The organism is Halosimplex yunnanense, from assembly GCF_054504345.1.
In genome coordinates, this window is sequence record NZ_JBTJEL010000034.1 from 388,087 (window position 1) to 445,757 (window position 57,671).

At 65.4% G+C, this 57,671-nt stretch carries 47 protein-coding genes and 7 tRNA genes (2 of these 54 only partly in view); 26 read left to right on the top strand and 28 right to left on the bottom strand.

Going from position 1 to position 57,671, the window contains the following annotated elements:
* The 12 genes from AB2U09_RS13215 to AB2U09_RS13270 form a co-directional block, all read right to left on the bottom strand.
* On the bottom strand, positions 1–1,604 hold the 5' portion of the coding sequence (locus AB2U09_RS13215) for a M48 family metalloprotease (protein ID WP_459193190.1). The gene continues 292 nt to the left of window position 1, outside the view; only the first 1,604 of its 1,896 coding nucleotides appear in the window; its start codon is at positions 1,602–1,604; the stop codon falls past the left edge of the window.
* 397 nt (positions 1,605–2,001) lie between these two features.
* Complete coding sequence (locus AB2U09_RS13220; protein ID WP_459193191.1) at positions 2,002–3,978, bottom strand: M48 family metalloprotease; 1,977 nt, start codon at positions 3,976–3,978, stop codon at positions 2,002–2,004.
* A gap of 1,022 nt (positions 3,979–5,000) precedes the next feature.
* Positions 5,001–5,324: a DUF5783 family protein gene (locus AB2U09_RS13225; protein ID WP_459193192.1), complete on the bottom strand. Its 324-nt coding sequence runs from the start codon at positions 5,322–5,324 to the stop codon at positions 5,001–5,003.
* Between the two features lie 680 nt (positions 5,325–6,004).
* Complete coding sequence (locus AB2U09_RS13230) at positions 6,005–7,291, bottom strand: PQQ-binding-like beta-propeller repeat protein (RefSeq protein ID WP_459193193.1); 1,287 nt, start codon at positions 7,289–7,291, stop codon at positions 6,005–6,007.
* Positions 7,281–8,453 (bottom strand): outer membrane protein assembly factor BamB family protein, encoded by a 1,173-nt coding sequence (locus AB2U09_RS13235; RefSeq protein WP_459193194.1) that lies wholly within the window; start codon positions 8,451–8,453, stop codon positions 7,281–7,283. Before AB2U09_RS13235 ends, AB2U09_RS13230 begins: the two co-directional genes overlap by 11 nt.
* 403 nt (positions 8,454–8,856) lie before the next feature.
* On the bottom strand, positions 8,857–9,558 hold the full coding sequence (gene queC / locus AB2U09_RS13240) for a 7-cyano-7-deazaguanine synthase QueC (RefSeq protein ID WP_459193195.1): 702 nt from the start codon (positions 9,556–9,558) through the stop codon (positions 8,857–8,859).
* Between the two features lie 64 nt (positions 9,559–9,622).
* Complete coding sequence (locus AB2U09_RS13245; RefSeq protein ID WP_459193196.1) at positions 9,623–10,402, bottom strand: 7-carboxy-7-deazaguanine synthase QueE; 780 nt, start codon at positions 10,400–10,402, stop codon at positions 9,623–9,625.
* On the bottom strand, positions 10,402–10,851 hold the full coding sequence (locus tag AB2U09_RS13250) for a 6-pyruvoyl trahydropterin synthase family protein (protein WP_459193197.1): 450 nt from the start codon (positions 10,849–10,851) through the stop codon (positions 10,402–10,404). Before AB2U09_RS13250 ends, AB2U09_RS13245 begins: the two co-directional genes overlap by 1 nt.
* A gap of 376 nt (positions 10,852–11,227) precedes the next feature.
* The gene (locus AB2U09_RS13255; protein ID WP_459193198.1) at positions 11,228–11,785 is read right to left on the bottom strand and encodes a hypothetical protein; all 558 of its coding nucleotides are present in this window, start codon (positions 11,783–11,785) and stop codon (positions 11,228–11,230) included.
* Complete coding sequence (locus AB2U09_RS13260; RefSeq protein ID WP_459193281.1) at positions 11,782–13,041, bottom strand: divalent metal cation transporter; 1,260 nt, start codon at positions 13,039–13,041, stop codon at positions 11,782–11,784. The genes AB2U09_RS13255 and AB2U09_RS13260 overlap by 4 nt, the downstream gene beginning before the upstream one ends.
* Before the next feature lie 273 nt (positions 13,042–13,314).
* Positions 13,315–13,629: a branched-chain amino acid transport AzlD family protein gene (locus AB2U09_RS13265; protein ID WP_459193199.1), complete on the bottom strand. Its 315-nt coding sequence runs from the start codon at positions 13,627–13,629 to the stop codon at positions 13,315–13,317.
* Entirely contained in the window at positions 13,622–14,392 is a 771-nt protein-coding gene (locus AB2U09_RS13270; protein WP_459193200.1) for an AzlC family ABC transporter permease, read from the bottom strand. The genes AB2U09_RS13265 and AB2U09_RS13270 overlap by 8 nt, the downstream gene beginning before the upstream one ends.
* A gap of 611 nt (positions 14,393–15,003) precedes the next feature.
* Here AB2U09_RS13270 and AB2U09_RS13275 point away from each other — a divergent pair.
* The 3 genes from AB2U09_RS13275 (at position 15,004) to AB2U09_RS13285 (ending at position 19,012) form a co-directional block, all read left to right on the top strand.
* Positions 15,004–17,349: a M61 metallopeptidase family protein gene (locus AB2U09_RS13275; protein WP_459193201.1), complete on the top strand. Its 2,346-nt coding sequence runs from the start codon at positions 15,004–15,006 to the stop codon at positions 17,347–17,349.
* A 160-nt stretch (positions 17,350–17,509) separates the two neighbouring features.
* The gene (locus AB2U09_RS13280; protein ID WP_459193202.1) at positions 17,510–18,148 is read left to right on the top strand and encodes an O-methyltransferase; all 639 of its coding nucleotides are present in this window, start codon (positions 17,510–17,512) and stop codon (positions 18,146–18,148) included.
* 63 nt (positions 18,149–18,211) lie between these two features.
* Positions 18,212–19,012: an alpha/beta hydrolase fold domain-containing protein gene (locus tag AB2U09_RS13285; RefSeq protein ID WP_459193203.1), complete on the top strand. Its 801-nt coding sequence runs from the start codon at positions 18,212–18,214 to the stop codon at positions 19,010–19,012.
* Positions 19,013–19,059: 47 nt separating this feature from the next.
* Here the strand turns inward: AB2U09_RS13285 and AB2U09_RS13290 are convergent, their stop codons facing one another.
* Together AB2U09_RS13290 and AB2U09_RS13295 are read right to left on the bottom strand one after the other, a co-directional pair.
* The gene (locus AB2U09_RS13290; RefSeq protein ID WP_459193204.1) at positions 19,060–19,476 is read right to left on the bottom strand and encodes a metal-dependent transcriptional regulator; all 417 of its coding nucleotides are present in this window, start codon (positions 19,474–19,476) and stop codon (positions 19,060–19,062) included.
* Between the two features lie 59 nt (positions 19,477–19,535).
* Complete coding sequence (locus tag AB2U09_RS13295; protein ID WP_459193205.1) at positions 19,536–20,267, bottom strand: NAD(P)/FAD-dependent oxidoreductase; 732 nt, start codon at positions 20,265–20,267, stop codon at positions 19,536–19,538.
* 555 nt (positions 20,268–20,822) lie between these two features.
* On the opposite strand from AB2U09_RS13295, the gene AB2U09_RS13300 reads away from it, so the two are divergent.
* The 6 genes from AB2U09_RS13300 (at position 20,823) to AB2U09_RS13325 (ending at position 27,010) form a co-directional block, all read left to right on the top strand.
* Complete coding sequence (locus tag AB2U09_RS13300) at positions 20,823–22,082, top strand: helix-turn-helix transcriptional regulator (RefSeq protein WP_459193206.1); 1,260 nt, start codon at positions 20,823–20,825, stop codon at positions 22,080–22,082.
* Between the two features lie 115 nt (positions 22,083–22,197).
* Positions 22,198–23,427: an ABC transporter substrate-binding protein gene (locus tag AB2U09_RS13305; protein WP_459193207.1), complete on the top strand. Its 1,230-nt coding sequence runs from the start codon at positions 22,198–22,200 to the stop codon at positions 23,425–23,427.
* Positions 23,428–23,433: 6 nt separating this feature from the next.
* Entirely contained in the window at positions 23,434–24,546 is a 1,113-nt protein-coding gene (locus tag AB2U09_RS13310) for a FecCD family ABC transporter permease (protein ID WP_459193208.1), read from the top strand.
* Positions 24,546–25,502, top strand: coding sequence for an ABC transporter ATP-binding protein (locus tag AB2U09_RS13315; RefSeq protein ID WP_459193209.1), 957 nt, complete (start codon positions 24,546–24,548; stop codon positions 25,500–25,502). The genes AB2U09_RS13310 and AB2U09_RS13315 overlap by 1 nt, the downstream gene beginning before the upstream one ends.
* A gap of 27 nt (positions 25,503–25,529) precedes the next feature.
* Positions 25,530–26,207 carry an ABC transporter ATP-binding protein gene (locus AB2U09_RS13320; protein ID WP_459193210.1) on the top strand — a complete coding sequence of 226 codons (678 nt, stop codon included), beginning with the start codon at positions 25,530–25,532 and terminating at the stop codon, positions 26,205–26,207.
* Positions 26,204–27,010: an ABC transporter permease gene (locus AB2U09_RS13325; protein WP_459193211.1), complete on the top strand. Its 807-nt coding sequence runs from the start codon at positions 26,204–26,206 to the stop codon at positions 27,008–27,010. Before AB2U09_RS13320 ends, AB2U09_RS13325 begins: the two co-directional genes overlap by 4 nt.
* A 133-nt stretch (positions 27,011–27,143) precedes the next feature.
* Here AB2U09_RS13325 and AB2U09_RS13330 read toward each other — a convergent pair whose 3' ends face one another.
* Positions 27,144–28,697 (bottom strand): glycoside hydrolase family 43 protein, encoded by a 1,554-nt coding sequence (locus AB2U09_RS13330; RefSeq protein WP_459193212.1) that lies wholly within the window; start codon positions 28,695–28,697, stop codon positions 27,144–27,146.
* Between the two features lie 419 nt (positions 28,698–29,116).
* Between AB2U09_RS13330 and AB2U09_RS13335 the strand changes: the two genes are divergently transcribed.
* From AB2U09_RS13335 to AB2U09_RS13380, 10 genes are all read left to right on the top strand, one after another.
* Complete coding sequence (locus tag AB2U09_RS13335) at positions 29,117–29,707, top strand: hypothetical protein (protein ID WP_459193213.1); 591 nt, start codon at positions 29,117–29,119, stop codon at positions 29,705–29,707.
* 33 nt (positions 29,708–29,740) lie between these two features.
* On the top strand, positions 29,741–30,175 hold the full coding sequence (locus AB2U09_RS13340; RefSeq protein ID WP_459193214.1) for a magnetosome magnetite crystal formation protein family: 435 nt from the start codon (positions 29,741–29,743) through the stop codon (positions 30,173–30,175).
* A gap of 712 nt (positions 30,176–30,887) precedes the next feature.
* Positions 30,888–30,960 (top strand) — tRNA-Pro (locus AB2U09_RS13345).
* 180 nt (positions 30,961–31,140) lie between these two features.
* Positions 31,141–31,214 (top strand) — tRNA-Glu (locus AB2U09_RS13350).
* Between the two features lie 25 nt (positions 31,215–31,239).
* Positions 31,240–31,313: transfer RNA gene (locus tag AB2U09_RS13355), tRNA-Gly, on the top strand.
* A gap of 4 nt (positions 31,314–31,317) precedes the next feature.
* Positions 31,318–31,391: transfer RNA gene (locus AB2U09_RS13360), tRNA-Lys, on the top strand.
* A 4-nt stretch (positions 31,392–31,395) separates the two neighbouring features.
* Positions 31,396–31,470, top strand: a tRNA-Lys gene (locus AB2U09_RS13365).
* Positions 31,471–31,573: 103 nt separating this feature from the next.
* Positions 31,574–31,649, top strand: a tRNA-Glu gene (locus AB2U09_RS13370).
* A 585-nt stretch (positions 31,650–32,234) separates the two neighbouring features.
* Positions 32,235–33,764 carry a TROVE domain-containing protein gene (locus AB2U09_RS13375; RefSeq protein ID WP_459193215.1) on the top strand — a complete coding sequence of 510 codons (1,530 nt, stop codon included), beginning with the start codon at positions 32,235–32,237 and terminating at the stop codon, positions 33,762–33,764.
* 33 nt (positions 33,765–33,797) lie between these two features.
* Positions 33,798–33,872 (top strand) — tRNA-Gly (locus AB2U09_RS13380).
* 34 nt (positions 33,873–33,906) lie between these two features.
* Here AB2U09_RS13380 and AB2U09_RS13385 read toward each other — a convergent pair.
* From AB2U09_RS13385 to AB2U09_RS13400, 4 genes are all read right to left on the bottom strand, one after another.
* Complete coding sequence (locus AB2U09_RS13385) at positions 33,907–35,085, bottom strand: hypothetical protein (protein ID WP_459193216.1); 1,179 nt, start codon at positions 35,083–35,085, stop codon at positions 33,907–33,909.
* A gap of 195 nt (positions 35,086–35,280) precedes the next feature.
* Positions 35,281–35,904: a DUF7998 family protein gene (locus AB2U09_RS13390; protein ID WP_459193217.1), complete on the bottom strand. Its 624-nt coding sequence runs from the start codon at positions 35,902–35,904 to the stop codon at positions 35,281–35,283.
* Between the two features lie 64 nt (positions 35,905–35,968).
* The gene (locus tag AB2U09_RS13395; protein ID WP_459193218.1) at positions 35,969–37,264 is read right to left on the bottom strand and encodes a glutamate-1-semialdehyde 2,1-aminomutase; all 1,296 of its coding nucleotides are present in this window, start codon (positions 37,262–37,264) and stop codon (positions 35,969–35,971) included.
* 215 nt (positions 37,265–37,479) lie between these two features.
* The gene (locus AB2U09_RS13400) at positions 37,480–37,947 is read right to left on the bottom strand and encodes a metal-dependent transcriptional regulator (RefSeq protein WP_459193219.1); all 468 of its coding nucleotides are present in this window, start codon (positions 37,945–37,947) and stop codon (positions 37,480–37,482) included.
* A 124-nt stretch (positions 37,948–38,071) separates the two neighbouring features.
* Between AB2U09_RS13400 and AB2U09_RS13405 the strand changes: the two genes are divergently transcribed.
* Positions 38,072–38,947, top strand: coding sequence for a hypothetical protein (locus AB2U09_RS13405; RefSeq protein WP_459193220.1), 876 nt, complete (start codon positions 38,072–38,074; stop codon positions 38,945–38,947).
* A 46-nt stretch (positions 38,948–38,993) separates the two neighbouring features.
* Here the strand turns inward: AB2U09_RS13405 and AB2U09_RS13410 are convergent, their stop codons facing one another.
* The 5 genes from AB2U09_RS13410 to AB2U09_RS13430 form a co-directional block, all read right to left on the bottom strand.
* Positions 38,994–40,160, bottom strand: a complete 1,167-nt coding sequence (locus AB2U09_RS13410) for a trans-sulfuration enzyme family protein (protein ID WP_459193221.1) — start codon at positions 40,158–40,160, stop codon at positions 38,994–38,996.
* Positions 40,161–40,263: 103 nt separating this feature from the next.
* On the bottom strand, positions 40,264–41,202 hold the full coding sequence (locus tag AB2U09_RS13415; protein WP_459193222.1) for a hypothetical protein: 939 nt from the start codon (positions 41,200–41,202) through the stop codon (positions 40,264–40,266).
* A 27-nt stretch (positions 41,203–41,229) separates the two neighbouring features.
* Complete coding sequence (gene ric, locus AB2U09_RS13420) at positions 41,230–41,943, bottom strand: iron-sulfur cluster repair di-iron protein (RefSeq protein WP_459193223.1); 714 nt, start codon at positions 41,941–41,943, stop codon at positions 41,230–41,232.
* 33 nt (positions 41,944–41,976) lie between these two features.
* Entirely contained in the window at positions 41,977–43,053 is a 1,077-nt protein-coding gene (locus AB2U09_RS13425; RefSeq protein ID WP_459193224.1) for a DUF2249 domain-containing protein, read from the bottom strand.
* Between the two features lie 75 nt (positions 43,054–43,128).
* A complete protein-coding gene (locus AB2U09_RS13430; protein ID WP_459193225.1) occupies positions 43,129–43,992 on the bottom strand; it encodes a hypothetical protein in 864 nt (287 codons plus the stop codon).
* A gap of 102 nt (positions 43,993–44,094) precedes the next feature.
* Here AB2U09_RS13430 and AB2U09_RS13435 point away from each other — a divergent pair, with 102 nt between their 5' ends.
* The 4 genes from AB2U09_RS13435 (at position 44,095) to AB2U09_RS13450 (ending at position 48,851) form a co-directional block, all read left to right on the top strand.
* The gene (locus AB2U09_RS13435; protein ID WP_459193226.1) at positions 44,095–45,102 is read left to right on the top strand and encodes a hypothetical protein; all 1,008 of its coding nucleotides are present in this window, start codon (positions 44,095–44,097) and stop codon (positions 45,100–45,102) included.
* Complete coding sequence (locus tag AB2U09_RS13440) at positions 45,095–45,379, top strand: sulfurtransferase TusA family protein (protein ID WP_459193227.1); 285 nt, start codon at positions 45,095–45,097, stop codon at positions 45,377–45,379. The genes AB2U09_RS13435 and AB2U09_RS13440 overlap by 8 nt, the downstream gene beginning before the upstream one ends.
* A 73-nt stretch (positions 45,380–45,452) precedes the next feature.
* Positions 45,453–47,018: a hypothetical protein gene (locus AB2U09_RS13445; protein WP_459193228.1), complete on the top strand. Its 1,566-nt coding sequence runs from the start codon at positions 45,453–45,455 to the stop codon at positions 47,016–47,018.
* A 798-nt stretch (positions 47,019–47,816) separates the two neighbouring features.
* The gene (locus tag AB2U09_RS13450; protein ID WP_459193229.1) at positions 47,817–48,851 is read left to right on the top strand and encodes an alpha/beta hydrolase family protein; all 1,035 of its coding nucleotides are present in this window, start codon (positions 47,817–47,819) and stop codon (positions 48,849–48,851) included.
* Positions 48,852–48,971: 120 nt separating this feature from the next.
* On the opposite strand, the gene AB2U09_RS13455 is transcribed toward AB2U09_RS13450, so the two are convergent.
* Entirely contained in the window at positions 48,972–50,036 is a 1,065-nt protein-coding gene (locus tag AB2U09_RS13455) for a Gfo/Idh/MocA family protein (protein WP_459193230.1), read from the bottom strand.
* 1,586 nt (positions 50,037–51,622) lie between these two features.
* Between AB2U09_RS13455 and AB2U09_RS13460 the strand changes: the two genes are divergently transcribed.
* The gene (locus AB2U09_RS13460; protein ID WP_459193231.1) at positions 51,623–52,489 is read left to right on the top strand and encodes a GAF domain-containing protein; all 867 of its coding nucleotides are present in this window, start codon (positions 51,623–51,625) and stop codon (positions 52,487–52,489) included.
* A gap of 20 nt (positions 52,490–52,509) precedes the next feature.
* Here AB2U09_RS13460 and AB2U09_RS13465 read toward each other — a convergent pair whose 3' ends face one another.
* Positions 52,510–53,511: an ROK family protein gene (locus tag AB2U09_RS13465; RefSeq protein WP_459193232.1), complete on the bottom strand. Its 1,002-nt coding sequence runs from the start codon at positions 53,509–53,511 to the stop codon at positions 52,510–52,512.
* Positions 53,512–53,582: 71 nt separating this feature from the next.
* Positions 53,583–54,968, bottom strand: coding sequence for an MATE family efflux transporter (locus tag AB2U09_RS13470; protein ID WP_459193233.1), 1,386 nt, complete (start codon positions 54,966–54,968; stop codon positions 53,583–53,585).
* A gap of 369 nt (positions 54,969–55,337) precedes the next feature.
* On the opposite strand from AB2U09_RS13470, the gene AB2U09_RS13475 reads away from it, so the two are divergent.
* Positions 55,338–57,239, top strand: a complete 1,902-nt coding sequence (locus AB2U09_RS13475) for a sensor histidine kinase (RefSeq protein WP_459193234.1) — start codon at positions 55,338–55,340, stop codon at positions 57,237–57,239.
* Between the two features lie 68 nt (positions 57,240–57,307).
* Here the strand turns inward: AB2U09_RS13475 and gdhB are convergent, their stop codons facing one another.
* Positions 57,308–57,671, bottom strand: the end of a protein-coding gene (gdhB, locus tag AB2U09_RS13480; RefSeq protein WP_459193235.1) for a glutamate dehydrogenase GdhB. Its footprint extends 932 nt past the window's final position; only the last 364 of its 1,296 coding nucleotides appear in the window; its start codon lies off the right edge, out of view; the stop codon is at positions 57,308–57,310.

The following is a 57,671-nucleotide window of genomic DNA, read 5'->3' on the forward strand; positions in this document are numbered from 1 at the left end:
TCGAGTGCCGAGAGGAGGTCCTCGTTTGATGTCTGGTCGCTCGCGTACAGGTCTGCCCGGTACTCACGCCTGCGGAAGTCTGCGATCGCATATATTACCGATTGACCAAGGCCCGTGAACACCGCGATGAACGGCGTCACGAATCGGATAAATGCGTCCGAATACGGGAGCGTCTTGCCAGAGTGGGGCAGATGGTGGGCTTCTTCGTGCGCAAGGACGGCGCGGAGCTCATCCTCGTCTAGCTCCCCGATCACGTCGGTTGATACAATGATTGCTCGTGAGCGTGGCAGGCGAACCGCTCGGAGGGTCCGGTTTCCTGAGACGACGAAAACTGGCGTGTCGGTGCGATTGTCCCACTCGAAGTTCGGTCGATACGAAGACAGTCGCGGGTATTCCTCGATGGAAGACAGGTACGCACGCAGTTCTACGACGTGAGCGACCGCGTGTGCTACCGTCGCAGAAACCGGGTAAATTATCATCAAAACACAGACCGATGCCGCAAAAGTGCCGACTTCGAGGGCGATCCCTCCCGGGGTTTCAAGAGTGAACGAGTCGGAGACGACAACCAGTAGGAGCGCCCCGGAGAGGACGAGCCCCACATAGAACAAAAGGATCGTCAAGGCGGCGAAAACGGCCTGCTTGGGGGTACTCAAGTTGGAGATGTCTACGTCGCGTTTCCACTGTTCAACCATAGACCCCTCCTCGTAGGCCTGGTACATCAGGCCGAAACACAGACCCAGATATCCGAACGCGATCGCATCTGTCAGCTGGGCGTTGAAAAGAGACGGCATCAGTGACTCCGTAAGTACCGCCAAGACGAAATAAAACATCGAGGGGACAGCACACGCCGCTACTAATCCAAAGTTAGTTCTCGAGATGAAGATCTGCTTCCCGACGGGCCGAAGAGTTGCGCGGTCGAATAATCGAAATCTCGTCCCTCGGACAACGTCCAGAGCTAACACAAGGCTCATTACGAGGATCAGGACAGAGTATCCTGAGATCGCAATGTGCACCCACCACGGGGAATCATTCAGGTAGATCATTGCGAGCATCAAGCTGAAAAAAGCCAGTTGCAGAGCAATTATCGGCCATCCCACTTTTCTCTCCGTCTTTTCGACCCCGTATCCAATGTCGAGCAACTCGAGGAATTCCTCTGGGGGCGACATAAACAGCGGGCGCAAGGATAGGCTTCCTGAGATGGACGATGCAGCCCCGAGACCGACTAAAACGATTACGAAATCATGCCCGGAGATAGTCAGTTGCGTGTCCGTGACGAATGGATAGACCAGATGTGACATGAGGGTCGCGAGACACATTAACATCAGACCGAGCAACGCGAGTGCGATATGATTCCGCCAACGAGAGGGAGAGAACGATAATTCCGTCACAGTGGCCCCACCCTCTGGCTCCGGAGTGAGGGCCCACCGATAATAGTCGTCGGACTCCCCTCGTGAGTGAACCCCCGTTATTTCCTTTGAGTTGCCGCGTTCGTGTGTCTCGGATAGGGAAACGCCGGATAAAACCTCACGGAGTGATGATTCGACCGTCGACACGTCGGAGTCGAACTGACGACGGTGGCGGGTCCTCAGGAGTTTACTTGCCATTTCTCCGTCTTCTACCGGAGGTCTCCACTCGTCTGGAAGGCTTTCGTCATCGTCGTCTAGAATACCCCACATGACGTATACTTATGCCGAAGTGTATGTTTCGAAGTCCACCCACCGAGCGGTATTCAACACTGTTCTCACCTGTTCCAGTAGTGAAGACGGTCTACAAAAGACTTGGGGAAACGGGCAACACGGTGGTTCTGATGGCTGATATTCGATTTTATCGGGCCAAGGATATCGGGAGCGTCCACAGTGGGTTCTCGGTCACCTACGCCATCATATCCGAAATGTCATATAATATATGATGATGGTCGTTTCCCCGTGACATATCGGAGGATCTGCTGGGCTCCCCATTGAAGCAACAGATCAAGTCATGGGCGGAAGATCAGACTAAGACTTATTCTCGAAGCGTAATATCTTCGGCGTCCTTTGGTGACCGCCTATCGGGATCGATTGCCTGTTTCCGTTCTTCCAGTAACGGATGTGCGATGACAGTGAAAGACGAGAACAGAGGGTGAAACAGGCCTTCACCGTGCCGAGGATCGGTCCCGAAGCCGATATCACCGGTGAGAGCGTCGCGCGTTAGCGTACCGCCGTCAGTATCAGTTGACGGGATCTCAGTGTCGTCACAAGCCGTCTCTACAGGTGGTTGAGAAGATGGCGCGTCCTCGGCCAATTTATTCAACGCTGAGAGGAGCGTCTCAGCGGAAGTCCGAGCGCGAGCGTATTGGTCTGCACGATACTCTCTCCGTCGGAATCCGAAAAGAGCATACAGCACTGCTTGGCTCAATCCGAGTGTCGTACCCACGAATGGGGTGACCAATCGAAGGGAGGCGTCAGAAACGGAGAACCACCGACCGTGGCGGCGAAGATGCGACTCCTCGTGTGCGAGGACCGCGCGTAGTTCGTCGTCGTTTAACGCGGCGATCGTCTCGGTCGGAAGAAATATCGCCGGTGTCTCCGGGAGTCTGACTGCCCGAGGTTCCCCGTCGCCATTTGTAACGATAACTGGGGCATCAATTTGACTCTCCCATCTGAATGAGGGAGCGTATGCCGAGAGGGTCGGGTTCGTGTCGATTATTCGTCGATGAGCTTGGATCCGAGTTATTTGACGGCGGAGTTGATAGATGAGACCACAAATCATGTAGCTAAACGGCAATAGTGCTATTGCGTACCATTGGGCCCGTTCGGCGAACGACCCTCTTCCTAGGAGCTCAGATGACCAAAACGGACTCAAAACGAGGTCAAACGCGGCAACGAGTGTCGAAAGGGCTCCGACCCAGAAGAAGAGCGAGATCGCACCCGCCCATATCGCGAGTCGTAGTCTGCTGAGTGAGGCGATGTCTACGTCCCGTTTCCACGTCGTCGCGAACGAGGTCTCACGATACCATTTGAAGAGGGCTAGAACTGCCCCGATGAGAAATAGTGCAAGTAGAAAATGGATGACCCAGTCTGGTGGATATGTTCCCTCGGGACCATACCAGCCAATTGTGCTCTGATAACCGACGAGATACACAGTCGGAGCCAAGATAGTGAACGTCGATGTAAGGAGAAGCGATCGGACAGGTCCACCCTTTTTGCCCTTATTCTCCATCGTGATTCGATTAGCTAACTGAAGGCGGGTTTGGAGGCGATAGTCCACAAAGAGGAGACAGCAAAGCGTCAGCATCACTGCCGACATACCGGCCAATGTGTAACCGCTGATGGTAGAAACGCTCTCAGCCTGCCATCCAGTTATGTACGCGTAAGATACACAGATGCACAGCAGTGGAATGAGGAGACTCAAATGAACGCATGCTCGGGTCCGCTTTGTGAGGAGTGATCCAGTATCCCACTTACTGAGGGGCTCCGGAAACTGTGAGAAGCCGAATTTTAAACCGAACAGTATCAAAGTCATTGCTTGAAACAGTGCCCCGGCGAGAATCCCAGCGATTCCAAGAGAGAAGAAGCTGGTCACTTCACCATTTATCAGCGATCCGTATGCGATAGTTGCACCCAACCAGAGGAGTATGTACCCCATCAAGACGAACGACATGACGGTTCGCCACCTCGGGTAGAGCCACACCTCTTCCGTCACGACCCAGGAATCTGACGGTTCCTGATGGACCTTCCATCGATAGAGGTTCGTAAACAGAATGTTTCCAGTGAGGCCAGTGGTTTCCGAAACCTCGTCCGATTCTGATGGGAACGAGAGTTCGAGATCTTCGATCCCTGCTTTGTCGACAATCGATGTTGCCGATGGGCGAGAACTACTTGAGACCCGGCGTGAATGGGTGTGAATCAGCAGTAATGAAGAGAGGACGTCTTCCGTAACCGGTGGGAGCCACCAAGTCGGGATTGATGTGTTGGCTTCCGCCTCAGTTTCCGGAGTCATTGGATGCACCCGTTCGAGTTTTCAGCAAAGCGAGAGATAAGAAACCGCTATTCGATCACTTCCGTATGGACAGATACCAGAAGAGATGCAGTTACTGCTTCTAAACATGCTGGGCTGAATACTACAATTTACTGAGCTATTGTAGTGGTTTCGCTCTCTAATATCACGCATGGGAATCCAGACGGTCGATCTATACTCCTAAGATCGAGTACGAGGAAGTACGTGAGCCCAGGAGTCTCGATCAGTACTGGACCTCAAATTTGTCCTACACCGGCAGTTGGATTCTTCCTGTCACTCCCCGTAAAAGCGCCAAATCACGATGGAATGGACTATACATTCCGAAGGTGGGAGACAAAAGTTGGCGGTACCAACCACGCGATGGGAGGGAAAACGACAACGAGAGTGATACAAAAACGGGGTATCAAGACGGACGAAGATTGTGGCCGAGTTCGAGAAGAAGTCAAAATCCACCCCGATTGGGAGTGGATTTTCGTGGTGGATACGAACCCTGAACAAGTGCTGTAATCAAAACGGGCAATCGAGTGAACACCGTCTGTCAGCACGTGTTGTCGTGTAACCGCAGTCGTATGAGCGAATCATCAGGAGGACATGTAGTCTAGATGGCGATGTTATACGGTCCTGGTGGACTGAACGGGCGAGGCGTGCTCGCGTTCAGTTCAGTCGCCTGCGCGGGCCACTATCCGCACGGGCGATGCGGAAGGCGCGGATATCCCGCGTGGTTCGAGAGAGCGAAGCTCTCTCGTCACTGAGCGAATCGGAGATTCGCGAGGTCTGCGAGAGCTGTGCTCTCGCCCGATCCCGAAAATCTCCGATTTTCGGAGACAGCGACCGCGAGCGCGCCGAGGGCTTTCATCGCGTGCTATCCGTAGCGAGCGCGTCCATCTACCGTCCTCCCACAGAGAAACTCGCAGAACCGACTGCTCAACACGAACTCACGAGCTGGTTCGGGCGAACAGCCACCTGGAACGGAGGATTGCAACACCGCCTCGGATCCCCATCACTCAGGACGCTTCGAAGCCGAAGATCCGCTGCAATTCGAGTTCGATCCGGGCGGCGAACTCGGCAAGAACGGTTTCGAACGTCTCGTCGTCGACGGGGAGATCTCCAACTCGCTCGCGGGGATTGTCGGGAAGTTCGAGCCGAAACTCGCCGTCGCCCTCGTAGAACGGTTCGCTTTCGTTGAGCACCTGCCGGTCGATCGACTTGAGCAGCGTCGAGTCGTACCGGCCGTGGAAGTGCTGGTACGCGTTCTTGTACGCGGTCTGGAGCTCGTCCATGTAGTGGACGTACTTGTCTTCGAACTGCTCCGGGTCGAACGCTGTCATGCTCACAGATACGAGCACACACCTGTAAACGACTTCGCTCGATGCAGCTTCCGACTCCGAGTGCATCGCAGACGGCTGCCGTGTCCCTCACGACCGAGACGGACCGCCGACAGCCGGTCGCTGTATCGCCGGCCACAGCGACGAACGAGATTCCAGCGATCAGCTGGTGCCAACTCGTCGGCGCCAACGCGCTGCTCTGACCGAGTGACGACGCTCAGATCCGACTATACACCCACTTGATCCATAAAACCCAATATGTAAACACAAACTAGAAGACATGTGTATTGATCGGTCGCTGCAAATCACCCGCAAACGGTGCCCTCCCAAACGATGGTGAGTGAACGAGATCCCACAGCGACGACTGTATCATACAAATAGCAGGATCAAAGCAGGAGTTTGAAGGAGGATACAAATTCTGACGTGATGGCGCAGTATCCGAGTATCCCGTTCGAGACGAGAAAATGTAGGCAGTTTGATCGCCGTCTATGCGGGCTGGGGGCGAGTATTCCGTTGGTGGTGGCGAGCGACGTGGTGGAGACCACGAGCGGCCGAGCGGAGTGAAGCCCACGGCCTGTATCCGAGCCGACTCTCGCGTCCGGGCTTCGGTACGTTCTCACCCGTCCGGTCCGTCCATCTCGGGCGCTCGGTGTCTAACTCCGCCCACTCGTAGTTTGTCTCGTTCACGAAACGGAGAACTTCGCGACCGCCCCGTCGTCGAGATACGAGACGTAGACCGAGTTCGAATCCGTGGCCAGACCGAGTCGGCTGTACGAGTCCGGTTCGTGCGTCCACGCTGTCGTCCCAGTCGATCGGTCGAAGGCGACGAGCTGTCGGTCCGACGCCAGAAGCACAGTCTCTCCGAGTGCTGCGATGTCACTGACGTCGGGAACTGCGGCGGTCGTCTTCCAGCGGCGCGTCCCGTCCGGTTCGAAGCAGTCGATTCGACCCATGACCCCGCCGTCGGGATCATCGACACGACTTCCGACGAAGACGGCATCGGTGCCAGGTTCGACGTGTCGGATCTGGTAACCCGCAGGTTGCTGCCAACGGCGCTGCCCAGTTTTCCGATCGAGGGCCACGATCTCGTCACCCGAATCCGTTTCGTGGGTGAGATAGATCGCCGTTCCGAGATACGGGCCGGCTTGATGCTCGGTGTCGGCCAGCGTCTGGCGCCACTGGCGGGTCCCGTCGTCGATCGCGTACGCTGTGAGCGTGGCGTCGTGGTAGGTCACGACGAGCGACTCGTCGGCGACGGCCGATACGTAGGGTGGTCGCGGATCAGTTTCCCATCGTACACTGCCGTCAGCGAGCGAGAGCACAGTAACACGTGACTGGTCGCCGTCGGATGGCAGGGGAAGCGCGAATCCTGCGGCCGTTAGACCGGGAAGCCGGTGGGAACTCGTCGACAGGGTGAACCGGGTCGCGCCCGTTTGCGCGTCGAATCCGCGAACAGTGGGGTCGTCGTACACCGGAACGTTCTCGACGACCAGTGGGCCGGACTTCGCGAGGTGGCCGCGGCGGTGGACGCCCTCATGGCTCCACAGGAGATCGCCCGAGCTGTCGACGGCGTAGACGTCGCCGTCGGTACTCCGGACGTGGTGGGCGCTTCCGCCGCTCGCTGCAACGGGGCGGCTATCGATCAGACCGCCCGTCTTGTACGCGAACGCCCGGTCTCCCGTGGCGGGATCGAACGCGTGTAACTGCTTGTCCTGTGCGCCGACGAGGAGGAACTCGTCGCCGGCCGCCGGTGGACTGGCCGTGCTCGCGTTCGAGAGCGACTGTCGCCACTCGGGCGATGGCCCGCCGAACGACGTGACGTTCGAACAGCCGGTGACACCGACCGCACCGACTACGCCGATCGTCTGTAGGACGCGCCGGCGTGTGCTCGCCCGCTGGTCTGCCGACGGTGTTCGATCGGTCTCCCCGTTGTGCGTATCAGCCTCTCGCGGCGGTCGATCACTCGGCATCGAGCACCTCGCCACCGAGTCGAGCCAGCTGCCACTCCTGGCCGAGATACACACCGTCGCCGGCGGCTGCGGCCCACTTGACCGATCCGCCGTCGAGGTAGCCTTCGAACCGATACGCACTGATCTGTTCCCCCTCGGTGTCGTGAACGTAGAGTCCAGTCGGCGAGAACGAGACCTCGCCGCCCGGACCCCGGTTCTCGTTCGTACCGCCAACGAGGGTGACGAGCCTGTCGCCGACGAGCGTCGGGCCGGCCGTGACGGCGCTGGCTAGTTCGGCACGCCATTGTCGGGTTCCGCTGGCCCGATCGAATGCGGCCAGATAGTAGTCGGCGCCGCCGACGAACACGCGGTCGTCGACCACGAGCGGGCGCGTGAGCAGGGTGTTCTCCAGCGCTCCGCGCCAGCGCTCGTCGCCGGTCTCGACGTCGATGGCCAGCAGCTGTTCGGTTGGGCTCCCGACGTAGGCCGTGCCGCCGGCGACCGTCACGTCCGCGACAGCGGCCCCGAGGTCGACACGCCAGTCCTCGGTCCCGTCGGCGGCGATGCGGCGAAGGGTTCCGTCGAGTAGCCCGAGGATGACACACGTTCCGTCCGTAGCCGGCGTGCCCGCAATCGACGACGGGAGACCGTAGTCGAACAGGTGGTCGCCGGTAGCGCGGTCAAACGCTTCGAGCCTGTCAGGGATGTCGTCCCCGGTCCCAGAAACGGGGACGACGACGCGCTCGCCGACGGGCAGCGGCGCGAACTGGACGACTCCCGGGTCGGCGTCGTCGACCGGTGCTATCGGGACTCGCCACGCGATCTGCCCGTTCCGGTAGTCGACGGCGAAGACTTCCTCGGCTCTCGTAAACGCGTAGGCGAACGTGTCGTCGAACCCGATCGGTGACTTGCGGCCCTTCCGTCCGGTGACTGCCCACAGTTCGTCGCCCGTCTCGGGGTCGCGGCCGGTCACCACCGGATCGTCGTCGAACGGGCTCTGGGACCCGACCAGCAGTGGGCCGCCAGACGGGTATTCGACCGGCGTCGGTGCGTCGAGTGGGGCCTGCCATTGCGTCGGCATCGGGAGGGAATGATCGTCGCCGGTGAAAACGCTGCAACCGCCCAGCCCTGCGGCGAGCGCGGGGAGTGTTTTCAGCGCTTCCCTGCGCGTAAAGGGGACCATCTGTTCGAAGCTCTCCGTCCATTCGTTTCAATGTCACCATCTCCACCCGACAGTGGCAGCGAACCGCGTCCCGGTATCACTGAAGCGTCTCCATAGCGCCGAAACTTCGGCTACGAACGCCTCGGTCATCGGGGCGCAAGAAATCGACCCGGCGGTGCGGTTACTGGACTCCGCCGCGTGCACTTTTCGTCGCCCAGCGACCGGGAGCGGTTCGGAGCGCAACTCTGCGACACCCTCGGAAGGTACTCGTTACCAGCAGACGGTCGGGCCGATATCTGGGACGCGCTGGCTGGACTAAACGAGGTTCATGATTCCCATCGCGCTCTGTCAGCCCTTGGGTGTACCGTGGTACTCGGTGACGACCCCCGCATTCACGTCCGCCACAGCGATTCTCGATCGAAGCCTACGAATCCGAGAGGTAGTCCGGCCGCTCGGCGTACTCGATGGGGTCTGTGACGCCGAGCCGCTGGAACGCCTGGAGTCGGAACGCACAGGCATCACAGGTTCCACAGGCGGGCGCGTCGTCCCGGTAGCAACTCCACGTGAGCTCGTAGGGCACGTCGAGTTCCAGGCCCCGTTCCGCGATGTCGGTCTTCGACCAGTCGACGAACGGCGCGACGAGTTCGATCTCCGATTCGGGCTTCGTCCCAACCTGCATGACCTGCTGGAACGCATCGAAGAACTCGGGTCGACAGTCCGGATACCCGGAGAAGTCCTCGCTGTGCGCACCGATGAAGACCGCCGAACAGTCGTTGGCTTCCGCGTACGAGGTCGCCATCGAGAGGAGGTTCGCGTTCCGGAATGGGACGTAGGACGTGGGGATCTCGTCGCTATCGAGGTCCGCGTTCGCGACGTCGATCTCGCTGTCCGTCAGGCTCGAAGCGCCGATCGCCGCGAGGTGTCGCGTCTCCACGTGGAGGAACTCGGCCGCGTCGACTTCCGACGCGAGCGCCTCGGCGCACTCCCGCTCCTTCTCTTCCGTTTCCTGCCCGTACGACGTGTGGAAGAAGTACGGCTCGTAGCCGCGGTCCATCGCCTCGTAGACGGCCGTCGCGCTGTCCATTCCGCCCGATACGAGGATCACTGCTCCGTTGTCGTTAGTCATTGGTCACTGGTGAGTTGTCGTCGAATGGTCGCTCGCTGTTCACCTACGAAGGTCTCGCTGCCCATCATGTGCCCGGGGCGTCGTTCCAGAGGTCGACGTGCAATCGAGGGGTGTACCGGTACCCGTACGCTGTCGCGAGCTCGGCGACTTCGTTCCGGGATTCGTCCAACTGGTCCCGAGTCGTTCCCTCCGGCATCAAGAGGACGTCAGAATCCGGAACTGTCGTCTGCGTCGCAGCGCGGATCTTCTCGACGAGCGTCTCGATCTCGGCCATATCTTCCGGGCCTGTAACGACGAACTTCAACTGACTCTCGTACTCGTCGACGAGATCCGCGAGGGCAGTCACGTCGATACGGCGCTGTTCGTGCCGCTCGGCCCAGTCGCCGTCCCCCTTCGGGTCGGCCTCCGCGGTCGGGGTACTGCTCGCGAGTTTCGGGCTGATGCTCGCGAGGTCGATAGCCGCGTCCCGGTAGATCGTCCCGTTGGTCTCGACCGTCGTGTGATAGCCGGCTTCCGCGAGTCGATCGAGCAAGGTGGCTGCGTCTTCGTGCATCATCGGTTCCCCACCTGTGAGGACGACGTGCGATGCCGCACTGTAGGACGTGACCTTGGAAACGATCTCGTCGACGTCCATCCAGGTGTGCGTCGGTTCCCAGGACGTGTGGTAGGAGTCACAGAACCAGCAGCGGAGGTTACACCCGCTCGTCCGGACGAAGACGGTCGGGACGCCCGCGAGTTTGCCTTCCCCCTGCAGCGAGTAGAAGAGTTCGTTGATCGGGAGTGTCGCCTCGGAGTCCGTCGCTGGGGATTCGACCTCGGTATCGGGATCAGCGTTGACCGGCATCAGTACGTGGCGCAGAGTTCGTTCGTTTCACTCACTTCGACGGAGACGTCCGAGACGGTCTCGGGACACGCTTCGAGCAGTTTCCGTTCGAGCAGGACCGACATGACCTCGGCTGTCGGGGGGTGATCGAGAACGACGACTGCATCCTCGTCGCCACTCTCCCGGAACGCCGGAACGAGTGGGTCGCCGCGTTCGAGAAGGAACCGATGATCCCACTCGGATATTATCTCGGTAATCTCGCTTTTGTCGACGATCCACCCCTCGTCTCTGAGTTCCCCGGTCACGGAAACCGTGATCTCGTAGTTGTGCCCATGCGGCCGCGAACACTTCCCGTCGTGGTGTTGTAGCCGATGACCGGCACTGATCCGGATCGGATTGTCGTCCCCAACGCGGAGTGTCCGCTCGCTTGAACCGAGTGCATTCTCTTGTATATCTGCTCTCTGAGTCATATCTGAAGAACCTCTGAAGAATACTAAAATCTATCCATACCTCGAATTTTGTCACTGGGGGATGATCCGGGTCAGACAGCTCGGGTTGATCAGGGTAAACGCCCCTCGTATCTCATCTAATCGTGATATCGAACGTAGTCGCGCTACTGCAGGGAGGACAGCGGTACGATTCCCCGTCTACCTGCCACGGCGACTCGTCTTTCGTAAACCTCGTCCCGCAGAACCAGCACGTCGCGTAGTTTCTCCTGAGGGCGTCCGATGCGCCCTCGCCTCTTCGTAGCACGATAAAATTGCATCGTACCTCCGAGGAAGAGGGGCTAGTAACCGACCGATCACGCGAGGAAATCCGAGCGGATTCGGCCGTTCGTGCCTCTCGTCAGCCGTCGAGCGTGATGGTTCGGTCGGCCCACGTCCGCAGTCGCTCGACGACGTCGCGTTCCCGAGCGGAAACCGGGTTGTCGGTCCCCAGTTCGTCACTCTCGAACGCGTTGAGAACGGCCGTTTCGGCGGTGTCGCAGTAGTCGAGAAGCCGCTCGACCTCTCCAGACGCGTGCTGGTATCCGATCGTGACGTCGTTCACGAAGACGGCCGCGGGAGCAGCGGGGGCGTCCGCGAGCCGGTCGGCGACCGCCATGGCATTTTCCCTGGCGAGCTCGCGCATTTCCGCTTCACTCTCGCTTTCGGACCGGGGCGCGTGAGCGTCGACTGTCCCGACCCAGACGTCCGTCGGGATGTCCGTATACCGTTCCAGCCGGCGACCGAGGACGGTCCCGTTGTGGTCGTACTCCGGGCCGAATTCGAGGAGAACGACGTCCGCCTGCCCGTTCCGGTCGATCCACGCCTCCAGAGCGCGGGCAGTAAGTTGCGTCTTGCCGGCCTGGGAGGGGCCGACGATCAGCGTCGTCCCGTCGAGCGGAAACCCCAGTTCAGTCACGCGAACGCGCCCTCCCCCTGAATGAACTTCCCGAACACCCCGAGCGTCCCCAGTCCCAGCACGACGGCGAAGAGGAGGATCGCTCCCGACAGCGGGCCGATGCCCGCGGCGATCTGCTCCCTGACGAAGTTCGCCGCGAGCGTTCCGGAGACGAACAGCAGGGCGAGCCCGGCGAGATTCGCGACCGTCGAGTTCGGTTCGGGAACCGCCGACGAGTTGAGCAGAGACAGCACGACCGCGATCGCGAACGGCGTTCCGACGGTCCCGATCGCGAGCACGAGCGCCAGCTGACTCAGGACCGGCCCGCCGATGAACGCGCCTGGGGCCGAGAGGAGGGCCGCAACGACGAGGAGCCCGCGGTATCGGTCGTCGTCGAGTGTCGTTCCCCAGCCGAGTTTGTCCGCGAGGAGGAACGGCGGGACGATCGTGTTCGCACCGAGCGTCGAGACCGCCGCGCCCAGAAGGCCGACGAGGAAGAGCGACTTCGCGAACGGTCCCGCGAGCGGTCCCAGCGCCTGTGCCGCTTCCACGGTGGAGAGGTCGCCCGAGGTGAGGACACTCGCCGTGACGAGGTAGATCGCGACGCTGTACGTCCCGAACGCGACCAGCATCGACGCGACGACGTCGAACGTCGCGAGATCGGAGTCGTCGGCGGTCCACCCGCGTGCACGCATCGTGTAGGAGTGCATCGTTATCAGGGTGATGTGGACGGCACCGCCGAGGATCCCCGCCGCGACCAGCGCGCTCCCGGACGGGAGCGATGGGACGAGTCCGCCGACCGCTGCGCCAGAATCGATCGGAACTACGAACAGCGACGCGACGAACGCGACGACCACGCCGCTGACGAGGACTTTGGCGGCGACTTCGAGGAACCGGTACCCCCGAGAGGCGAGCCCGACCGCGAGGACGCCCGCCCAGACGACCCCCCAGAGACGGCTGTCGACGCCGGTCACGGTCGCCGAGACGCCGGCGACGGTCTTCATGATCAACAGCTGTGCGGCCCCGGCCGCGACCACCACGTCGAGGACGAGCAGCCAGGCCCAGGTGTCGCCGAGTTGGTCAGTGACGACGCCGACGATACCGCGTTCGGTGAGCAGTCCGAGGCGCATCGCGAGATACTGGGCGAACGCCCCGGCGACCGCGGAGAGGACGACGACCCAGAACAGGCGGTATCCGAAGGCACCACCGGCGGTAATGAGCGATCCCATCGTCGCCGGGCCCGCGGCGATCGCGCCGGCGACCCACGACGGCCCCATGTTCGAGACGAACGACTTCACCCGACCGGTCGATGTCGGTTCCCCGCTACCCGTCTGCGTTTGCATACCACCGGTTCGGAACACGCGCCGTATGAAGGTTTCTACACGGTGGTATCACCTAGTGGTAACCGTCCGGTCGTTCCTGGCTGGCGCTGACTGCCCAAGCAGCTGAAAGCGGGGTCGGCGCCAGTGGACAGCAGCACATGTCGGCGAAGATCTGTTCGGACCGTCAGACCCCCATCGCTCAAGTTTCGGATCGACGTCGCGATCACGTCACAAAACGGTGCGAAACGCGACGACGGCACCGACGCCGGCGACGAGTGCGAGGAAGATGTTCTCCGTCCGCCAGGCGACGATGGCGACGACGCCACCGGCGAGCCACTCCGGGGGACCACCAGCGGCCAGTTCCGGGCCGATAACGGCGACCACGATGGCCCCCGGAAGCACTTCGAGGGCAGCCTCGGCCCGTTCGCTGATCCCGACGTGGGTTATCAGCCACAGTCCGCTGGCCTTGGTAAGATACGTGGCGAACGCCATAGCCAGGACGACACCGACGACTGTCGGATCGAGGGCGAACGCGTCACTCATGGCGGACTACCTCGACGACAGCGGCGGCGAGTCCGCCGGCAATGACGTGCCACTGGCCGGACAGCAACTGCGAAGTCCCGAGCGCTGTTACTAGCGCGACCACCCAGGGGATAGCCGTCGACGACCCGTCCCAAAGTTCCACCGCGAGTGCGACGAACGTCGCAACGAGGACGAAGTCCAGCCCGAACGTCGCGGGGTCGTCTATCACGCCGCCGACCGCGACGCCGACGATCGACGAAGCGACCCAGAACACCCAGATGGCGAGGCCACTTCCGAGCAGGAACGCACCCCGCCGACTCCCCGACGTGAACTCGCGCATCGTCAGCGCCCAGTTCTCGTCGGCCATGAAGAACAGACTGAGGTACGCCCGCGCCCCGGACAGATGCCGGAACCACGGCCGCAGCGCCGCGCCCATCAGCGAGTACCGGAGGTTCACGGCGAAGACCGCAAACACGACGGCTGCGACCGGAATCGGATCGGCCCACAGCTCGACGGCGATGATCTGGGAGGCGCCGGCCAGGACAGTCGCACTCATCAGGGCCGCCTCAGCAACGGTCAGCCCCGCCCTGTCGGCGAGCACGCCGAATGCGATCCCGTACCCGGCGACGCCGAGCGCGATCGGTACACAGGTCAGGAATCCGCCGCGTATCCCTGCGCGATCGAACGTCACTTCGTTCGGAGCAGTGGCCGCCGCCGCATCTGGGTCATCCGTCGCTCCGTCCGCCGACTGGTCTCCTTCGGAGGGCTGGTCATTTGCGGTCATCTCTGGGAGGGCACTCCAGTTCTACCGGCGCCGGACCGCCGCCACACGGACGCCGTCACCTGTTTCGATGCGACAATGCGACTAAACGATGGTGAAACGCGCCACGCGGGTCTCGCCCTTGCGTGGCCACAGCACGGTCACTGAAATTCCCCGATCGAGACGATTATTCCGTGGTCGACGGATTGGCTCGGAAGGGTGGAGTGTCGGGTCCGCTCGAAAGGCCGTCCCAGACCACGAGGCGGCTGTAGTCAGTATTCGCCCTCGACGCAAGTGCGAACGGCATCGTCGGAATAGAGGACGTCGGAGAGGGCGACAGCGAAGCCCGCCACGGAACTGTACTACAGAACCAACCAGCACCGCGCTCCGGACGGTACGCGGCGAGCGGGGCGGGCCGATAGGAGACGCTCGTCCATCCGGGTATCCGCTCAGGGAGACAACCGCACTCCTGGAGGACCGAACGGATGAGGTGGGAAAGTCCCAGTGTGTGCAACCCCGGGTCGGGCTCGTCACTGAAACCCCAGCCGACGACACTTTCTTCGCTCTCCCAGTTACGTCGGTTCGCGGGCCAGTTGCCGTGGGATATATATGCGATACTAAGTACGTGACGATGTATGCGATCACCGTCGCTTCTCCTCGTGGCCGTCCTCGTCGTGTCGGCCCTCCCAGTCGGGTCGGCGGTCGGGACCGTCGATCAGCAGGGTGGCCCCGCCTCGGCGCTCTCGGACGCCGCGTCGGACGAACTGGTCGTCGAGACGACCTTCTCTCTCGAAGGGACCGACGCCGACGAGATCCGGGTAGTCCGTGAGTTCCACGTGGGAGACGGCGTCCGGACAGTCGGGGAGTCGATCACCCATCCGATCGACGACGTCTCGACGCGGAACGTCCGCCGACGCGGCGACACCTTCGAGTGGGACGGGAACGGCGATGTCGCGCGGATCGAGTACGTCGCACGGGCCGATCACCTCGGTCCGGGGCCGGTCGGAACGACCCGCGGAGAGGGGTACGCCGTCGTGGGCGCGACCTACGACAGTATCCGCACGGACGCCGACCGGCTCAGTACCAACGTTTCAGTCGACGGGGAGGGTGCGACGGGCGAGCAGTTCGCCGTGCTGGGTGGCTACGACGAGTACGGTCGCGACACGTCGACGGGCGAATACCGGGTCGTCGTCCCCGACCACGTCGACTTTCGCGGGAACGCTACCGTCATGCTCGACGCGATCGAGGACACCGATACGCAGGTGAACGTCGGGGCCGACCGCGACGGCGAAGCCACGTACTTCGTGGTGGATCTAGATATCGGCGGGGTCGCCGGGCGGACCTTCGAGTCGCGTGCGACGGGTAACACCGCGGGCGACGTTCTCCTGCGGAGCGGAACCAACGTCGCAACTGTCGTCCACGAGGCTGTCCACCAGCAGTTACAGGCGTACACGGCTGACGACTCGACACGGTGGACCGTCGAGGGGGGCGCCACCCACTACGAAGACCTGTTGCTGTGGCAACACGGCCTGTACGACTTCGAGAACTTCGTCCAGGAGACCGCGGTGAGAGACGTCGACGCGGACGCTCGGTTGGTCGAGCCCGATAGCTGGGCCGACTGGCGCACCCCGTACTCCCCCGGTGCTCGCGTCATCGCCTATATCGACCGCGAACTACGGGCGGCGACTGACAGCGAGCGAACGTTCGAGGACGTCCTCCGTCGGATGAACGACCACGAGGGCACGCTCACCCACGAAGAGTTCCTCGAGATCGTCGAAACCGTCGGGAGTCCGGGACTCGCCGGGGAGGTCGACAGGTACGTGACCACCGACGAGCGGCCGCCGCAACCTTCGAACCCGTACGCCTACACCGAACCGGAGATCGACTCGCAGCTCTCGTTCACGGACGAGAGCCCGGTGGACCGCGGTGGCGGACAGCACCGGCGAGTCCACGTCACGCTCGAGAACAGCGGCTCCGAGCGAAGCGGCATGGTCGGATTCAACGCCACGCTCCCCGAGGGCTGGAACCTGACGGGAGTCGCGCCGGCGGCGAAGGGGGCCCGATACATGCACGACGATCCGGTCCCAGGCGCGGACAGGGGGTACTTCGAGGTCCCGTCGAACGACAGCAGGGGGTTCGTGTTCTACCTCCGACTCCCGGACAACCGGACCGAGGGCGACTACGATATCGATATCTCGGCGCGTGACCTCGCCGGGCAGTCGCCGACCACAGCAGGGACGATCGAGATAGAACTGCCGACCGACGATAGAGAGAACGACGACAGGGAACGCGACGAGGAGGCCCAACTGACGGGTGCCCCGCCTAACTCGTCCCTCGAGAAGTCTCTCGACTCGTCGGCCGTTCTGGGGACGGCGACTCACGAGAACAAGACGGTCCCAGTCGTCGAACGAGGGGTGCCGGTGAACCTTTCGACCCGTCTCCAGAACGATACCTATCCGGTCCACAGCTACCAGTTCTCGCAGATTCCCGGCCTGGCGACTCACTCCCAGAACGGGACGTTCTCACTGACGCCGAAGACCCAGGGGCCGAAACACTATCACGTCATCGCGGCCCTCGAAAACGGCGAGAGCGTCGAACGCCGGTTCTGGCTCCTCGTCAACGATCCGCCGCAGGTCTCGATCGACAGTCAGTCAGCGTACTTCGACCCCACAGTGACGATGGAAGCGCGGGTGGACAACGATTACGGCGATCACGAGATCGTGTGGCTCGTCGACGGCGAACGGGTCGGGACCGGCGAAATGTATCGGTACGAGCGGACCGACTCACCGGCCAACGTCACGGTCGTCGTCCGCGACGAGTACGGTGCGACCCACCAGGACTCGAAGACAGTCGCTGCCCAGTCGTTCCCGGTCGCGGTCACGCGCGCACCCGTCGAATCGCTGTCGGACCGTCCCGTGATCGGCGGCCTCGGTGTGTTGGCGGTCGTCACGCTCCTGTTGGGCTTTCGTCGCGTCTTCTGATCAGCGCTCGAGCCGTCGTGGCTCGTCACGCTGCTGTCCACCGACAACGCATTCGAAAACGAACCGCCTCGGTCAAGAATATCTCCCCGTTGGCACCTGTTCACGCGATGAACACCTGTTCAGCGGTAATTTATACGGGAACGAATCGCGAAGCGAACGTATGCGTTCGATCCTGACAGACGAGACGGCCGAATACGTCCGCGAGATGCAGCCGGACGTCGACGACCATCTCGAAACGATGGAAGCGTACGCTCGCGAGAACCGGGTACCGATCGCGTCGCGCGACGTCGCACAGTTCCAGACCATGCTCGTCGAAGCGACTGGCGCGGATCGCGCGCTGGAGATCGGTACGGCGATCGGGTACACGACAGTTCAGATCGCACGCGCTGGGGCGGACGTCGTGTCGCTCGAACGTGACCCGGACCGAATCGAGGTCGCCGAGCAGTTCGTCGCCGAAGCCGGCGTCGAGGGGTCCGTCTCCATCGAGCGGGGCGATGCGACGGACCTGCTCCCCGAACTCGACGGCGAGTTCGACCTCGCGTTCATCGACGCGAAGAAAGACGAGTACGAGACGTACCTCGAACACGTGGTTCCGCTACTTCGCCCCAACGGCGTACTGGTCGTGGACAACCTCTTTAGAGGGGGCCGAGTCCCGGAGGCCGCGGTAACCGACGAACAACCGGACACACGCGTCGAGGCGATACTCGAATTCAACGACCGGTTTCTCGACCATCCACAGCTCGAATCGGTACTACTGCCGCTGGCGGACGGAACAGGATTCGCAGTGAAATCGGAGTAGCCGTCGCAAGCGCGTGCGAGTACTTCGGCCACGATTTCGATTCCATCACTCATCTTCCAACACATGAACCTCAAACGTGACATCCAATACGTCGAACGCGAGAGCGGCCCGCTGGCGCTGGATCTATATCTCCCGGACGACCGTCCGGAACCGACACCCGTCGTCATCTGGATCCACGGTGGTGCGTTCCGCCACGGGAGCCGCGCCGACGTCGGGCCGGCACGGCGGCAAGTAGAACGCGGATACGCCGTCGCGAGCGTCGATTACCGACTGAGCGGGACGGCGACGTTCCCCGCACAGATACGCGATTGCAAGGCCGCGGTCCGATGGGTCCGGGCGAACGCTGGGGCGTACGCTCTCGACGCGGACCGGATCGCCGCGTGGGGCGCCTCGGCTGGCGGCCACCTCGCCGCGCTCGTGGGAACGACGGGTGACGACGCGTCGTTCGGCGAGCCGGACGACTATCCCGACCACTCCGCGGCGGTACGGGCAGTCTGTGATTACTTCGGGCCGACGGACTTCCTCTCGATGAACGAGGCCGGGAGCGAACAGGACCACGAAGCGCCGGACTCCCCCGAGTCGGAACTCATCGGCGGGCCGATCCACGAACATCCCGACCGAGTCGAACGCGCCGATCCAGCGACGTACGTGGACGGCGACGAACCGCCGTTTCTGATCGTCCACGGCTCCGAGGACCCGATCGTCCCCCACGACCAGAGCGTCTCCCTCCGGGACGCGCTCCGAGACGCCGGCTCGCCCGTCTCGCTGCACACGGTCGCGGGGGCCGGACACGGTGGCTTCGAGGACCCGGACGTGGACCGGCTGGTCGACGACTTCTTCGACGAACAGATAGGGCGCGAGTAACCTCGCTCAGTCAGTGTGTCTCGGGGGATCGAACCCGGTCCCGTCTGCTACGGCGTGTCCTCGGAGGGTGCTGTCCGCTGCTCGGCCTCGAACTCCTGTCCGGTGTCCGTCTCGGTGGGGAGTTCCGCCGCGAGACGCTCTGCAATGTCCGGCCCGAGTACGGCCGCCAGTTCTATCGCTCTGGACTCGGGCGACTCGACCTCCAGAGCGTCCCGGAGGTACCACGAGACGGTCACGTACGTCTCGTGAAACGCCGCGGCACGTTCTCGACCCGTCTCGGTCAGCGACACGCCTCGGTACGGCTCGTAGTCGACGAAACCGTCTTCGTCGAGGCGTTTGAACATCTCGGTGACCGACGGATGGGACCTGTCCAGCAGATCGGCGACGTCGCTCGTCTGCAGCGGCGGGGAACCGCGATGCGAGAGCACGTACAGCGCGAGGAGGTACTGGGGGACGGCGCTCACCGTGGCTCACCCCGTTCGTTCGAGTACCGGACTGCCGACGTATCTCCGTTCATCGCCGATCAGTCGTCGCGGAGGGTGGGGTGCGTGACCTGTTCGCCGGAGTGGGGTTCGGCGAACCGCTCCCGCATCGTCGCCAGTGCCCGGGCCTCGCGACGCTGGCGTTCGCCCTCGTCGATCTCCTCGCAGCCAGGCGGCACCTCACGTCCGCGGTCGGTGAAATACCCGGACGGCGTTACCCAGTCGTGGTAGAACGGTCGACCGTCGTCTTCCAACACCGTCACGGCGACCTCGGCACCGTGGCCGGCACAGACGATCGCCTGATGTGGTTTCCCGGCGAGGCGTCCGGCCGCGTACAGCCCGTCGACGTCGGTCCGGCCGCGCTCGTCGGTGCCGACGTACGGCTTCCCGCGGTCGACGATCTCTACGCAGTCGAGGCCGTCGAGGTACTCGGTCGCGTTCTTCGTCGCGGCGACGACGTATTCCGCGTGGAACCGCCTGCCGTCGGCGGTTTCGACCGCGAATCCCTCACCGTCCCGGGTGACGATCTTCACGGTCCCCGTGTGATGTTCGCAGCCGGGATCTCTCGCTTGTGCGCGCATCAACTCCAGCAGCTGTCGCGGATTGACGCCAGCCGGGAACCCGGGGAAGTTTTCGAGATGCGCGTTTCGCCGCAGGATAGACTCCTCAGCGTCGATCACCGCGGACCGCAATCCGTTCCGGGCGGTGAACAGCCCCGCCGTGAGTCCAGCGACACCACCACCGACGACGACGATGTCGTATTCAGCGTTCATCAGTTCCACATCTCGCCGCTTGAGTCTCTCGTGCAGTCGGTGGTGGTGAGAACCGATCGTCTCCTGTCTCTGTGGAACTGGCGCGTGATTCTGGGCTCATCGAACGTCATTCCGATTGATGGAACCTTATTAATTCCCGGCTTACGTCCGTTCATGGCCTGAACAGGGACACTCTCCGCTCAGGCATCCGCGACGAGGAATGCGCAGGTCAGCGATGTGGAGACGCAAGCGTTCGGGTCACGACAGCCGTCGGTTCACGAGATCGAGGGCGTACCGCTTCGATCGGGGTGTCTTCGTCGACGGTGCGGTGTACGCCGTCGGCGGCCCGACGATAGCTTCCATCGGCTCGGTCTGTCCCGACGATAGACTTAGTGATTCTCCGGTTACGACCGTTCACTCTGTGTTACGGGCCCGTTCCCCGTCAGGAGATTGGGTAACTACCAGATGACGAGATTTCCGTTTCGAGCCCCCGAGGTTTCGCTGGCTGCTTCCGAATCGAACCGCTCGCGAGCGAAGTAGGAAGTGATTTAGGCCGGCCTAAACAACGCCGATCCCGTGACTATCGCAAACCCAGCCGGCCACGCCGAGTGTGAATGTCTGCTGCCGGACGACGACGCGATCGAGACCGTCGCGTTTCTCGCACGCTCGGAACATCGGATTCACGTACTCTCTCTGCTGAGCGATGGCGGTCGCCGACGAGCAGCGATACGCGAAGCGGTCGATGCGACGCGCGTAACGTTGAGTCGTATCCTCAACGACCTGCAAGAGCGAACGCTCGTTGCCCAGCGGTCCTCCGGAGACGCGTACGAGCTGACGCAGTACGGCGAACTGGTGTACCGGGACCTCAAGCAGTTACTCGACACGGCTGCGTTCGAACGGGTGGGCTCTACCGGAGGGGATCGGCGGGGAGTTGACGGATCCGATTCCGATCGGTGCTGTCCCGGAATCACTGGATCGCTGTCTCGCGACGTGGAGGATCACCTCTCTGTCGCGCGCCGGGTCGCGAACCGGGACGACGCGATCGAGACCGTCGCGTTTCTCGCACGCTCGAAACATCGGATTCACGTGCTCTCTCTCCTGAGCGATGGCGGTCGTCCGCGCGACGAGATTGCCGAGGAGCTCGATGCGACGCGAGTGACGTTGAGTCGGATTCTCGGCGACCTCGAAGACCGAGAGTTAATCGCGCGGCAACTGCCCGGCAACTCCTACGAGTTGACGCGGTACGGGGGATCCGTGTCCCGGGATTTCAGGCGGTTACTCGGGACAGTCTCGGTGGGACAGGTGGACGCTGCGGTGCTGGACCGCCTGCCGGTCGACTGGCTGGACTTCGACCTCCGCTGTCTCACAACTGCCGAACTGGTGACCGGTAACGGAGACGACCCGATGTCTGCCGCCCGCGCCGTTGCAAGCAGCGTTCGGCACTCGTCGACGCGGCTTGCGCTCCTCGGGACTTTCCTCTCGCTCCCCTTCCACACGTTCGAAGACGCGTTGCGAAACGGAGATGAACCCGATGGGGCCGTCGTTTTCGACGCGAACGTCACGCAGACGATCGCCGACGACCCGACCCTCTCAGAGCAATGGCGAAAGATAGAGGCGATGGCCGAGCGGACGGTTTACTACAGTATCGACCAGCAGATCCCCTGTGGAATCGCCGTTCACGACGACGAAACGGCGTTTCTGACTATCGACCGCAAAGCGGACAACGGATTCTACGTTCTCAGGAGTACGCACCCCGACGTGGTCGAGTGGGCCAACCGGACCATCACAGACTGGCGAGCGGAGGCGATTCCGCTCCGTAGCTGCATCGACGGGTGAACTGGTTTCGGCATCCGCGGACATCACACCGAAACGACGGTTCCGAGCGGTGTACACGGTGTGAAACACCGCAAGGGAAGAATCACTAATACGATTTAGGCGAACCTAATCTGTGATGGCACGTAGACGGCAACTACTCGTAGGTACCGCAAGTCTCGTCGCTACAGGCGTCGCGGGATGCTCCAGCAGCAGTGGGGGTTCGGGCGACACGGCTGCGTCTCCCGCTGACTCGTCTTCGGAGACGACTGAAACGCCCGCGGGGGAAGCCGAGGCGACCACAGAGCCGACTGAAACGACGGCGGACCCCACGCCGTACACGGTCGAGATCGCGCCCCACGGCGAGTTTACGTTCGAGGAAGTCCCCGAGACGTACACGGTCATTCCGAGCGTCTACCTCGATATCGGCATGGCCCTCGGGAAACAGCCGGTGGCGGCGACCGACATGGCGCGGGCGCCGACGAAGTTCTACGACATCCTCCCCGACGTCGAATTCAACGAGGACGAGATCATGGCGCTGGCGACCGGCTCCGAATCGGGGTACGACAAGGAGAACTTCCTCGCCGCCGACGCCGACGTCAACCTCATCGATCCCCGGGGTCTGGGCCGGTTCACCGACTGGGACGACTCGGACATCCGGGAGATCGAAGAGGCGACGGGTCCGTTCATCGCGACGGGGATCCGGTTCGGACCGGCTCACCCGTTCGGAAACGAACAGGACACCTACTACGAGCTCTACGACGTCTTCGAGAAGATCGCGACGGTCTTCCAGCGCCAGGAGCAGTATCAGGAATGGGTATCGATCCGCGAGGAGATGATGGAGACCATCGAGGCCGAGCTGCCGCCCGAGGGCGAACGTCCATCGGTCATCGCGCTGTGGCGCGGCGTCGACCCGACGACCGGGGAGTTCTACCTCTCGGTCGTCGACCAGTACCAGAACCAGACCCTGCCGCTCTACCGACTCGGTTTCGAGGACGGCTACGACGCGGAGATCCCGGGCGGCGGTACGATCGGGTACGAGGAGTTGCTCGACCACGACCCCGACTACCTCGCCGTCGTCGGTTCGCTGACCTCGGATACCCACGAGCAGTTCGTCAACAACATCGTCGAGCCCTTCGAGAACGATCCGAACGGCCAGGAGCTCACCGCCGTCCAGGAGGGGAACATCCTCCGTATCGGCGGGCAGTATCAGGGACCGATCGTCGACCTCTTCGCCACGGAAGCGGTCGCGAAGATGGCCTGGCCCGACAGCTTCGGCGAGTGGCCGGGTCCGGTCGACGAGGTCCCCGAGGACGAGCAACTGTTCGACCGACAGCGGGTCAGCGACGTCATCAACGGTAACTTCTAGGGATCGATGGCGAAGGTATTCGACCGGCTCGCGGAGCTGCGCGCCGCGGGGAGCGACTGGTTCGTCAGCTCGAAGCTCGCCGTCATCGTGATCGGCTCGCTGGCCGTCCTGTTGGCGTCGACGATCCTGCAGGTGAGTTTCGGCGCGTATCCGCTGACCGTCGGGGAGGCGTGGCAGACGGTCTTCGACACGGAGATACTGTTCAACGCCGACGTCTGGCGGTGGACGTTCCTGGGCGCGGACAGCCCCGACTGGATGACGCGCCGGCAGACCGTCGTGTGGAGCCTCCGACTACCGCGCATCCTCGTCGGTGCGATCGTCGGTGCGAACCTCGCCGTCTCGGGCGCGATCTTCCAGATCATCACGCGCAACGAGCTCGCGAGCCCGTACATCCTCGGCGTCAGCGACGGCGCCGGGCTGGTCGTGCTCGTCTTACTGACGGTGGCCTACGAACTGATGCCGTTCCTGCCGTTCCTGGCAGCGCTCGGCGGGGGACTCGCGTTCCTGCTCGTGTACGCTATCGCGTGGAAGAACGGCACCAGTCCCGTCCGATTGGTGCTCGCCGGCGTGGTGGTCGGAACCGTCTTCGGGTCCGTCCAGCGCGCGCTGTTTTTCTTCATCGACGACCTCGGGGTCGCGATGTCCGCCCAGGCCTGGCTCTCGGGGAACCTCATGAACGCCGGGTGGCAGGAAGTGCGTATCGCGCTCCCGTTCACCCTCCTCTCGATGGTGCTCGCGTTCGCCGTCACGCAGGAGCTTGACGTGCTGGCACTCGGCGAGGACCGGGCGGACTCGCTGGGGATGCCCGTCGAGAAGATGCGGTTCGCCCTCGCCGGTATCGGCGTGCTCTCGACGGCAGCCGCTATCGCCGTCGCGGGTCTCATCGGCTTCGTCGGCCTCATCGTTCCGCACATGGTCCGGAACATCGTCGGTAGCAACTCGAAGGCACTGCTCGCGGGCTGTCTGTTCCTCGGGCCCGCGTTGTTAGTCAGTGCGGACGTCGGTGCGCGGCTCGCGCTGAGCCCGGCACAGCTCCCGGTCGGCGTCATCACCGGGATCGTCGGCGGCCCGTACTTCCTCTACCTGATGCGAAAAAAAGAGAACCTGGGTGAAGTGTGATGAGCGACGGACAACCGTCGCAGGTAGATCGGAAGCAAAGCGACGACGCAACCGGCGACCAGATCACCGCGAACGAGCGGGCGACGACGGAGACGGCGGACCTCAGCGGGACGGACCTCGTCCTCGGGTATCCGGGGACGGACGAGCCAGTCATCGACGGGCAATCGATCGCGGTTCCGACGGACGAAGTGACTGCACTGATCGGGCCCAACGGGAGCGGCAAAAGCACGCTCCTCAAGGGCCTCGCGGACAAGATCGACCCCGACGAAGGGACGGTTCTCGTCAACGGCCGAGCGATCGACTCGTTCGGGTCGAAAGAGCTGGCCAGGGAGCTCGGTCTGCTCTCCCAGGAGAACGTCGCGCCAGAGGGGATCTCGGTCGAGGACCTCGTCGAGCGCGGCCGGTATCCCCACACTGGTTTCTTCGAATCGCTCGACGACGAGGACCAGGCGGCCGTCGACGAGGCGATCGAGCTGGCAGGCGTCGGCCACCTGCGCGAACGGGAGTTCGGCAGCCTCAGCGGCGGGCAGAAACAGCTGGTCTGGATCGCGATGGCGCTCGCCCAGGAGACGGACGTGTTGCTGTTGGACGAGCCGACGACGTTTCTCGATCCCCAGCACCAGCTCGAAGTGATGGAGATCGTCGAGACGCTCCGCGACGAGAGCGATATGACCGTCGTGCTCGTCCTCCACGACATCGGCCAGGCGGCCCGCCACGCCGACCACGTGGTCGCGCTCAAGGATGGTTCGGTACGCGCCCGCGGATCGCCCGGTGAGGTCATTACGCGACAGCTCCTTGCAGATGTCTTCGACATCGAAGCCGTAGTCATCGAGACGGACTACGGCCCGCAAGTCGTCCCAATAGATCCGCTCAGCGACAGTAAGTCACAAGACGGTACTCTCCGATCCGGACAGGACGAGGCGGGGGCGGATCCCGACGCCACCGAGTCGGGTTAGATCCGGCAGAATATTCGACGAACGAGAATGACTCACAAACTGGAAACTGACGGGCTCACGTACCGAACAGCGGATGAGACGGTCTTCGAGGATGTCTCGGTCGCCGTCGAGACCGGCGAGACGGTCGCCGTCGTCGGTCCGTCGGGCGTGGGGAAGTCGACGTTCCTGCGGTTGCTCGTCCGGCTCGACGAACCGATCGACGGAACGGTGTACTACGAGGGCCGCGACTACCGGGAGATGGATCCGCAGACGTTGCGCAAGCGGGTCGGACTCGTCCCGCAGCACTCGGCGCTGGTCGACGGCACCGTCCGGGAGAACGTCACGCTCGGCCCGCGGCTGCGCGGCGAATCGGTCGACAAGCCGGACGTGACGGCGACGCTCGATCAGCTTGGACTGCCCAATACGGCCGACCGGGCCGTGGAAACGCTCTCCGGCGGTGAGAAACAGCGGGTCGCGATCGCCAGAACCCTGCTGAACGAGCCCGAGGTGTTGCTGCTGGACGAGCCGACCGGGAGCCTGGACGCCGAGACCGAGCGGACGGTCGAGGCGTTCCTGGGAGAGATCAGCGAGAACCGGTCGCTGACGTGCGTCGTCGTGACCCACGACAGGCGGCAGGCCGAGCGGCTCGCTTCGCGCGCCCTCGTGTTCAGCGCGGACGGCGTCGAAGCGACTTCGATCGAGCGACTGGGGGAGGTCGTCGGATGATCGTCGACCAGTTCCGCGATCCCGCCGTCGTCCAGGGCCTGTGGCAGGTGGCTGCCGCAGCTGTGCTTGCGGCCGTCGTGATCGGGGTCGTCGCATTGCGGGGGCTCGCACTCCAGCGCGAGTGGGGGATCGCGATCGGTCGCGGATTCGTCCAGATACTACTGATGGGGACGGTCGTCGGCCTCCTGTTCTCGCTCCCGTTCGCACTGAGCGGGGTCGTCCTTCTCGGGATGATGCTCGGCGGCGCGTGGATCGCTCGCTCGCGGGCGGAGGAGATGCCCGGTGCATTCCGGATCGCGACGGTCGGGATCGTTCTCGGAGCGGGTTCGGTCATCGTCACGATGACGGCCGCCGGCGCTATCGACCGGACCGTCCGGGACCTCATCCCAGTCGATAGCATGATCATCGCCAACGGGATGAAACCGAGTTCGCTCGCGCTGGACCGGTTCAGCGGTGAAGTGGAGACGCACCGAGACGAGATCGAGGCGACGCTCGCGCTCGGCGTCTCGCCCTCGAAAGCGGTGTCGCGGTACGTCGAGCGCAGCGTCCGCGCCGCGCTCATCCCGACGGTCGATTCGCTCCGCAGTCTCGGCTGGGTCTGGATCCCGGGACTGATGGCGGGGATGATCATGTCCGGAGAGAACCCGGTCTACGCCGCCGAGTACCAGTTCGTCGTGATGGCGATGATCTTCGGCGCGGCCGGACTGTCGAGTCTCGTCTGTAGCCTGGTCGTCGAGCGATACGCGTTCACCGACGCCCAACAGCTCAAGCAGTTCGACGCCGGTCCCGAGGAGCGCGCCTGAAGACTCCGCGTCGAACAATTGACCGAGTCTCTCATGCATCCGGTCCGCAATCGAACGTAGCGGGCGTCGTCGAACACAGAACGGGGCTACTCTCGGCCGCTCGATCGACTGCTATCCGTGAAAGGCTCCTGCCTCACTCTTTGATCCGGAAATGCTCGAAGTCGCAGTGTCCGTCCGCACTGGCGGTGTCGGGCGACCGAACGGCGAACAGGCCGATCTTGGCGCCGATCCAGCGTCCCTGCTGGGCCTGGAACGGCGACCCGATCGGTTCGAAGTCGTCCTCGCCCGTCGCGTACCCGAACTGGACGCGACCGCCGTCTTCGACGGTCGCCCGCAACTGCGCAGACGAACGTTCGAGTGACACCCGCTCGTCCACCGTATCGGCGTCACCGTCCGTCGGGTCGGTGTTGCGACCCTGTACGAGTTCGGGGCCGTCGGTGGTCCGGCGAACGCTGAGGTAGGCGTACTTCTCGCCCATGACGAGGAGGCCGCCGTGTGCGGCGTCTGCTTCGAGGTCGCAGTCGATCTCGGTCGTCGCCGTGAACGACGGTGCGGGGAACTTCTGGAGGAGCAGGTTCGGGACGGGCCAGAGGGTCTCGGCGTCGTCGGGGGCGTGGGGGAACAGGCGGAGCGCATCGGGGCGGTCGGTGAGCGAGTACCAGCCGTACTGGGGGTTCCCGTGCCATTGCCACTGGAGTCCCAGACGCGCCGACTCGAAGTCGTCGGAGGTCTGGGGCACCATCTCGGGCAGGTCGTCGGCAGCGATATCGGGTTTCTCGTGGGTCCGGACCGGCTCGCCCGTGCCGTCGCCGTCCTCGTCGCGGCCGATGACCGGCCAGCCGTCCGCCCATTCCATGGGCTGGAGGTGGGTGATCCGGCCGTACGGGTCGAGTTCCTGGAAGTGGACGAACCAGTCCTCGCCGCTGGGTGTGTCGACCCAGGCGCCCTGGTGGGGGCCGTTGACGTCGGTGTCACCTTGCGCGAGGACGATCCGGTCCTCGTAGGGGCCGTAGACGTCCTCGGAGCGCAACACGGTCTGCCACCCGTCGCTGACGCCGCCGGCCGGCGCGAAGATGTAGTAGTCGCCGTCCCGCTTGTAGAACTTCGGTCCCTCGATGGTCGGGTGGTCGTCGTGGCCGTCGAACACCTCGCGGCTCTCGCCGGTGAGGCGGGTTCCGTCTTCCGCCATCGGCGCGACGTGGATGACGCTGTTGAACCCGGCGCGACTCTTTGCGAAGGCGTGGACGAGGTACGCGTCGCCGTCGTCGTCCCACAGCGGCGCCGTGTCGATCCACCCCTCGGCCTCGTGGACGTGATAGAGGTCCGACCACTCGCCGCGGGGGTCGTCGGTCTTCGTCATGAAGACGCCCCGGTCTGGGTCGCCGTAGAAGATGTAGAACGTCCCGTCGTGGTAGTTGAACGAGGGCGCCCAGACGCCGTTGCCGTGCTGCGGGCGGTCGAAGGCGGGCGGCAGTTCGTCGATGGCGTGGTTGATCAGCCGCCAGTTCACGAGGTCGCGGGAGTGGAGAATCGGCAACGCCGGGACGCAGTTGAAACTCGACGCGGTCATGAAGTAGTCGTCGCCGACCCGGACCACGTCGGGATCGGAGTAGTCCGCGTGGACGATCGGATTCTGGTACCGGTCGTCGTCGAGATTGGGATCCCATACCTTGGGTGTGCCTCTCATATTGGGAGAGGTCCAGTAACGAGGAGAAAAACGTTCTGTTCCCGGCGACGGCCGGGATTCGTGTGGGGGGAGTTCTCGGTGTCCGCGTCGGAACCACTCGCCCCAGCGGTGGTCGGCTACGGACTCCGGTTCTCCGGGATACTCCGGCGGTTCCGCGACCGACGCGGATCGTAGCTACACGCGCATCGAGCTCGGCCCCCGGTCGACCGACCGCGCTGGGTCGCGTTTTGCACGGCGATCGGCGCTCAGTGTGACCGAATCCAGCAGTTCGCCGAAACCCCTGTTTTCGGGTCGTGACACGCCGCTTTCTCAGCTTGTGAAGACGGGGGCACACTCGTTTGGAGCCCGTGAAACGACGGTTCGAGCGCTCGAAATCCGGGCCCTGTTTTAATCACCCCCGTCGATAATGGGGTGATACCGTGTCCCCGATTCCGCCCTGGATCGACGAACGGATCGAGCGGAATCTCGACAACGCCCTCACGCAGGAACACGTCGTCGAGACGATGCTCGAGTCCGACCGCCCGTTCTTCTCGATCCGCCAACTGCACGCGCGCGTCAAGCCCGACGTCAGCAGGGCGACCGTCCGCAACCGGCTCCGGGAGCTACAGGAGATCGACGTCGTCGCGACGGAGACCTATCCCGACTCGATCACGCTGTACTACGTCGATCACCCGGAGTCGGAGTGGCCGCTCTCGCCGGAGGGCAAGCGCGCGCTGCAGACAGACACCCCGCTGGATCGGCTCTCCACCCGCGGATTCCTCACGCTCTCGGACACGGCCGGAATCCGCACCCTCGTACTCGCCGGGCTCCAGCTGAGCCTGATACTGCTCGCCCTCGGCAGCGTGCTCACGATCGGCGGGCTCGACGTGCGCGGAACCCAGAGTGACGTCGTCCTCTGGGGCACCGCGTTCGACCTCCTGTTCGTGAGTCTGGGGCTGCTCGGGGCAGAGCGGATCGCCCGCTGGGTCCGCGATCGATTCGGTCCGCTGAACCTCCTCCCCGAGACGTAACCGAAGATTCGACACCCTGTAATCGACACAACCATGACCTCCACACCACCCGCATCCGGTCCAGAGTTGCTCGACGAACGCTCTCTCGGTGGCATCCTCGTCCACCTGCTCGGGCTGTTCACCGGTTTTCTCGGCCCGCTCGTCGTGTACGCTGCGTCAGATCACGCGTTCACGCGGACGAACGCCCGCTACGCCATAAACTGGCACCTCAGCGTCTCCACGCTCGCGCTCGTCGCGTTCGTGACGTTCCTCCTCGGTGCCGACGACCTCACCGTGGGCGGGCAGACGACCGACCTATCGCTGTTGCCTGCGCCGCTCGATGCGGTGTTCGGGGTCGTCGGGACGGTCCTCCTGCTCGTCCTGGTCGCCGCGATGTTCCTCACGTTCGCCTACGTCGCTGTCGCGACGGCGAAGGCGATCTTCGGGTCGATCTGGACGTATCCCGGCGCGCTCGATATCGTCGGGTGAGTCTCCGGACGGCGGGACCGCGCGTGTGTCTACCACGCCTCAATCAGAACTAATACGCCCACCGTCGTGAGTCGTAATTGAAGCGTTCGACGCCAACCACGGTGATTCCGCATGACGATCGCAAAACTCACGCCGCGGCAGGTTCGCTCCCTCGAAGCCGCGGATGTCCCGTTATCCCGACGCGATCTGCGTGCGGAACCGGGCGAACGCCGGTGGAAGCCGGGTTGCCTCGAAGGTCACGGCAAACCCGCTTCCGGTGACGTCCGGACGACCGTGCCCGCATAACGCGACCCCACACACGGACTACCCGTCTGGGGCCGGGGAACACGGGCCTGTTACGACCGCTCGCCCAGCGACGGTTCCGTCCCTCGGATGGGATCGGACCGCCCGAGATGACTGGGACCACGCCGACCGCGATCAGCCGCGGCACTCCGCAGCTCTGGGCGATTACGCTGGCCGCGGTCGCGACGCGCGTTCGAGTTTCGAACCCGAGTGACGCACCGGGGATGCTCATCGAGGCAGGCGGCTCCCGCCGGCGGATTCGCAGCGAATCCCCGGCGGAGTCGAGTCCGGAAGGGCTTGCGACCTGCACAGGCCGATGTGGCATTCCCGACCGCTCGCGCGGTCCAAGCACGCCCGGCGTGACGGGAGCTACGGCAAGCGTTCGCCACGGCCCCGTCGCGTGAGCAGACGTATCGATGAATGACTATTCGGGTCGATGGTCCAGCGGCCGAAGATCCGTGCCTTGGGTGCACGGGACCGAGGTTCGAATCCTCGTCGACCCATCGGGTGACCGGATGCGCGCCGGTTCGGTCCGGTCCGGTTTCACCCTCCGGCGGAATTTCCCTAGCTCGGCCAAGGGACCGTGCTGGAACCACGGTGCCCGCACAGGGCACGGGCGTTCGAATCGCCCTTCCGCCGTCCGGCGGGGAGCCCGATGACCTCCGAACGGAGCGAGGGCTCGCGCTCCAGTGGAGTAGCAGGCCAAACTCGCGGCCCTCTCGAGGCCGAGCCCCCGGTTCGAGTCCGGGCTGGAGCACGTGGATCACCCGCTCGCGAAGCCCGCGCCAGTAGTCCAGTTCGGTCAGGACGCCGGCCTCCCACGCCGGAGGCCTCGGTTCGAATCCGAGGTGGCGCACTGCGGGCCGCAAGCAACCACGGTGGTGCGGCGGGCTCTTAACCCGCGCTATGCCGGGTTCGATTCCCGGGCGGCCCGCTGCGGGCCGGTAACTTAGCGGCCAAGTGGTCGACTTTTAATCGACTGTTCGACGCGGGTTCGAGTCCCGCTCGGCCCTTCTGCCGGGAGGTCTCGCCTGGTGCGGGAGCTCGGTTGTTACCCGACTCGTGCGAGGTTCGAATCCTCGTCCCGGCGTTTCGCGGGCTTCGTGCCCGGTCTGCGCTCCCGGAGTCCCCGCTGGCGAGGGACGCTGCCCTTTCGAGGCAGAGTTCGAGGGTTCGATTCCCTCCGGGAGCATCGGGGGCGGCCGTCCAGACGGAGCGTTACTTCCTCAGGCGCCCGGCGGGTTCAAATCCCGCATCGCTCCGTCGGTTTCCCGGCCGTCCCATCGCGATACGCACGTCTCGGCGGCGACCGTCGAGCAGGAGCGTTACTTCGCTCTGTACGCGATGATCCGGGTTCGAATCCCGGCGCGCTGTCGGCACTGCCGGCAGCCGTCCGCCGGCCGAACGCAAAGGCCCCGGGCGTGGACGCAGCGTCCAGCGTGGTTCGGCAACCGCTCACCGCTCCGGCGATTTTCCGGTCGCCACCACGCGTACGTGGTCGTCGAGCCGTCGCGTTCCTTCGCCTCATCAGCGGGCGATCCGGGTTCGAGTCCCGGGGGCGGAACCTCCGCCCTAGTGTAACCGGTAACACGCCGTTCCACACGCGACGGCGATCTTCCGACCACCGTCCTCGCCGCTCACTCGGGAGCGCGTCGCCTCAGTGGGGGTTTTTGCCCTCGTGGGCGACGGTGCAGGTTCGACTCCTGCCGGGGACGTCCGCCGCTCGCGAGTAGCAGCGGCACCCTTCGGGGTCGCCAGTTGCGGCTCCGGTGATAGCATGGAATTCAACGACACGAAACAGACGGTCGCGGACGCGACGCGGACCACCAACGACGAGGGTGGTGAAGCGTTCGAGCCCGCCGACCCACGGCTCGCACTGTACAAGCGAACGATCAACCAGCTGCTGGAGGACTCCTATTACGATGACGACGAGGAACACCTCGCCGCCGTCGTCGAGCGGTTCGACGCCGCCGCGGCCGAGGACCCCGAGTTCGTGCTCAAGCTCGCGGCCTACGCCCGACAGGAACTCTACCTGCGAGACGTCCCGCAGCTCCTGCTCGTCCTCGCGGCCAACGACGACCGGTTCAAGGACGACTCCGACGAGTCGCTGATCCGCGAGTGGGCGCCCGCGGTCGTCCGGCGGATGGACGAGACGGCCACCGCGCTGGCCGTCCACGACGACTGCTTCGGCGGGACGGCGCCGTGGCCGCTCCGACGGGGGATCGAGGACGCGCTCGTCGGGATGGCCGACGAGTACACCCTCGGGAAGTACGCGCTCCCGCGGCGCGAGGTGACGCTGCGGGACGTGTTCAACCGCGTCCACCCGGCCCCAGTGGACGAGGAGCAGGAGGCCCTGTTCGAGCGGTTCATGCGCGGCGACCTGGACGACTACCCCGAGGTCGAACCGCTCCCCTCCCCGAACACCTGGGAGACGGTGATCTCCGAGCGCGGCAACACCCGCGAGGCCTGGGAGACGCTGATCGAGAGCGAGGACCACTCGCTCCCGATCTTCGCGTCGATCCGGAACCTGCGGAACATGCTGGAGGCCGGCGTCCCCGAGGCGACGATCGTCGACCACCTCGACCTCGAAGCGGTGCGCCGCGCCCCGCTGTACCCGTTCCGGTACTATCAGGCCTACAAGGCCCTGCAGGAAGCGGGGATCGACGCTCCCGCGGTCGAGCGCTGGCTGGAGCGGGCCGTCGACGCCTCCGTCGAGCAGGTGCCCGAGGGGCTGGGCGACACGTTCGTCGGCGTCGACCTCTCGGGGTCGATGGACGCGTCGCTGTCGGACAACAGCGCGCTCCGGTACAAGGAGATCGGTGCGCTGTTCGGCGCGGTGCTGGCCGAGCAGGGCGCCCGCGTCGGCGGGTTCGGCGACGACTTCCGCGAGGTGTCGACCCACGTCGACACGCCGGTCCTCCAGCGCCAGCGGGCCGTCCTGGGCGTCGACGAAGCGGTCGGGCACTCGACGAACGGCTGGAAGGTGCTCACGCACCTCCGCGAGGAGGCCGTCGCCGTCGACCGCGTCGTGCTGTTCACCGACATGCAGATCTGGGACTCCCGGTGGGGCGTCGACGACGACGCGATGACGGTCCGTCGGGCGTTCGAGGCGTACCGCGAGTCCGTCGCGTCCGAAGCCTCGCTGTACACGATCGACCTCGCGTCGTACGGCGACCTCGTCACCCCAGAGGGGTACGAGAACGTCTACAACGTCTCGGGTTGGTCGGAGAACGTCCTCTCGTTCATCGAGCACGCCGAAACGCCGCGGCAGGTCCTCGCGGAGATCGACGCGATGGAACCGCCTTGACGCGCCACCGCTCCCGCTGCCCCCCGTCTTTGCGCGCGAGTAGTGTAGTCCGGCCTATCACGCGGCCGTGCCACGGCCGCAACGGGCGTTCGAATCGCCCCTCGCGCATCCGAAAAGTGATCGATTGGAGTTCGACGGCAGTTCACTCCGCGAACCGCCGTATCAAGAGGTAGGCGTACACCGCTGTGCCGACCCCGACGAGCAGCGCCGCCGCGGCACGGAGCCCTCGGAGTTCCAGCCCCGCGGCGATCGCCTGTCCGAACGTCCCGACCGCGATCAGGCCAGTCGTTGTTCGTGCCGTTCGCTCCGTCGCGCCGCGGAACTGGCCGTTCGTCACCGGGAAGAACTGGTAGGCGTACCCGACGACGGTCAGGATCAGGAAGCCGTCGAGGACGACCGGAACGTGGATCGAGATCGCGGCTCCGCTGCCGTCTCCGAGAGCGTAAACGGCAGCCCCCACGGCGACGACGCCGGCGAGCGCGCCGAGCGCGATGCCGTAGAGGCCTACCCGCTTGCTGTCCGTTCGGTGCACTACGACGGCGACGAGCGCGGCGTACCCCGCCATCGCGGTGAACTCGGTGATCGCGCCGACCAGGAACCACGGCGGCCGCCAGAACTGCGTCGCGAGGATCCCGGGGCCGACGGCGCCGCAGGCGAGGACGAGCCACGAGAGCGACGCCGGCGGCGTGACGTGGAAGAAGCCGGTCAGGAGTCTGCACCCGAGCGCGAAGATCAACAGCGCGACGAACCCGGTCCCGTAGAGGTGGACGACCGCGGGCAGGCCGCCACCCAGCAGCGGTCGAGACCCGACCGCCGTCGAGAGGAAGGCGAGGGTCCCGACGAGGAGATACCCGACGGCGACCGGGATTACCATCGTCGCGAGGCGCGTCGACTGGCGTTCTCGCGCCCCTGACAGCCGTATTCCGCTCCCGTTCTCGGACGTGATGGCCGGGACCACCGTCCAGCAGAGCGTCCCCGCGAAAATCGCGACTCCCGCGGTCCACAGGACCGCCCCCGCGGCCGCCAGCGGGGCATCGACCACTAGCAGTTCGTGGCCGGCCAGCAGGCCGACGGCGCCGTAGGTCAGGACGAAGTGGACGCCCGGCAGTCGCTGCGCGGCGAGGGTCCGACCGACGTACGACGGGAGCAGCAGGTACGCCATCCCGAAGACCATCGGCAGGACGGCCCCGAAGAGGCCGACGACGGCGACGACCCGGTAGGAAGCGTCGACGAGGAACGCGACCTGCAGCGCGACCATCGACAGGGCGCTCCCGACCGCGAACGAGCGCGTCCATCGGCTCGTCCCGCCCGAAACGGCCACGTCTATTCCCTCCTGCTCGCACGAGACGGCGTTCGTGGCCGGCCCCGGACGTTCCCGTTCGGTTCGAGACGGCGCTCGGCTGGCACCACTGTCGAACGCGAGGGGCCGTTCGGACAGGAACCTGTACCCGGAGATGTTCGTGCGGTCCACCGGCTGCGGCACGGTTTGGCGATCACGGCCGGGTAGTCCGCTGCGTCAGAACGGCGCGTCGGGCGACCCGCGGCTGGCGCCCTCGTTCTCCTTCGCTCGCTCCATCGGCGTCGATCCGACTTCGGGGCTCTCCTCCGGGTCGACGGTCGCGTCGCCGGTTTCGAGGTACTTCCGTTCGAGTTCGGCGAGCTGCTCGCCGATCGCGTCGCTCTGGTGGTGCATCGGTGCCGGGCGGACGCGGACGAGGTCGTACTCGTGGCGGTCGGCGAGGCCGTTCCACGCGCGGAACGATCCGATTGTCAGCGTGTGGGTCTGCGGGCAGAACGGCGTCGTCGGCGTGAACTCCGCGCGCAGCACGCGGTCGATGCCGTCGGCCGAGATGGCGTCGGACGCGTCCGGGCGCTCGACGGCGTAGCGATAGCCCGCGTTCTTGTGTCGGGTGTCGAGGTTCAGCCGGGCGAGGTTGTAGTTGAACGTCATGTCGTAGACGGTCCGCTCCTCGAACAGCTCGCGGGTCAGCCGGTGGAACGCGAGGTGGTCGCAGCCGGCGAGCACGTCGTGACCGTCGAGGAACCTGCCGGGTTTCGGTGCGGTGTCCGGGGCGAACTCGTCGTAGGGCTCGAACAGCGCGTCGTCGTCACGGCCGAACGGGGACGGGATACTCGGCATGCCCGGTCGTTCGTCGCCGACGGGGGTACGGCTGTTGCCGGAGATATTCGCCTCGCGGGGAGCGTCACGCCAGCGCGGACTTGTACGCTTCGAGCGTCCGCTCCACGTCGGCCTCGGTGTGGGCGGCGCTGAGGAACTGGCTCTCGAACTGGTTCGGCGGGAGCAACACGCCCTCGGCTTTCATGGCGGGTCGGAGGAGCCGCGCCCAGCGGTCGGCCTCGCCGTTCCGGACGTCGGCGCCGGTCCGCGGATAGGGGGATTCGGCGTCGGCGCCGTCCCGCGTGAACAGCAGTTTGAACAGCGAGTCGGTGCCGGCGACGGTGTACTCGGGCGCGTGGTCGGCGACGATGTCCTCCAGCCCCGCCCGAAGCCTGTCCCCGAGCGCGTCGACGTGGTCGTAGACGTCGTTCTCCTCGGCGTATTCGAGCGTGGCCAGCCCGGCGGCCATCGTCACGGGGTGGCCGTTGAACGTCCCCGACTCGAAGACGTCACCGGTCGGGGTGAACGACTGCATGTACTCGGCGGCGCCGCCGACGGCCCCGACGGGGAACCCGCCGCCGATCACCTTCGCGAACGTCGTCAGGTCCGGTTCGACCCCCAGTTTCCCCTGCGCGCACGAGAGGCCGCCGACGCGGAAGCCGGTGATCACCTCGTCGAATATCAGCAGCGAGCCGTGTTCGTCACACAGGTCCCGCAGCGTCTCGTGGTAGCCGTCGGCCGGTTCGACGATCCCGCAGTTGCCGAGGATCGGTTCCGTGATGACGGCCGCGATGTCGTCGCCGTGGCGTTCGAAGGCGTCGACGGCGGTCTCCCGGTCGTTGAACGGGACGGGGATCGCGGCGTCGGCGAACGCCTGCGGGACGCCGCCGCTGCTCGGTCGCGGCGCGTCCGGCGACCCCTCGACGAGGAACGACTCGTGGCCGCCGTGGTAGCCGTGCTGCATGACGACGATCCGGTCGCGGCCGGTCACGCCGCGGGCGAGACGTGCGGCCGCCGCCGTCGCCTCGGTCCCCGAGTTGACGAACCGCAGGCGCTCGACGGAGTCGACGTGGTCGGCGACGAACTCGGCGAGCGCGATCTCCGGCTCGGTCGACAGCCCGTACATCGGCCCGTCGTCGACGGCCGCGGCGACCGCCTCGCGGACGGGGCCGGGAAGGTCGTGACCGAGCAACAGCGGCCCGTACCCCATCACGTAGTCGACGTACTCCGTCCCCGTCGGGTCCACGACCCGCGCGCCCTCGCCGTGGTCGACGAACTCCGGATACGGCTGGGACTCACTCCGGACCGGCGAGTTCACTCCACCGACGAGGACCGACGACGACCGGTCGTACAGGTCCCGCCGCGGGTCGGCGTCGGTCATCGGTCGCCTCCCGGTGCAGTCGCTCCGGAGTCGGTTGACGTCGTCACCACAATACTGTCCTGTTCGTCACGGAATCCGGAACGGACGGTCGGGCGAGTCGATCGACGACCCATAGTGGGGTCACAGCCGGTTTCCACAAAGACGTACTGGCTGACACGTTCGTGGCGGAGCGGGCGGTATCGATCCGTGGACGGACGACGCCGTCGGGAAATCGGTCATCCCGCCGTGCACTCGTCGGATTCGTTGCCCGTCTCCGGGCACAAACCGAGACAGGATGCGCCGACGCGCTCTCGCAGCGCGAACACGCCCTCGCTGGGGAGCGCGAGGGCGATGTCGAAGGCCGTCTCCTCGTCGAGCGTCGCGCCCAGTTCGGCGTCGAAGAACGTCGAGACGACGCAGAACCGCCAAGACAGGTCGGCGGCGAGTTCGTCTCCGCGAGGCGTGAGCGTCGCGCCCTGATATTTCTCGTAGCTCACCAGTCCCCGGTCGTCGAGCTTCGCGATCATCTCGGTCACGCTGGCGGGCGCCACGCCGAGGTACTCCCGGAGGTCGCCGGTGCTGACCGTGTCGTCGTCGGCGTCCGAGAGCACGGACACCGCGAAGAGGTACCGTGCCGCGCTGCGTTCGATCTCCGGCAGTGCAGGCGACGGCATCGACGACCCCGCCCGCGTCTCTGAAGACATGGATCACTGTCTCTCCTCCACCGGGGAAAGTCCCGTGCCGAATCCCTTCGTCCCGCGCAGGGTTGCCGCTCGGCCGAATATCTCCGGGCGTACGCCTTAGTTTAGGGGCGCCTAAAAAGCCGGTATGGACGTTCAGGAGCGCGGCGCCGACGAGCAGTCACACCCCGGCCGGACCGGACCCGGGAAGGGACTGCAGCCGAGAATCGTCCTCGGGCTGCTCGCGGTCGCGTCGTTCGTCGGCGTCTGGGTGTCTCACTTCGGGAGGCCGCTCGGCGCTCGCGCGCTCACGTGGGCGCTCCTCGCCTCGATGGGTCTCCTCGCGGGCGGGTGCTACTGGCGCGTGGCCCCCTACGACGCGGTGGCGTTCGCAGATCCCGCCGACGCCGCATCCGTCGCAGACCGGTGGTATCGAGTCGAAACAGTCGCGGTCTGGGCGTTCGCCGTCGCCGGAGTCGCGTACTTCGGCCGGCGAGGTGCCGGAATGTCGATGGGGATCGGGACGCTCGGGATCGGTCTCGGCGTCGTCGCCGCACCGATCCTCTGGCTCGCCGGTCGGCGGTCCCGTACCGGCTCGTCGGCCAGTCGAGAATCGCCTCTTCGTTCCGCCCTGCTGCTCGTCGCCGTCCTCTCGCTCGGCGGATTCGCCTGGGTAGAGACGGGAACGACCCCCGTCGACTGGCTGGTCAGGGCCGTCCACGTCGGCGCGTTCTCGCTGTGGCTCGGCGGCGCAGTCTGGCACAACGTGGTCGTGCTCCCGACGATCCGGTCCCGGCCCACCGCTGCCGACGCGCTCAAGTCGCAGGCGCGCGGCTTCCGCCGGCATCTCGCCGGTGTGATCCCGTTCCTGTTCGCCACGGGCGTCTACCAGACGAGCCGACTCGTCGGGCTCTCCGCCCCCGCTATCCTCGAGTCGCGGATCGGAACCCTGATCGCGGTCAAGATCGGCGTTCTGCTCGCGCTGACGGCGCTCGTACTCGCCGCGCTCAGGCGAAGCGCCTGAGCGGGTCCTGGAGACCCCTTCCGCTGGTGGGTTGGTCAGACGGCGCTCACAGGTGCGCCAGCGCGCGGTCGAGGTCCGCGATCAGGTCCTCGCGATGTTCGATGCCGACGGCGAAGCGGACCAGCGAGTCGGGGATGCCGGCGGCAACGCGCGCTTCCGCGGAGAGGTACGAGGCGGACATCGTCGCCGGGTGGTCGACCAGCGACTCGGTCCCGCCGAGGCTGACTGCCAGCGTGAACACGTCGAACTCCTCGAGGACGGCCCGGGTCTCGGCGGCCGTGGCGTCCAGTTCGACCGAGAGGATGCCGCCGTAGCCGTCCATCTGCTCGCCGGCGAGTTCGTGCTGCGCGTGGCTCTCCAACCCGGGGTAGTTGACCCGCTCGACTGCCGGGTGGTCAGCGAGGTGCCGGGCCAGCGCCGTCGCGTTGCGCTCGTGGCGGTCCATCCGCAGCGGGAACGTCCGGAGCCCGCGGCTCACGAGGTAGGAGTCGAACGGTGCCAGCGGGCTGCCGACGTCGTAGGCCAGCGCGTGGTCGACCGCCTCGGCGAGCGCGTCCTCGTCGGTGAGCACCGCGCCGCCCAGCGAGTCGCTGTGGCCGTTGAGGTACTTCGTCGTGCTGTGGACGACGAGGTCGGCGCCCAGATCGAGGGGTCGCTGGAAGTACGGCGTCGCGAAGGTGTTGTCGACGACGTAGGTCGCGTCGACCCCCGCGGTGATATCCGCGATCGCCGCCAGGTCACACAGCTCTAGCAGCGGGTTCGTCGGCGATTCCATCCAGACCAGCGCCGTCTCAGCGGTGACCGCCGCCTCGACGGCACTCGGGTCAGTCGCGTCGACGTACTCCACCGTCGCGCCCATCGAGTCGACGAGCAGGTCCTCGAAGAGCAGCCGTGTCCCGCCGTAGATGCCGTCGAAGGCGACGACGTGGTCGCCGGCCTCGACCGTCGCGAGACACGTCGCCGCGATCGCGGCGGTCCCCGACGCACAGGCGGTGGCGTGGTCGGATCCCGAGAGGCGCGCGAGTCGGCGCTCTAGCGCCGCTCGGGTCGGATTGCCGAACCGCGCGTACTTGTAGCCGTGGGCCGCCTCGCCCGGGGCGTCCATCTCGTGGGTCGTGGTGAGGTGGATCGGCGCGACGACGTCGCCGGTGTCGCCGCCGGATCGGTCCAACCCCGTCGCGAGCGTCTCGGGGTGATAGTCGGAATCGCCCATGTCCGGACGTCGGCCGGGTACCCGAAAAACGGTACCGGGAACGTCATCGCACGGCCGTCGTGGCCGTCAAATCGCGTCGGCAGGCGCCCCCGTGGCCGGCGCTTCAGTTTCGCTTGCGAAACACGTAGAGGTCGAGGGACGAGCCCGCCTCGACCGCGCGGTGTGCAGGCCCTTTCGACCGGTCCGTCTCGACCGGCGGCACGTCACCCGCCCACTCGTTCGGGACGACGCCGATCAGTTCGAGAGCATCCATCCCGGCCACGTGTCGCGCCGACTCCAGATGGTCGTTGGCGAGCACTAACCCGCCCGGCCGCAGGTTCGCGCCGACGACCGGCTCTTCCAGCAGCCCGGCGTTGCGGAACACGATCACGTCGGCCCCCGAGTCCAGTTCGTACCCCGCGGCGTCGGCGCCGACCGCCTCGTACCCCGCTCGATCCAGGTCGGCCATCGCGGCCGCGTCGACGTCGCCGTACACCACCCGGGCGTCCGGGAACGCCGCGGACGGACTCACGTCGTGGCCCGACCCCGGATAGTAGACGACGTCGGGCGAGCGGTCGAACCGGTCCGCGACGGCCCGGTACTGGGCGACCCTGTCGTCGAAGGTCACGGGTGACGACCCGGGGTTCATGGAGACGAGCGCCGCCGGGCACAGCTCGCGCGGGAGCAGATAGCCCGGGTCGCCGGTCTCCGGGTCGATCCCGAACCCCGCCGCGTGGACTCGCAGGGCCGCCTCGCGCACCGGATCGGTGTCAGCGAGCACTCGCGACCAGTCTGGCCGGCTCCCCTTGCGCACCTGCTGGATGTACGCCGCCTCGACCTCGCGGGCCTCGTAGTACAACGCCTCGATTTCGGCGGCGAGCGCGACCCCGGGCGATGCGTCCGTGTCGCTCGAGTCGCTGCCGCGGTCGGCGAGGTACTGCCGGCCCTCCTCCGGGACGGCCCCTGACTCGTCGGGCCGCTCCGCGACGAAGCGGTCGTAGACGGCCAGTACCGCCCGTAGGCGCTCCGCGACGGCCCGGAGGTCGTCGGCTGTCACGGCCATGGGCCCATCTGTCCACGCGCTCCGGATTCACCCGGTCGCAGCGGCCGGCAGTCGGTCCTCGGCCTCGGCGAACAGCACGTTGTTCTCCTCGTGGACGTGCATGTGGGTGTCGTGCTCGAGCCGCTCGAGGCGGTCGAGCATGCTCCGGTAGCTCGCGCAGGCGTCGTCGGGCGCGGCGTAGTCGTCGGTCAGGTCGGCGATTTCGTCCAGGCGGTCGGCCGTCGCGGCGTGGTCGTCCTCGAACGTCCGGACTTCCTCGCGGAGGCGGTCGGCCTCCGCGGTCGAGAGCGACTCACCGCGGTCGAGCCGCCTGACGAGCGGGAACAGTTCGCTCTCTTCCTCGTCGATGTGCTCGCGCATCTCCGCGGCGAGCTCGCGGAATACCGATTCGACCTCGGACAGTTCGGGGTGATTCTCGCGGTGGACGCGGGCGACCTTCGCGACCAGTTCCTCCAGCGCCGGCAGCTCCTCCCGGAGGTAGTCGTGGTGGGTCTCGACGACGTGGTCCGCGAGGTCGGCGAGCCCGTCCCACTCGTGGCAGTCCGCTTCGAAGCGGTCGCCGGCCTCGGCGAGTCGGTCCCGGACCGCTTCGACGGCCAGTCCCGCCTCGTCGCAGGCGTCAACCAGCGTCCGGTCGCCTCCACAGCAGTAATCGAGTCCGAGCGACTCGAACGCGCGAGCCGTACCGGGTGCGTCTTCGACGATCGATGCGAGCGTCCGTTCGGGGTCGATTTCGGTCATTGGGATCGGTGTCGGCGACTCGGTCGCTGGTGTTCAGAACGGTGCATCCGGGGTGTCGCTGGTCGTCCGGCTGGTCGTCGCGTCGGCCTCCGCGCCCGCCGCTTTCCCGATCAGCACCCTGAACTCGCCGGGTTCTTTCTGCCTGTACTCCCAGCGGAACGCTGGTCCCTCCTCGGCCTCGAACTGGTGGTACAGCGGTTTCGGGTCGTGGTCGTTGACGAGGACGAACCCCGTCCCGGCCTCCAGGTCGTCGTACGCGGCGAAGATCTGCTCGTGGCGCTGGGCCGGCGGCAGATCGCGGACGTCCAGTTCCTCGGTGACCTCGATCGACCCGTCGTCGGCGTCCGTCTCGGCCGCGTCGTCGGAATCTGTCGTCGCTGTCTCTCCACTTGCCTCGTCGCCCTTCGTGATCCGGACGCGACAGCGACCGGGTTCGTCCTCGACCACCTCCCAGTCGAACGAGTCGCCGTAGCGCTGGCGGAACTCCCGGAGGAGCGGCCGCGGTTCGTGCGGCGCGATCAGTTCCATCGTCCCGTCCTCGGGGATCATCCCGTAGCGGTGGTGGATCGTCGGATGGCGCTCCTGTTTCGGGATCTCGCGCACGTCGTAGCGCGTGACGACGTCTTCCTCGTCGGCCTCCGAGTCGTCAGTTTTGACGACCTCGACGCGCCAGCCGTCGTCCCCGCGACTCCGGTACTCCCACTCGATCACCTCGCCGTGCATCGACCTGAGTTCGTGATACAGCGGCTTCGGGTCGTGGTCGTTGACGAGGACGAACCCCTCGTCGGCGTCCAGTTCGTCGAAGATGGCGAGCAGCGCCTGGTGTCGCCGCTGGGGTTTCAGGTCGCGAACGTCGATCGTCCCGAGTTCGCCGTCTGCCAGCGACTCGCCTTTGGTCACGCGGAGTTCCCGCGGCTCCTCGTCGGGGTGGGCGTACTCCCACTCCAGACTCCGGTCGCGTTCAAGTTGATACCGGACCAGATGAGGGTCGACGTCCTCGTCGGCCACGATTTCGACGTCCTCTTCGACGGCCGCGTCCGCCAGCGTCTCGAACAGCGCCTCCCGCTGGTCGTCTCCTGTGCGTTCGCGCAGATCGATTTCGGTTCCCATAGTATCCCGTTCTCGCAGTAGCCGTATTATCTCCGTGGCGAATCCCTTCGGCAGCGTTCTCACCGCTGTATCGGTCTAGAAGTTCCCCGCCTGAACGACGATATGGCCCGTCTCGAGTTGCGTCAGCGCTGCCGTCGTCTCGGCGTGGGGATCGAACGCGGTGTACGCGAGCGCCTGCCAGAGCACTCGCTCGGGGTACGGTCGCTGTGACAGGTCGACCCCTAACTTCCGGGCCAGCGCTTCGTCGTCGAGTTCGCCGGCCGCAGTCGGCACCGCGAGCGGCCGCGGTACGTCATCCAGATCGAGGCCGAACGAGGGAAACAGCCGGTAGCTCGCTCCGGGCGCTGGGTGGTGGAGTTCGCGTCGCCCGGGATACCGGACGACCAGTTCCGGCATGACCGTCGTCTGCCCGCCGTCTTCGGCCACCGGCTCGACTCGTCGTTCGGCCAGTCGGATACATCGCCGGTCGCCCCGAGAGACCTGGTACTCGTCCCCCTCCGCCGTGATAGCGACTGCGTCGTCCGACAGCCCGTCGAGCGAGACGGTCGGCGTCGCGTACGACCGGACGCGGCTCGTCGTCGAGTCGCCGGCGACTGTCCCGCCGACCACGACCGTCGTCCCGTCTTCGCCGTCGGTGGCGACGGCCGGGACTGCCGCCGGAAACCCGTCGAGACCGGCGAGTTCGTGCGTGGTCGCACAGACGAGATCCCAGTCGTCCGGTTCGGCCGACTCTGCCGCAAGCGCGGGCCGCCAGTAGAACGTCCGCGCGGTCTCGTCGAGTTCGTACGGCACCGCGTCCGGGAAGAACCGATCGCCGCGTCCCGACGGATCGAGACCGGGGTGTTCGAGTTTCACTTCGAAGGACGGGCACTCCCGGACGATCGGCGCAGTGACCGTCTCGGCCGGGATCTGTTCCCACTCGATCGATTCTGATTCCACGTCGGCCCATTTCGGGCGGACCGCCGAGTCACCTCGGCCGAATATATCCGCCCGGACACTTAGTTTAGGTCGGCCTAACTAGTACCCGAAAGCCCACTCGCCATGCCAGAATCTCAGCACTCGACGGCCGCGGAGCGAACGGACGCACTCTTCGACAGGTACACCCTTCCGAAGGTCGCACTGACCGTCATCCTGGCGGCGTCGCTGATCGGAACGTGGGTCACGACGACCCTGAACGGCCAGGCGGGCGCGGCGGTCACACTCGCCAAGTGGGCGTTCTTCGTCGCGCTGGGTGTGCTCACCGGCGGGTTCGTCTGGAAGCACCTCTTCGTGCGGCCGGCCGACATCGGCGAGGGCGCGGCCGACTACTGCGCGGAGATGTACCATCGCTTCGACCGCATCGCGATCGGCGCGATCGGCGTTCTCGTCGTCGCCGGATTCGTGCTGGTCCGGCAGTATCTCGACGGGTTCGGGCAGACTGCGGTGGCCGTCGGATACGCGGCGCTGGTCGCGGCCTGGCTCGCGCTCGTGACGACCTATCGGAGCGGGGCGGTCGAGCGACAGTTCCGGAGCCCGGTGGGGCTCGCCGCACTGGCGCTGGCGCTCGCGGTCGTCGTTGCGACGGCCGTCGCCGAGGTGACGATGCGCGGACTCGGACCCGTCGCCGCAGGCGTCCGGGTCCTCCACCTGCTGGCGTTCACCGTGTGGATCGGCGGTGCGGTGTGGAACATCTTCGTCGCCGTCCCGACTGGGCAGAAGCGACCGACGATCGCCACCGTCCGCGCGGCGGGCGAACAGCTCGAACGGTTCCGCTGGGCGGTCCGGTTCATCATCCCGACGCTGCTGGTGACCGGTCTCTATCAGGCCGCCGACGGCCTGGGGACGAGCGTCGCGCTGTACGTCGGGAACCCGGTCGGACTGGCCGTCCTCGCGAAGCTCGGATCCATCGGGTTGCTCGTCGTCATCTTCAAACTCTGTCCGATGTGGCGGGCCTGTTCGCCCGTCGAGGGCGTCTGCGAACTGGAGGAACTCGGCGGCGAGTCGGGAGCGGAGCCGTCACCGCGGGGCGCGACGGCCGACGACGACGCGGAGGTGGTTGACAGTGACTGAGCACGAAATCCCCGAGGCGGCGTCCGACGTCGAACCGGACCTGACGGTCGACAATCGCGGTCGCGGCTGTGCGAGCGGGATCGCCCGGGTCCAGCGGGCGCTCGAGGACCTCGACGACGGGGACGTCCTCGTCGTCGAGAGCACCGACCGGCGGGCGAAGCGGGAGTACCCGCAACTGGCCGAACAGACGCCCCACGAGTTGCTCGCTATCGAGAGCGAACGCGGGCGTCTCCTCCGGAAAGAGTACACGACCTACTTGCGGATTCATCACGGGTGAGGAGGCCCTCGATAAGTCAACTCGTTATTGTACTCTCCGGAACACATTTTGAGTTCCGTCCGAAGCGTCTCGTATGAACCGACGGACGTTCCTCGCGGTCATCGGGGCCGCCGGGGTCGGCGGCTGCTCGGGCTTCGGCGGCCCGGGCACCGACGCCACGTCGACCGAATCGACAGAGTCCGGCTCGCCGAATACGGAACCCTCCACGGCAGATCCTCCGAGTTCGACTCCCACACAGGGGTCGTCGGGCGACACGGTCACGGTGCCCGAAGGCGGTTCGGGATCCAACTTCACGAGCATCGTCGATCTGGAGACGGTCGACCGGACGTATGCGCTGGCCCCGACGCAGTACCAGACAGCTGACGAGGGCGAGATCACGTCGGGGTTCGTCTCGACGGCCACCGACGAATCGCCGGCGACCGTCGCCGCGGCGCTCGAAAACGCCAACGACTTCGAGAACACGTTCCGGATCGAGTGGACGCCGCCGTTCGGCCGCCTCTCCAGCAGGAATCCCGAACCGTTCGCAGATGGCTCCGGGATCGACGGTTTGACCGACCGCGAGGGCCTCGTCCTCGCCCCGACGGCGAATCACGATCTGGTCGACGAGGCGCCCGAGTTCGAGCGCGACGAGGACGGCTACTGGCGACTGGCGTCCGGCGTCGAGCAGTGGCTTCCCGAACGGGTCCGACTCGACCCCGGCGAGACGGTCCGCGGAGAGTACGCCGTCGTCGGCCATCCCGACGGTGCCGGCCAGGGCCTCTCACCGGGCGTCTACGAGTTCCGGGGTCGCTCCGGCTCGACGCTCCGGCTCGCCGTCTGGGAGACGGACCACCCGGGACCCCGCGCATCGACTCGGTACGACCAGCAGACGCTCCCGGAACTCGCCGACGAGGCGTCGACGGCCTGGTACCACGATGCGGACGCGGGGACGACCACGTATCTTCGGCCGGACCGGGAGCAGGCGAGCCTGCCGGCACAGGTCACGTTCTCCTTCATCAACAAGTCGCGGTCGGCGACGGAGTGTGGCCACTGGAATCTGTACAAACTGGAGGGCGGGCAATGGTTCCATATCGGACCGTACGTCCACACGGCCGATTGTCGGATTCTCTATCCCGGGCAGACGAAATCGTGGACGCTGAACGCCTACGACGGGAAATCCCTGTCCCCGATCGGGGACGGGAGGGGAGCGAGTTTCGGCTTCCTCGGCGGTGGGGCCTACGGCGTCGTCGCCGGGTACGGCGACCAGACCGACCAGAGCGCGGCCCTCGTCGAACTCACCGGTGAGGACGTCTCTATCGAATCCACCGGCGACGTGACCGTCGACCGGTCGGGGGCGACGGTGACGGTCACCTCTCAACGTGGCGAACGCGCAGAAGACTCCAGCCCTGCGACGCTGACGCTCACCAAGGCGACCAACGCGGACCGAACGCTCATTCCGGAGCAGGTGATGCAACACCGCTACCGGGGCCTCCGGAACACGGTCGCGTTCATGTCCGGGGACGTCCGGACGGTGACGCTCGAAACGAGCGACCGGGTCGCCGAACGGGTCGTCGATTCCGACACCGGCCGGAAGCGGTTCCGCATCCGGCGATACGGGACCTACGAAGCCACGCTCGGATCGGGGACGGCATCGGACTGAGGCCCATTCTTCAGGGACTCTCTGGGCGGTCCGAGTACGCCACACCCAGCCCGGCCCGATTGCCGATACCTCCCGCTCGATTCGTGGTCCGGTTCCGGAATTCCCGTCCGATAGAGTAGTACTTCTCCCGGTCCCGGGCCACGTACTTATTATTACGTCTAAACAGGTTTGATGAATAAACACAATTCTTACTATTATCGTCGAAGTATCGACGATTCTCTACCCCTGGATGGGTCTGAGAGCATCGTCTCCTGATATGGCCGATCTCTCGCCTGACGTGGTCTAATTCCGAGACAGGACCCTGACCTCGGGTGTGTCGAAACTTCGACGGCAGCCGGTGACGTGAAACGGTCGGAACGACGACGAAGGCGGGTGTAAGGCACACGTCCCCTGTCGTCTCGTATCCGGACGATACTGGACTGTGATCTCTCCTTCCCGATCGCCCGTGGTGAAGTACGTATATTCTGCAATATTGTGTGGAATATGATTTGAATGCAAATATTATGTTTTGGCCGGAAATCCTACCTTCAGGTGTCGATCGCTGTCCGTTTTTCCCTGAGAGCCGCGGCCAGTTCGCGACAGTCGAACCACCGAACGTCTGCAACGATTTCGTCTGTGTGGAGTTTCCAGCTACCTTCGTCTCGAACCCGACGCGAGGGCACGGACCGACCGAATCTCGATGGGCGAATTTTCGGCGAGTGCTCGCCCGCGACCTCGGCTCGTCGACGACGCCGCTGGGGCGGACTTTCCGTGATCGACCGGCGGGATTTATCCCCGGCGCGGGTCCATCGGGAGACGATGGACGAGCACCGCTATCCGGACCGATGGACGGAGCGACTGTTCCGCGACCACGAGCGCCACCGCGCGTACGACGGACAGACCGGCGAGGCATTCCAGCAGTGGCAAGCCGAATCGCGGGAGGACCTCCGGTCGGTCCTCGGACTCCCCGTTATCGAGGAGGCCGGCGTGCCGTCGCTGGCGGCCGAACGCGTCGAAACGACCGACGAGGGGGGATACGAGCGAGAGGAGTGGCGACTGCGAACCGAATCGAACTTTCGACTCCCGGTCTCGCTGCTCGTCCCCGACGACCACGAACCGCCGTATCCCGTGGCGATCACCCTGCACGGCCACGGCGAAGGCGGTCGCGCGGTCGCGACCGGTCGACCGGAGACCGACCAGCAGCGCCGCGAGGTGGAGGAGGAAGAGCGTGACATGGCCGTACAGGCCGTCGAGCACGGCTATGCCGCGTTCGCGCCGACGACGCGCGGACTCGGCGATCTCGCCAACCACGCGGACGAAGAACTGGGCTACCGGACCTGTCACACCCTACAGCTCCACGCCCAGCTGTTCGGCCGTTCGCTCGCCGGCGACCGCGTCTGGGACGTGACCCGCCTGCTCGATTTCGTCGAGGAGCGCGACCGGTTCGACGACGACCGGATCGTCCTCACCGGTCACTCGGGCGGCGGCGCGACCACGCTGTTCGCAGCAGCCATCGACCAGCGCATCGACGTCGCCGCGGTGTCGTCGTACTTCTGCTCGTTCGAGGAGTCGATCGCCGCGATGGACCACTGCGAGTGCAACTACCTGCCGGGCGTCCTCGGCGTCGGCGAACAGTGGGACATCGCCGGTCTAATCGCGCCGCGACCGTTCATCGCGGTCAACGGAAAAGAGGACCACATCTTCCCGATCGAGGGGGCGCGCCGCGCGTTCGACCACCTGGAGACTATCTACGAAGCGGCCGACGCGCCGGAGCACTGTGCGCTCTACGAGGGCGACGGGGGACACCGCTACTACGCCGACGGCGTCTGGCCGTTCGTCGAGCGGTTCTGCTGACGGGTCAGAGGCTTCGTCCCCGGACTCGAGGACCGTCGACTCGTCCCCGACGTCCGAGAGCTGCCCGTCCTCGACCGGCATCTGGGCGACCGCCGAGTCGTACACCTGCCGTCAAACAGGTCACAGTTCGTCGACGCCCCGGTAGGGGATGCGGATGTCGTACTCGCCGGGATGCTCCGGCTCCAGTTCGCCGTTCTCGCGCATGGCTTCCAGCGGGTTCGCCCGGGTCTGGAGCGGCGTCTCGACGAGTCCGTTCGTCCGGGCGGACTCGTAGATGGCCATCAGGATCTCGATGGTGTGGCGCGCCTGCCAGCCGCTGCAGCGGTGGTCCTCGCGCTCGCCGTCCATCAGTTCGATCATCTCGTCGAGGTACTCGTAGCGGCTCGAGGTCTCCCGCTCGGGGGCGTAGGTCGACACGCCGTCGCCGTTCCTGACGGCGACCTCCGTGCCCAGCGTGAGGGTGAGCGATCCCTCGGTGCCGTGGACGTGGATCTCTCGGCCGCTTTCGCCGGGCTCCGGCAGGTCCATCTCCAGGGTGAACCGGGTCCCGCTCTCGAAGCAGATCTGACCGAGACAGCGGTCCTCGATCGGGACGCCGCGCTCGTATCGGTCGGTCTCGCGCTCGAACTGGCCCATGACCCACTCGGTGGTCGGGTCGCCGAGGACGTAGCGGGTCAGGTCGACGAAGTGAGTCCCCCAGTTCAGCAGTCCGTCGCGGTACCCCGCTGCGACGGTGACAGGGTCGCCGATCTCGCCGTCGGCGACCAGTTCGCGGGCTTTCTCGTGGATCGGATCGTAGCGCCGCTGGTGGCCGACGGTGAGGACGGTGTCGTTGCGGTCGGCGGCGTCGAGCATCGCTTCGGCCTCGCCGAGACTCGTACACATCGGCTTCTCGCAGAACACGCCGTCGACGCCCGACTCGGCGACGTCGATCGTCATCCGGGCGTGGGTCGAGTGCCACGTGCAGACCGAGACGAGGTCGAGATCAACCGCGTCGAGCATCGTCTCGTACGTCTCGAACGTCTCGCCGACGTCGTACTCCGTCGCGAACGCTTGCCGGGCCTCCTCGTTGGGCTCCGCGGCCGCGACGACCTCCGTCCGGCCGTGTTTTCGGAACGCTCGGGCGTGCGCCTCGCCCATGCCACCGCAGCCGATGACGCCGACGCGATACGGGTCAGTGCTCACGGGTCGGCGTTCGCGGACGGACTACAAATCGATACTGGAACCAGCCAGACGATCCGGCGACAGACCTCGCAGCGGCTCCGATACAGGGGGTAAACGTTGGCCTCTGGTATCACGGTGATCGGCTGGGTGACTCTGGGCAGTAGATACGTTCGTTGCAACCCATCTCACTGGACGACCCCAGTGGAAGGCAACCGTCGCTTACAGTAATATGTGCGTAAGGTTCGAGCGGAAAATAGGACTCGATGCTAACTGTCGACGGTCGAGTTTCAGCATGCCGGCCACACCGGAATGCTCTTGCTGTGGTGGTGTGAGCGGCCCGGTTCTCGACGAGAATAGAAGAATCATAAAATATCAAAGTATGTTAGAATATTAATGGTATGCAATCATATACAGTTCCAGTCATGCGGGCTGGTTCTCGATAGCGGTGATCGTCCCCGTCGATCAACGGGTGCTGTCGTTCGGCGAAACCGTTCAGGTGGTACCCGGCTGCGTTATTCGGGATTTTACCGTTCAGATGTGCTTTCTACCGTGAAATCATCCGGCGTTCGGTGTCTCCGATACGGGTGGCGGGCTGTGTACTACAGTTTGATAGTAGAGCTTACCAACGGGCATATTGCTCGCGATCGGGGACACTGTCGAGCGATAACGGTGTTCGCAAGTCCGCTTGGAGATTCGGTTGTCCGAACCAGTGGCGAACGACGATTAGAGAATACTACGGAATAGATCTATTTTAGAGAAGTGACGGACTACTGAGTACTACGAACCACCTCGTTTCCCTCTGGTAGCTTCCGGTGGGACACCGGCGAACACTCGAACGATCCCCGGATCTACCTAAATGAATTGGGGGAATGCTCATCATTGATAGGCTCCTATCCGGATATGCAGTCCACGAAACCAGACCCGGACCCGCCGTGGGCTGTGAGAAACCGTCCATGCACCCACCGTTTCTCCGGAATACAAGCCGCCCAACGACTGTTCTGTAGCGGCTCACTGACGTGACACCAGCGGGTACACTGGGAGATCTGACTCCCCTGTGGCGGAAAATTTCATCTGGACCATTCTCACACCAAGAGGCACGTCTGCAGGCGACCGTGCGCTTCGGACCGTCATGCGGAGCCTCCTACCCAGTTGTGGAACCCGTTTATTGCGTCGTATTTGCGTGTCCATCCCAGGTATCGTGCGAGATACCTAAAGGGATAGGGTGAACGCTAATTGGACGTCCCGCGGAAGCGGACAGTTGCCCGTGCAGACGGGTGAAGCGAAGCCATCCGCTTCGACGAAGCTGCCGACACTCCACCCACACGCGCCGTCGTCCATGCCCGTTCTTCCGGGCACACCCTGTCTCCGGATTCGAATGCCTGCGTGGCTCGACCTCTCGAGAGCAATGACTGATTCAGCAGGCCGGTCCCGATTCCCGATCCGGGCCTGCTCACCGGAGGATACGAGAGCGGGCCGTTCGCCGTGTCTTCTGTCCTCTGTTAGATATATAATGAAAAAACATTTGTTTTGGTCTCCCGTAGTTCAGACGCTTGCCGACGGCACTGGGTCCTCCGATGTTGGACCAGGGCCACTCGAGTAGGATATCTATGTCACATACCATCTGTGCAGCCGATCGGAGCGAGGAACTGGCCTATATCCAGCGACTGTGGAGCAGCCTGTTAGTGCCCGACCTCGACATGGGGACGAAACTCGAGCGCCTGTTCGAGAGCGAAACGGAGGAGTTCGACCTCGAGTACGCCTATCTCTCCCGGATCGACCTCGACGCCGAGGCGGAACGTGTGGAGGTCGTCCACGATCCCGACGGCCACCTCGATACGACCGAGCCGATACCGCTCGGCTGTACGTTCTGCCGCAGAACCATCGAGGCCCCCGGTGGAACGATGGCGATCGGCGACACCGTCGCCGCTGGGTGGCTCGAGGACCCGGCCTACAAGCGGTTCGGGTTCCGGAGTTACGTCGGGACGATCGTTACCGTCGACGGCGAACTGTACGGGACGGTCTGCTTCGCGGACACCGACCCCCGCGACGAACCGTTCGCCGCCGAGGAAGTGACGCTGGTCGAGATGATCGGCCAGTGGGCGACGTACGAACTGAATCAATGGACCGGGCCACCGACCCACCGCACAGTCAGTCGCAACCTCGACGAACCGGAGCGGCTCCGGTCGTCGCAGGTGAACGAGGCGATGGCCGCCCTCGCCAAGCGGCCGCGACGGGTCGTCCTCCTCTCGCTCCTCGACGACGACGCCGAGGTGACCCGCTCGACCGTCCAGCGGGCGACCGGCGCCGACGTCACGGCGATCGAGTTACAGCACGCTCACTTCCCGAAGCTGGATCGGGCCGGGTACATCGAGTGGAACCGGGAGGCAAACAGCGTGTCCCGCGGCGAGAACTACGCCGAGATCGAGCCGTTCCTGCGGCTGCTGGAGGAGTACACGACGGAGTGTTCCGCGTAGCGTCGGGCGGCTACCGACGGTCAGCGACCGCCTGGTGCGGTGGCGTCCTCCGACGGTTCCGATCTGTCCGCCGTATCGGCCCGGACCGCTGCCAGCGCGCCGTAGAGTCCGATATCGTCGCCGAGCGGCGAGATCTGGAGCGCGGGCCGGTCGACGAACAGGTACCGGTCGAGATACCGATCGATGCCGGAGACGATCCAGTCGGGGTTGTTCAATGCGACGCCGCCGCCGATCGTTATCAGCCCGGGGTTGACCGCGTTGCAGATCGCGGCGATGCCGGCAGCATTGTACCGCGCGATCTCGTCGAGACAGTCGCACGCGTGGTCGTCTCCGGCGGCAGCGGCCGAGAAGACGTCCTCGGCGGTCGTCGAGCCGTCGAATCGCTCCCTCGTCTCCGGTTCGGCCCGACCGTCGGTCGAGGACTCGTCCCCAGACGCTCTCTGAGCGACGTACTCGGGGATGCCTCGCCCGGAACAGATCGCTTCCCAGGCGCCGTCGACGCCCGTACTCTCGTAGTCGCCGTGGGGGGCGATGGGTAACAGCCCGAACTCACCGGCCTGGCCGCTATTACCGCGGACAAGCCGGCCGTCCTGGACGACGCCGCCGCCGATGCCGGTGCCGAACGTGACGTGCGCGAGACAGCGCTGGTCCGTCCGCGCTCCGTAGTACCACTCGCCGAGCGCGGCGGCGTTGCAGTCGTTCACCAGCTTCACCGGCAGACCGTGTGCCCGGTCGACCGGTGTAGCGACGTCGACTCGGTCGATCGTCTCGCCCGCGGGCGTATCGAGTTCGCGGATCGCGCCGGCCGCCGAATCGACGAGCCCGGTGCACGAGACTGCCACGCTGTCCAGCGCGTGGGCCGTCTCTCCCTGTAGTTCCCCGATGGCCGCGACGAGCTGGTCGGGAAGCTCGTCGTGGCGCGTCCGCGAGACGGCGACATCGGTCAGAAACTCGCCGTCGGTGGTGGCGACCGCGTACCGGAAGTTCGTGCTACCGATCCCGAACACTGCGACGTGATCCATCGGTCGAACACTCTCGTGGCCCGGGCTTGAGTATTGGGAAGGTGTACTGGTCTCGAGAAGGGTGCCAGCGGTCACTGGCCGGGTGCGGACTCGCGGTCGGCGCGTTCGGCCATCATCGAGGCGGCCGTTTCCGCCCACTCGCCACGGAGGAACCCTGCAGCGACGACGACGGCCCAGCAGACGTACGAGAGGACGACGCCGGCGTAGACGGCCGGCAACCCGTAGTCGAGGGTGACGCCGAACAGGTACGAGAACCCGACCATGAACACGAACGTCCCGACGAGGCGGGCGTAGAACGGCGTGCGCGTGTCGCCGGCACCGCGCAGAGTGCCGGAGAGCGGGAAGAAGACCCCGAAGAAGGGCATGGAGACGGCGAACACGCGCGTGAACGCGACGGCGTTGCGGCGGGTCGCGGGGTCGTCGGTGAAGACGCGAACGACCTGTTCGGCGCCGACGAACATGAGGGCGCCCGCGACGGTCAACACCCCGAGGCTGAGCGAGAGGAGCGCGACGGCGGCCGACCGGGCCCCGTCCGGGTCGCCTTCGCCGAGGGTCTGGCCGACGATGATGCTCGCGACGGTGCTCGCCGAGCGATACAGTGGCCCGGTCAGCTGTTGGTAGACGCGCCGGCCGATGTGGTAGGCGGCGTTGACCTCGGTCCCGAACAGGAGCAGGAGGGCGTTGAACGGGAAGTTCGCCAGCGAGTTGCTTATCCCTTCGGCGAACGTGGGCAGACTCACCGTCACGAGCTGGCGGGCGATGGTGTAGTCGCGCGACGGCGCGAGCGAAAGTGTCGTCCGCGGGCTCGCGATGGCGACCGTGACCGCGACGGCTTCGACCGTGCGGCTGACCGCCGTCGCGACGCCGACGCCGACGATCCCGAGTTCCGGCGCCATCCAGATCCCGAGCCCGAGGCCGACGGTCAACAGGACGTTCAGCACGTTCGCGCCGCCGTTGACGACCATCGGGGTCGTCGTGTCGCCGGCCCCCTGCAACGACCGCGCGCCGACGAGGCCGACGATGCGCATCGGCGCGGCCGCGAACACGAGCGTCAGGTACAGTCCGCCCAGGCGGGCCACCTCGGGCTCGGCGCCGAGCAGCCCGATCAGGTCCCGGCTGAAGCGCAGGCCGACACCGACCAGCGGGAGCCCACAGAGCGCGCCGATGACGAGCGCCTGCGTGATGGCGCGGTCCCGCGTCAGGTCGTCGCCGCGACCGGTGTCCTGGCTCGACAGCGCGATGGCACCGGCCCCGAGGCCGAGTCCGAGCCGCAACGGGATCTGCGCGAAGAGGTCGGCGAGGCCGACCGCGGCGACCGCGGCCGGCGAGAACAGCCCGGTTACGACGAGGTCGACCGTCCGCATGAGCGTGGTGAACGTGTGCTGGACGGCGATCGGCCAGCCGAGGCCGGCCGCGCGCCGCCAGACTGCCCGCGTCCGCGTGGAGACCTGGCCCATTCGCCCGATCGGAGGGCGAGGACGCGTAACAAATTCCCGGTACCGGCGAGGAGACCGGCCGCCGCCCGGCGCCCGACGGCCCCGTTATCGTGCCATGAGTTCACGTTACACGCCGTATAACAATCTCCGAGGCGTCCCACTGCACGCCTATGCTGCTGTGGGGACTCCTGTTCGGGCTCGTCGTCTGGGTGACCGCCACCCTCCTGTTCATGGTACCGCTCTACGTCGCCGGTCGCCGGGGGCGCAACGCCCCGGTGTGACCGGCGGTGAACCACCCGGTGGCCGACCCGGCGGCGTTCGGCCGGAAACCGCGCGATCGGGCTGCTGTTGCAGGGAATCGCTTATCGTCGTCGCTCCACTAGAAGGGTCGTGTCCCCAGCGAGCGACGACCCGGAGACCGGGGGAGACAGCGTCGCGCGCGTTGGTACCCCGGCGTTGACGCAGGCGAGGATCGGCGTCGCACACCTCGCGTCGACCGGCGAGATCACCGCGTTGAACGACGCGTTCGGGAGGCTCACCTCCCATCCTCGGGACGCCCTCCTCGGCGCGTCGTTCACGGACCTCCTGACGACGTCGCCGCCGTCCCTCGAGGCGATACTGCGGGACGAGGACGCGGTCTCCTCGTCGGTTGCGCTCACGCTCCCCGTCGCGACGGGCGACGGCGAGGTCGTCGCGTGCGAAGCGCTCCTCAAGGCGGTTCCCGACGCCGAGGACACCGACCACGCGATCGTCGCGATACTCTATCAGGGTGCCGATCGGGTCGCGGATCGCACCCGAGGCAGCGCCGCGCTGCCGGACAAGGAGGCCGCCCCCGCACGGGCGTTCGTCGCGCTCGCCGACGCGCTCTCGGAGGGGATCATCGTCCTCGACACTGACAGTCGGATCCAGTACGCCAACCCCGCGGTGGAACACCTGCTGGGGTATTCCCCGGACGAACTCGTCGGCGGGAGCAAACTCAGCATCATCCCCGAGCGCCTCCGCGAGGCCCACCTGACCGCGCTGGACCGCTATCTCGAGACGGGGACGAAGAACCTCGACTGGGAGTACGTCGAACTCCCCGGCCAGCACAAGGACGGCCGGGAGGTCCCGCTCGGCATCTCGCTGAACGACTTCTTCTTCGACGGCGATCGCTACTTCGTCGGCCTGTTCCGCGACATCTCACCGCGGAAAGCGGCCGAACGCGCCCTGCGCGAGCGAGAGCAGCGACTGAAACACTACAAGCAGTACACCGACGACATCCTCGACGCGATCGACGACATGTTCTACGTCCTCGACACGGATGGGTCGCTGCAGCGGTGGAATCAGACCCTCTGTGACGTGACGGGGTACACCGACGAGGACATCGAGTCGATGCACGCCCTCGATTTCTTCGACGAGGACGACCGGACGGCGATCGGGGAGGCGATCGAGCGCGGGTTCGAGACGGGTCACACCCAGGTCGAAGCCGACCTCGTGACCGAACGCGGCGAGGCAGTCCCCTACGAGTTCGTCGCGTCCCCGCTCGAAACCCCCGACGGGGAGTCGGTGCTGGCGGGGATCGGGCGTGACGTCTCCGAACGGCGCGAACACCAGCGCAGGCTCGAAGCGTCGAACGAGCGTCTCGAACAGTTCGCCTACGCGGCCTCCCACGACTTACAGGAACCGCTGCGGATGATCACGAGCTACCTCCAGCTGATCGAGCGCCGCTACGCCGACGACCTCGACGAGTCGGGCGAGGAGTTTCTCGCCTTCGCCGTCGACGGCGCCGAGCGGATGCGCGAGATGATCGAGGGGCTCCTTGAGTACTCGCGGGTGGAGACCGAAGACGAGCCGACCGAGCGGGTGGACCTGAACGACGTCGTCGCGGACGTCACGAGCGACCTGCAACTGAAGATCGACGACGCCGAGGCGTCGATCCGCGTCGGCGACCTGCCGACCGTCCGGGGAGACAGCGGCCAGTTGCGACAGGTGTTCCAGAACCTGCTGAGCAACGCGATCGAGTACAGCGGGAGCGGACCGCCGACGGTCGAGATCTCCGCCGAGCGGACCGGCACGACGTGGACGGTCGCGGTCAGCGACGACGGCGTCGGCATCGACCCCGAACAGACCGACCGCGTCTTCCGGGTGTTCCAGCGCCTCCACACGCAGGACGAGCAGTCCGGGACGGGGCTCGGCCTCGCGCTCTGCCAGCGGATCGTCGAGCGCCACGGCGGCCGCATCTGGATCGAGTCCGAACCGGGGACGGGGTCGACGTTCTTCTTCACGCTCCCCGACGACGGCCAGCGGGCCTGAGAGAACTCGGTGATGGCATCGCCAGCGAGGGAGAAACGCGGACGTGACCTGAGAGCGGACCGCCCCGATCAGGGCCAGAGTCCGCGGCTCTCGTGGGCCTCTGCGATCCGCGAGAGCGCGACGATGTACGCGCCGTCGCGCCACGAGGCGTCGTGGGTCTCGACCTCCTGACGGACGGCGTTCCAGGCGGCGAGCATCTCGGTCTCGAGCTCCTCGTTGACCCGCTCGCGCGACCACGCGCGGCGGTTGATGTCCTGGAGCCACTCGAAGTAGCTGACCGTCACGCCGCCGGCGTTGGCGAGGATGTCCGGGATCACGTGGACGCCGCGCTCGTCGAGGATCGAGTCGGCGGCGAACGTCGTGGGCCCGTTGGCGCCCTCGACGATCAGGTCGGCCTCGATGTCGTCGACGTTGTCCTCGGTGATCACGTTC

Bases quoted from the DNA above. Each gene is read 5' to 3' on its own strand.
- AB2U09_RS13220 (WP_459193191.1), bottom strand. From the start codon at position 3,978: ATGACTCCGGAAACTGAGGCGGAAGCCAACACATCAATCCCGACTTGG.
- AB2U09_RS13225 (WP_459193192.1), bottom strand. From the start codon at position 5,324: ATGACAGCGTTCGACCCGGAGCAGTTCGAAGACAAGTACGTCCACTAC.
- AB2U09_RS13230 (WP_459193193.1), bottom strand. From the start codon at position 7,291: ATGCCGAGTGATCGACCGCCGCGAGAGGCTGATACGCACAACGGGGAG.
- AB2U09_RS13235 (WP_459193194.1), bottom strand. From the start codon at position 8,453: ATGGTCCCCTTTACGCGCAGGGAAGCGCTGAAAACACTCCCCGCGCTC.
- queC (WP_459193195.1), bottom strand. From the start codon at position 9,558: ATGACTAACGACAACGGAGCAGTGATCCTCGTATCGGGCGGAATGGAC.
- AB2U09_RS13245 (WP_459193196.1), bottom strand. From the start codon at position 10,402: ATGCCGGTCAACGCTGATCCCGATACCGAGGTCGAATCCCCAGCGACG.
- AB2U09_RS13250 (WP_459193197.1), bottom strand. From the start codon at position 10,851: ATGACTCAGAGAGCAGATATACAAGAGAATGCACTCGGTTCAAGCGAG.
- AB2U09_RS13260 (WP_459193281.1), bottom strand. From the start codon at position 13,041: ATGGGGCCGTCGTGGGTCGCCGGCGCGATCGCCGCGGGCCCGGCGACG.
- AB2U09_RS13265 (WP_459193199.1), bottom strand. From the start codon at position 13,629: ATGAGTGACGCGTTCGCCCTCGATCCGACAGTCGTCGGTGTCGTCCTG.
- AB2U09_RS13270 (WP_459193200.1), bottom strand. From the start codon at position 14,392: ATGACCGCAAATGACCAGCCCTCCGAAGGAGACCAGTCGGCGGACGGA.
- AB2U09_RS13275 (WP_459193201.1), top strand. From the start codon at position 15,004: ATGCGATCACCGTCGCTTCTCCTCGTGGCCGTCCTCGTCGTGTCGGCC.
- AB2U09_RS13280 (WP_459193202.1), top strand. From the start codon at position 17,510: ATGCGTTCGATCCTGACAGACGAGACGGCCGAATACGTCCGCGAGATG.
- AB2U09_RS13285 (WP_459193203.1), top strand. From the start codon at position 18,212: ATGAACCTCAAACGTGACATCCAATACGTCGAACGCGAGAGCGGCCCG.
- AB2U09_RS13295 (WP_459193205.1), bottom strand. From the start codon at position 20,267: ATGAACGCTGAATACGACATCGTCGTCGTCGGTGGTGGTGTCGCTGGA.
- AB2U09_RS13305 (WP_459193207.1), top strand. From the start codon at position 22,198: ATGGCACGTAGACGGCAACTACTCGTAGGTACCGCAAGTCTCGTCGCT.
- AB2U09_RS13310 (WP_459193208.1), top strand. From the start codon at position 23,434: ATGGCGAAGGTATTCGACCGGCTCGCGGAGCTGCGCGCCGCGGGGAGC.
- AB2U09_RS13315 (WP_459193209.1), top strand. From the start codon at position 24,546: ATGAGCGACGGACAACCGTCGCAGGTAGATCGGAAGCAAAGCGACGAC.
- AB2U09_RS13320 (WP_459193210.1), top strand. From the start codon at position 25,530: ATGACTCACAAACTGGAAACTGACGGGCTCACGTACCGAACAGCGGAT.
- AB2U09_RS13325 (WP_459193211.1), top strand. From the start codon at position 26,204: ATGATCGTCGACCAGTTCCGCGATCCCGCCGTCGTCCAGGGCCTGTGG.
- AB2U09_RS13330 (WP_459193212.1), bottom strand. From the start codon at position 28,697: ATGAGAGGCACACCCAAGGTATGGGATCCCAATCTCGACGACGACCGG.
- AB2U09_RS13340 (WP_459193214.1), top strand. From the start codon at position 29,741: ATGACCTCCACACCACCCGCATCCGGTCCAGAGTTGCTCGACGAACGC.
- AB2U09_RS13375 (WP_459193215.1), top strand. From the start codon at position 32,235: ATGGAATTCAACGACACGAAACAGACGGTCGCGGACGCGACGCGGACC.
- AB2U09_RS13390 (WP_459193217.1), bottom strand. From the start codon at position 35,904: ATGCCGAGTATCCCGTCCCCGTTCGGCCGTGACGACGACGCGCTGTTC.
- AB2U09_RS13395 (WP_459193218.1), bottom strand. From the start codon at position 37,264: ATGACCGACGCCGACCCGCGGCGGGACCTGTACGACCGGTCGTCGTCG.
- AB2U09_RS13400 (WP_459193219.1), bottom strand. From the start codon at position 37,947: ATGTCTTCAGAGACGCGGGCGGGGTCGTCGATGCCGTCGCCTGCACTG.
- AB2U09_RS13405 (WP_459193220.1), top strand. From the start codon at position 38,072: ATGGACGTTCAGGAGCGCGGCGCCGACGAGCAGTCACACCCCGGCCGG.
- AB2U09_RS13410 (WP_459193221.1), bottom strand. From the start codon at position 40,160: ATGGGCGATTCCGACTATCACCCCGAGACGCTCGCGACGGGGTTGGAC.
- AB2U09_RS13415 (WP_459193222.1), bottom strand. From the start codon at position 41,202: ATGGCCGTGACAGCCGACGACCTCCGGGCCGTCGCGGAGCGCCTACGG.
- ric (WP_459193223.1), bottom strand. From the start codon at position 41,943: ATGACCGAAATCGACCCCGAACGGACGCTCGCATCGATCGTCGAAGAC.
- AB2U09_RS13425 (WP_459193224.1), bottom strand. From the start codon at position 43,053: ATGGGAACCGAAATCGATCTGCGCGAACGCACAGGAGACGACCAGCGG.
- AB2U09_RS13435 (WP_459193226.1), top strand. From the start codon at position 44,095: ATGCCAGAATCTCAGCACTCGACGGCCGCGGAGCGAACGGACGCACTC.
- AB2U09_RS13445 (WP_459193228.1), top strand. From the start codon at position 45,453: ATGAACCGACGGACGTTCCTCGCGGTCATCGGGGCCGCCGGGGTCGGC.
- AB2U09_RS13450 (WP_459193229.1), top strand. From the start codon at position 47,817: ATGGACGAGCACCGCTATCCGGACCGATGGACGGAGCGACTGTTCCGC.
- AB2U09_RS13460 (WP_459193231.1), top strand. From the start codon at position 51,623: ATGTCACATACCATCTGTGCAGCCGATCGGAGCGAGGAACTGGCCTAT.
- AB2U09_RS13465 (WP_459193232.1), bottom strand. From the start codon at position 53,511: ATGGATCACGTCGCAGTGTTCGGGATCGGTAGCACGAACTTCCGGTAC.
- AB2U09_RS13470 (WP_459193233.1), bottom strand. From the start codon at position 54,968: ATGGGCCAGGTCTCCACGCGGACGCGGGCAGTCTGGCGGCGCGCGGCC.